Source organism: Sphingomonas sp. CFBP 13603 (genome assembly GCF_014892665.1).
In the GTDB taxonomy this organism is placed as follows: Bacteria; Pseudomonadota; Alphaproteobacteria; order Sphingomonadales; family Sphingomonadaceae; genus Sphingomonas.
In genome coordinates this window covers 1-47,257 of sequence record NZ_JADBIA010000018.1, presented here as the reverse complement: position 1 = coordinate 47,257, position 47,257 = coordinate 1, and the positions used below count along the sequence as shown (strand labels likewise).

Sequence of the window (47,257 nt, the reverse complement as noted above, 5' to 3'; positions counted from 1 at the left end):
CCCCACGCTGACGCTCGATGGCGCCACCGCATCGCCCGGCGGCCGGATCGCGCTGACCGGCGTATCGGGGATCGGCAAGACGACGCTGGTCGAGATGCTGCTCGGCCTGCGCCCGATCGCGCGCGGACGCGCGATGCTGGACGGCATCGACATTGCCGATCTCGCCCCGGCGACGCTGCGCGCGACGTTCGCCTGGGCACCGCAGGACGCCGCGCTGATCGCCGGCACGATCCGCGACAACCTCATGCTCGCCGATCCTGCTGCCGACGATGCGCGGCTATGGAGCGCGCTGGCCGATGCCGCGCTCGACGATGTGGTCCGCGCGTTGCCGCAAGGCCTAGATACCTGGCTCGACGACGACGGCGCGCGGCTCTCTGGTGGCGAACGGCGGCGATTGTCGCTCGCCCGTGCCTATGTCGCGCACGCGCCGTGGCTGCTGCTCGACGAGCCCGGCGAAGGCCTCGATGCGGCCACGCTGGCGCGGGTGGTCGCGCGGCTCGGCGCGCGGATCGCCCGGACCGGACAGGGCCTGATCCTCGTCAGCCACCGCCCCACGCTGCTCGCGCTCTGCACCCGGCGCTTGGCGATCCGCCAGGCCGGCGCACGCTAGCCGACCAGTCGCTCCAGCGCCGCGCGATCGAGCAGCGTGACGCCGCGCAGGCCCGACAGCGCGATCAGCCCCTCGTCGCGGAAAGCGGTCATGTGCCGGCTCACCGTTTCGATCGCGAGCCCCAGCGCCTCGGCGATCTCGCCACGCGACAGCGGCAGCATCACCACGCCGCCATCCTGCACGCCCGCGCGCCGCGCCATGTCGAGCAGGAACGCCGCCAGCCGGGCATCGGCCCGTGCATGGGCCAGCATCGGCAGCGCGCGCCGTGCCGCCGCCAGCGTCGCCAGCGTCCGTCGCAGCAACAGCCGTTCCGCCCCCCGATACTGCGCCAGCGTCCGCTCCAGCGCCTCGCGCGGGTAGACGCACAGCTCCGCCTCGGCGAGCACCGCGATCGTGTCGGCGCCGTGCCGCACGAACAGCTCGCCGACGAAATCGCCGGGAAACAGCAGCCCGACGATCTGCGTGCGCCCGTCCGGCTCCTCGCGCACGACCTTCAGCACCCCCGACACCAGATTGGCGCACACCACCGCGGCATCGCCGGCCCAGCTCACCACCTGACCCGCCGGCAACATGCGCCGCCGCCCGATCGCGTTGAGCGCGGAGAGTTCGCTGTCCGCCAGTCCTGCGCACAGCGACAGATCGCGCGCCGCGCACGCCGCGCACCGCGCCGGGATCGCGGAGGCCGGCTCAGACGGCATTGCTGAACCGGCCGGTATCTCCCGTGCGATACGCGTCGAGCGTCGCCGCGATCGCCCGCGCATACGGCACCGCCCCCGCCGCCAGTTCCAGCCGCGTATCCTGCCGCCGCAGCAACCCGCGCGCCGCGAAGGCACCCAGCCGCGCATCGACCGCCGCCAGATCGGGCACGTCGGACAGGTTCGCGCCGCCGCTGCAAAGGATCGCCTCGATCGCATCGCCGCGAACCCGGTCCTCGTCGCTTCGCCGGAGCCCGCGCGCGATCGCGAACCTCCCTTGCCCGATGGCCGCATGCCAGCGCCCGGCGTTCTTCTCGTTCTGCAGCAGCCGGTCGGGGAACTGGCTGATCGCGCTCGCGCCCAGCCCGATCAGCACCTCCGCCCGATCCTCGGTGAAGCCCTGGAAATTACGGCGCAGCGTGCCGGCCGCCGCGGCCCGTGCGAGCGCATCCCCCGGCACCGCGAAATGATCGAACCCGATCGCCCGATAGCCGGCGCCCGTCAGCCGGGCATGCGCCTGCGCCGCCTGCACGAACCGGGCTTCCGCATCGGGCAAGGCACGCGCGTCGATCCGTCGCTGGCGCGGGATCATCTGCGGCACGTGCGCATAGCCGAACACCGCCAGCCGCTCCGGCGCCATCGCCACCGCGGTGTCGAGCGTCGCCGCCAGCGCCGCCTCGTCCTGCCCGGGCAACCCGTACATCAGGTCGAAATTGATCGAATCCACGCCCGCATGCCGCAGGAGGTCGACGGCGAGGCGGATGTCCGCGGTCGGCTGGACCCGCCCGATCCTCGCCTGCAATCCCGCGTCGAACGTCTGCACGCCCAGGCTCGCCCGAGTCACGCCCGTCGTTGCGATCGCATGCGCCCAGTCGGCATCGAAGCCGCGCGGATCGAGTTCGACCGACCATGTCGCGTCGTCGCAGGCAAAGGCGTCGCGGATACGACGGGCGAGCGTCACGAACGCGTCCGGCGAGACCGCGTTGGGGCTGCCTCCGCCGAACGCGATCCGTCCGATCCTCCCGCGTCCGCCGAGCCGCGCGGCGAGCAGGTCGATCTCCTCGTGCAACCGCGCCAGATACGCGTCGAGCCGCGCGCCGCGGTTGATCGCCCCGGTGTTGCACCCGCAATACCAGCAGACCGCGTGGCAATACGGGATGTGCACGTACAACGACACGCCTGCGTCCGCCGCAACCCCGTCCACCGCCTCCGCCATGTCGGCATGGCCGACGTCGTCGCCGAACTCGGCCGCGGTCGGATAGCTTGTATAGCGCGGTACGGCGCGCGCGAGCAGCTCTGGGTGATAGCGCCACATGCCGACGGCGATGCGCGCGCGCGATCACGCTGCCTTTGACCGCGATCAATCCGCGCCTTGTTCGCCGTCAAGGGCGCGGTCGTCGTGCGCGCCTATTCGGTGTCCCACCACGACGAGGACGATTGATATGACGAGCATCACGCAGCGTGCAGCCACATTGCTGGCCATGGCGGCAGGCACATTCGCGCTCCCCGCGATGGCGCAGGCGCAGGCCGCGCCCGTTGAAGCGGCGCCGCGTGTCGGCATCCGTGCCGGCGACGTGCTGTTGCGCGTCCGTGCGATCGTCGTGGCGCCCAATGAGAAATCCGGCAGCATCCTTCCCGCCTTCCCCGGCGAGAAGGTCGAGGTGAACGACAGCGGCATGCCCGAGATCGACGCGACCTACATGGCGACCGATCACATCGGCTTCGAGCTGATCGCCTCGACCACCAAGCACAAGGCGAGCGGGACGAGCGGCACGACCGGGAGCATCGGCAAGCTCGCCAGCACCTGGGTATTGCCGCCGACGCTGACCGCGCAATATCACTTCGCGCCGACCGGCCACATCCGGCCCTATGTCGGCGCGGGGCTCAATTACACGGTCTTCTGGAACGAGAAGGCGTCGCACGGCCTTCAGGCCGCAGTCGGTTCCACGCGGGTCCGCATGAAGGACAGCTTCGGCTGGGCGGCGCAGGCCGGCGTCGATATCGATATCACGCCGAAGGTCTTCCTCAACCTCGACGTCAAATACATCGATATCGACACGACCGTTCGCCTCGACACCGCTGCTGCGGGGACGCAGCGCGTGAAGCTCGGCCTCGATCCGCTGGTCTTCGGGGTCGGCCTGGGCATCCGACTATAGGTCGGAGGCGCGACGGTATCCTGCGTTACTTTACCGGCAGATACCCATATCAAGAGGACATTTCCACCAATCCGCGGCGTTGGTCGGGTGCCAGAAGGCGTCATGGAGAGGATGGAAATGGCCGTTAAATTTGCAGGAACGATGAACGCGATCAACCGCGGGCTCGATGCGACCAAGCCGGACAAGGGTGCCGACATGATCGAGGATTGGGAGGCCGCGCTCGCCGATCTCGACACGCCGGGCGCAAAGGGTATCCTTCGCGATCTCGGATCGTTGCGCAAGCAGCTTGAGAAGGGCGAACCCGACGCCGACCGCGTCCACGCGCTGCTTCACCGCCTCGGCACCGCGACAACCAAGATCGCCGACAAGGCCGACAAGTCGCAGGACAAGCTGAAGGCGCTCGGCGAGGCGCTGAGCGAAGCCGGTGAGGATGCGCCGGACGAGGAAGAGGACGTCGCCGCCGCCGCGGCACCCAAGCGCGCCCGCAAGAAGGCCTGAACGAAAAAAGGGCCGGCGATCGCATGATCGCCGGCCCTTTTTCCTTAGTTACGTCGCGAAAGGCTCAGGCGGTAACCGCCTCGGCCTTCGGATTGACCTTCGACGTCGCCATCGCGGTCAGCCTGTCGTCGGTCGCATATTCCTCGTCGAGCGTTTCCTTCAGGATCGCCGCGATCTCGCTGCGACCAAGCTGGTTCGCCCACGCGATCAGCGTGCCATAGCGCGTGATCTCGTAATGCTCGACCGCCTGCGCCGACGCGATCAGCGCCGCGTCGAGCACCGCCTTGTCCGCGATCTCGCCCGCGACTTCGTTCGCTTCCTTGATGATCCCGTCGATCGCCGGGCAGGTCACCGCCTTGGCCTTCTCACCCAACAGTTCGAAGATCCGCTCGAGCCGAACGATCTGTCCCTCGGTCTCTCGCAGGTGCGTTTCGAACCCGGCCTTCAGACCCGGCGCGGTCGCCTTGTCGGTCATCTTCGGCAGTGCCTTGGTGATCTGGTGCTCGGCATAATACACGTCCTGCAACTGGTGCAGGAACAGGTCTTCGAACGTCGCGATGTCCTTGGAAAACAGGCCCATGATCATATCCTCGCATAGCTGGTGCACGCGAAGCGAACTGCTCCGGTGGTGGCGCAACGTCCTACCCTGGGGTAAGTTTCGTCGGGCCGGCCACCACCGGAGCGAAGCCGCTATGCGCTCAGCTTGGCCGCGGTCTCGGCGATCCGCTTGCCCTGGTAGCGCGCACCGTCGAGCTCGTCCTTGCTCGGCTGGCGGCTGCCGTCGCCGTCCGACAAGGTCGACGCGCCGTACGGGGTGCCGCCCTTGACCGCATCGACGCCCATCTGCGCCTGGAAGCCGTAGTCGAGCCCGACGATCGTCATGCCGTGGTGCAGCAGGTTGGTGATGATCGAGAACAACGTCGTTTCCTGGCCGCCATGCTGGCTCGCGGTCGAGGTGAACGCACCGCCGACCTTGCCGATCAGCGCGCCCGAGAACCATTGGCCACCGGTCGTGTCCCAGAACTGCGCCATCTGCGCGGGCATCCGGCCGAAGCGGGTCGGCGCACCGACGATGATCGCGTCATACTGCTCGAGCGCGGCGGGGCCTTCGATCTCGGCGTGCGCGGTGTCGGTCTTGAAGTGCGCCGCCTCGATCACCGCCTGCGGTGCGGTTTCTGCGACGCGGCGGATGTCGACCTCGGCCCCACCGGCGCGCGCGCCCTCGGCGACGGCATCCGCCATCTGCTCGATATGGCCGTAGGACGAGTAATAGAGCACGAGAACCTTGGTCATATGTGTTTCCTTCTTGGCTCCCCCTCCCGCGAGCGGGAGGGGGCTGGGGGGTGGGCACCCGGCTTCGGCAAGCGCGCCGGATCGAAGTGCGTATCTTCAACGATGGTCACGGCGGAGGTAAGCGCGAGCCCACCCCCTGCCCCCTCCCGCCAGCGGGAGGGGAAAGACGCTTACTCCGAGTCTACCAGAACGATCTCGGCGTCCTCTTGAGCCGTGATCGTCACCGTCTGGCCGCCCGTCAGCGCCGCTCCGTCGCGTGCGGCAAAGGCGTCGTCGCCGATCGTGATCGCACCGGTCGCCGGCACCAGATACACGTGGCGTCCCTCGCCGACCGCATAGTCGACGCTGTCGCCAGCCTTCAGGGTCGCCGCCAGCACCCGCGCATTCGCCCGGATCGGCAACGCATCGCCGTCCCCCTCGAACCCGCTCGCCAAGGTCACGAACTGCCCCGAGCGCTCGCCCTTCGGAAACGGCTTGGCACCCCAGCTCGGCGCGCCACCTTTCCGCGAAGGCTCGATCCAGATCTGGAAGATCGTCGTCGTCTCGGGCTCGAGATTATACTCGGCATGCCGCACGCCGGTGCCCGCGCTCATAACCTGCACGTCACCGGCTTCGGTGCGGCCCTTGTTGCCGAGCGAATCCTCATGCGTGATCGCGCCGCTGCGGACATAGGTGATGATCTCCATGTCGCTATGCGCATGCGGCGGAAAGCCCGAGTTCGCGGCGATCTGGTCGTCGTTCCAGACGCGGATCGCGCCCCAGCCCATGCGGGCTGGATCGTAATAGTTCGCGAACGAGAAATGATGCCGCGCATTCAGCCAGCCATGATCGGCATGGCCGAGGCTCTCGAAGGGGCGGCGTTCGACTTTGGAAAGGGTCGTGGTCGTCATGATATGTCTCCACTGGTTGAACCCAAGATAAGTGCTGCGATCATGACGTAAATAGAAACGCTGGAAACCGATCGTTTCGGTGGCTAACGTGAGCTCCAGATAAAGAACCCATAGAGTGCACCTCCCCGGCGAAGGCCGGGGCCCAGTTGGGGAACGTCGATAACGAAGCGCAGTCCTTCGTTACGACCACCTTTCCAACTGGGCCCCGGCCTCCGCCGGGGGGGTAAATCCAGTACGGCTCTAGTATCGGAGACCCCCACATGCGCCTGCCCGATCTCGAAGCCTGGGCGATCTTCGCCAGCGTCGTCGAGCACCGCTCGTTCAGCGCCGCCGCCGATGCGGTCGGGCTCAGCAAGGCGACCGTGTCGAAGGCGATCACCCGCCTCGAAGCGCATCTCGGCCAGTCGCTCTTCCACCGCACCTCGCGCCGCCTCGCGCTCACCGAAGCCGGCAAGCCGCTCGCCGAGCACGCCGCGCGCATCCTCGCCGAAGCCCGCGCCGCCGAGGAGTCCGCACACGACGCCGCCAGCGCGCATACCGGCCGCGTCCGTCTCGCCGCCCCGATGAGCTTCGGCGTCACCAACGTCGCACCGATCCTCGCCGAGTTCCTCGTCGCGCACCCGGGTATCGAGGTCGATTTCCACCTCTCCGACGCACGCGTCGACATCGTCGCGGAAGGCTTCGACGTCGCGCTGCGGATCGCCGAGCTTCCCGACAGCTCGCTACGTGCCCGCCGCCTGTGCAGCATCCAGGCGCACACCGTCGCCGCACCGAGTTACCTCGCCAAACACGGCACCCCGACGCACCCGGCACAGCTCGGCGAGCATCAATTGGTCGGCTATTCGAACGTCGTCGGCCCGTGGCGCTTCCATGGTCCTGGCGGCGCCGACGTCTCGGTCCGCCTGCAAGGTCAGCTCACCGCCAACAGCGGCGAGGCGATCGTTCCCGCGCTGATCGCCGGGCTCGGCATCGCGCGTCTGCCCGACTTCATCGTCGACCGGCATATCGCGTCCGGCGAGCTCGTCGTCATCCTGGAGGACTGGGCGCCCGCGAAGATCGGACTCCACCTCCTGACCCCGCCAAGCCCCCTCCGCCCGGCGCGCGTCGAGGCCCTGATAGACTTCCTCGCCGCACGCCTCCGCGATCCGAACGCGGGGCAAGCCTGACGCGACGACCTTGCGCAAAACCGGGACGGATGCCATGTAAGAGGCTGGATAGGCGCTCGAGTTTGCAACCCAGCGCGATCCCAACGACACCCGATACCGGGATGAGGACTTTGAGCAGCGGCCGCGCTCAGTCGGTAGTTCGTGTATCGATTCCGTGATTTCCGCGTGGCTGACCCGATAATCCGGTTATGGATTCTCGTCGTCTTCGGCCTGTGTCGGGACAGCGGGCCATGCCGAAACGTAAAGGCATGACCATGCGGCCAGACGCTAACGACACGATCTCCCCAGTATCCAAGACCGGCGTGACCCGGCGCAATCTGCTCGGCTCGGCGATCGTCGCCGGCGGTGCAGCCGCGCTGCCGATCGCACACGCCGACGCCGCGACCACCGAGCGGACGGTCGACGTCCTGCTGATCGGCGGCGGCATCATGAGCGCGACGCTCGCCGTCCTTCTGCGCGAGCTCGAGCCGACCTGGACGATCGAGATGGTCGAGCGCCTCGACAAGGTCGCCGACGAAAGCTCGAACGGCTGGAACAACGCCGGTACCGGCCACTCCGCGCTTTGCGAACTGAACTACACGCCGGTCAACAAGGCTGACGGCAAGGTCGAGATCGCCAAGGCGGTCGAGATCAACGAGCAGTTCCAGGTCACGCGCCAGTTCCTCAGCCATCAGGTCGATACCGGCATCCTCGCCAACCCGCGCTCGTTCATCAATTCGACGCCGCACATGAATCTGGTGTGGGGCGATGCCAACGTCGCCTTCCTGCAAAAGCGCCACGCCGCGCTCCAGGCGAGCCCGCTCTTCTCGGGGATGGAATTCACCACCGACCCGAAGCAGATCTCGCAGTGGGTGCCGGTGATGATGGAGGGCCGCGCGCCCGGCACCAAGCTCGCCGCGACGCGCTCGCCGCTAGGAACCGACTGCGACTGGGGCGAGGTCACGCGCCAGTACATCGCGTCGCTCGCCAAGCAGGACAATTTCACGCTGACCACGGGGCATGAGGTCCGCTCGCTCGAACGCGAGACGATCGGCGGCAAGAAGGCGCGCTGGCGGGTCACCGCACGCGACATGAAGACCGACGAGAAGCAGGTCATCAAGGCACGCTTCGTGTTCGCGGGCGCAGGCGGCGGCGCGCTGCCGATCCTGCAGAAGTCCGGCATTCCCGAGGCCGACGATTATGCCGGCTTCCCGGTCGGCGGCTCGTTCCTGGTCGCGGACAAGCCTGAAATCACGCACCGCCATCTCGCCAAGGTCTACGGCAAGGCCGCGGTCGGCTCGCCGCCGATGTCCGTGCCGCATCTCGACACGCGGTTCCTCGATGGCAAGCAGGCGCTGTTGTTCGGCCCGTTCGCGACCTTCTCGACCAAGTTCCTCAAGGAAGGCTCGTATTTCGATCTTCCGGCGTCGGTCACGCTCGACAATTTCCGGCCGATGCTCGCGGTCGGCTGGGATGATTTCGACCTCGTCGAATATCTCGCAGGCCAGCTCATCATGTCGGACAGCGACCGGATGGATGCCCTGCGCGAGTATTTCCCGGGTGCGAAGGACGGCGACTGGCGCCTGTGGCAGGCGGGCCAGCGCGTCCAGATCATCAAGCGCGATCCGGAGAAGGGCGGCGTGCTGCGGCTCGGCACCGAGATCGTCGCGTCGAAGGACGGCTCGATCGCCGCGCTGCTCGGCGCTTCGCCGGGGGCCTCGACCGCGCCGTCGATCATGCTCAACCTGTTGAAGAAGGTGTTCCCGAACCACCTCGCCACCGCCGGCTGGCAGGCGAAGATCCGCGAGATCGTGCCGACCTACGGCGTGATGCTCAACGAGACCCCCGACGTCCTCGCCGAGCATTGGGCCTCGACCGCGGACACGCTGCAACTCGCGATCCCCTCGCCCACGGTCGGCGTTGCAGCCAGCCCACGCCCCGCGGCCATGCGCGTAAAGCCAGACCGCAGCCCCGACCTCGCGCTGTAAGCTCGAACGACGGCTATTCTACAATCCTCCCCCCGCCAGGGGGAGGTGGCTGGCACTTGCCAGACGGAGGGGGAGGCAGGCGATGACTGCCGTTGCGTGTCCTCCCCCTCCGTCACCTTCGGCGACACCTCCCCCTGGCGGGGGAGGATCAGCGCCCGTTACTTCCGGAACGTAGCTTAAGTCCTTGGAACGGCTGTCCTACGCCGTGGCGATCTGCCACGGTCGAACGATGAGCGATCCGACCTTCCAAACCCTGCAACGCCAAACCGACGGCGAGATGCCCGTGTTCAGCGATCGAACGCGATGTGCACAAAGTCTCCCAGCGTCTACACTTTCTATACTTCACTCGGTTTTGCCTCGTACGACGCCCCTCGCGCGGCCCGCATCCGCATGAACCGCCTCGCCCCCGACTCGGACGATTCGCGCTTCATTCGCCGCGTCGTACTGACCATCGTGATCGTCGCGGTCGTCGCCGCACTCTACAAGGCCGGCGACCTGCTCATCCTCGCCTTCGGGTCGATGCTCGGCGCGATCGTCATCCACGCGATCGCCGATCTCTACCGCGACCATCTCCGCGTTCCACGCAAGCCGGCGCTAGGCCTCGGCATCGCCACCGTGCTCGGCATCATCGCCTTCCTCGTCTGGCTGTTCGGCGTGCAGTTCCGCAGCCAGGTCAACGTCCTGATCGCCCAGACACCGGCGCTGCTCGACCAACTCGCCGCGTATCTCTCGCAAAGCGCGGTCGGCGCGAAGCTCGTCGACGCCGTGCAGCAGGCCTATGCCGGGTCGAAGGTCGCGCAGGACGTCGGCGGACTCGTGACGGGCGCGGGCGAACTCGTGCTCAACTGTCTGTTGCTGCTGGTCGGCGCGTTGTTCTTCGCCGCCGATCCAAAGGTGTACGAACGCGGCTTCCTCTTGCTGATCCCGCGCTCGAAGCGTGCCGCGGTCGAGGATGCCCTGTTCGACGTCGGCTCGACGCTGCGGCTGTGGCTCGGCTCGTCGCTGATCCTGATGACGACGATGGGCATTCTGGTCGGCATCGGGCTCTGGTTTTCGGGCGTCCCCAGCGCCGCCGCGCTCGGGCTGCTCGCCGGGCTATCGGAATTCATTCCGTATATCGGGCCGACCGCGGCAATGATCCCCGCGCTCGGGCTCGCCGCGACGCAGGGCACTTCGTCGATCGTCGGCACGCTCGTCACCTATGCGGTCGTGCGGCTCGTCCAGACCAATTTCATCACGCCGTACGTGCAGAACCGCGTGATCTCGATCCCGCCCGCGATCACGGTGTTTGCGATCATCGGCATCGGTACGATCTTCGGACTGTTCGGCTTATTCTTCTCGGCGGCGCTGCTGGTGGTGATCTTCACGCTCGTCCGCAGCCTGTATCTGCGCGAAGTTCTTGGTGAGGATATCCCGCGAACCGTACACCGAACATTATTGGGACCTGATCTCACACCACGTCCGCCGGCGGATGATTTGTAAGAAAAACAAGCGGTCAGCAGCAATCGGGACGCACCCAGGCACCAACCTTAGTTCGAAATTAACCTTTTGCCTTCAGATGTTGTGTGGTTAATGAATCGAAGTCGAGCGGCTGACATGGGGTGTCGGGCGGTCTCGCGATAAGGGGACGACGCATGCGGGTGCTGCTGATCGAGGACGAGCCGACCACGGCCAAGGCTATCGAGCTGATGCTGACGACCGAAGGGTTCAACGTCTACATCACCGATCTCGGGGAAGAAGGCCTCGATCTGGGCAAGCTGTATGATTACGACATCATCCTGCTCGATCTGAACCTGCCCGATATGCATGGCTACGACGTGCTCAAGCGCCTGCGGGTCGCGCGGGTGTCGACGCCGGTGCTGATCCTGTCGGGCGTGAACGAGATGGACTCGAAGGTACGCAGCTTCGGCTTCGGCGCCGACGACTACGTCACCAAGCCGTTCCACCGCGAGGAACTGGTCGCACGCATCCACGCCGTCGTCCGCCGCTCGAAGGGCCATAGCCAGTCGGTCATCCGCACCGGCAAGCTGGCGGTCAATCTCGACGCGAAGACGGTCGAAGTCGATGGCAGCCGCGTCCACCTGACCGGCAAGGAATATGCGATGCTGGAGCTGCTCTCGCTCCGCAAGGGCACGACCCTGACCAAGGAGATGTTCCTCAATCACCTTTATGGTGGGATGGACGAGCCCGAACTGAAGATCATCGACGTGTTCATCTGCAAGCTCCGCAAGAAGCTCAGCCTGGCGTGCGATGGCGAGAATTACATCGAGACGGTCTGGGGTCGCGGCTACGTCCTGCGCGAACCCGACGAGGCGCTCGAAGCCCAGGTCGCGTAACTCCCCTGTTTTTCGGGAGCGCTTGAGGCCGCGGTACCGGGGGGTGCCGCGGCCTTTCCTATTTACGCCGCCACCGCCGGAACAGCCCACGCTTGCTGAGCGACTCGAACATCTCCTGAGGACCTTCGGGATCGAGCACCTCGTTGTCGGCCAGCCATTCCTCGACCGCGGTGAGATCGGGCACTTCGTAACAACGCAACGTCTTCCCCTTGCCGCGCAATCGCTCGATCGTCTGGATCAGCGATCCCGTCTCCGCAACGAGATCGCTCACCACCTGCGACTCGACGCCGAGATGCTCCGCGATCAGTCCGTCGCGGATCGTCGCGATGCCTTTCGACGTCGCCGTGTCGGTTGCACGGATCGCGAGATCGCACTCGGTATCGAGCCGCAAAGACCGGTTGTTCATGTTCGACGAGCCCAGGCGGAACACGTCGTCGTCGGCGATCAGGATCTTGGCGTGGCAATAGATCGGCGCGCCGCCCGCGGTGTACGGATGATACATGCGCAGCCGCTTGTGCGTGTCGCGGCGGTGCAGCGCCTCCATCAGCCGCGCCCGCGCGGTGTCCATCGCCAGCGGCTCCAGCCACCCCTGCGCGGTCGTCGGATTGATGATGACGATTTCCGGGCCATTCGCCTCGTCGAGACGCCTCGCGACGGCTTCGGCGATCTTGCGCGACGCGAAATACTGGCTCTCGATGTACAGATATTTCTTCGCCCGCGCGATCTGACCAAGAAACAGCGCCTCGCTCTCATACACCGGCTCCTGGTCGGACATTTCGGGTTCGCTGCGCGCGATCGCCACGTCGACATTGTGGAAGTCGACTGGCAGCCCTTCGGGCCAACTCCGCCCGCCGGGCACGCCGGGTGCCATCTTCACGCCACCAGCCAGATGCCACCGGCGGCGGAACAGCTCGCCCAGCGCATGGGCGACAGGTCCCTCCACCGCGCTGATCGCGTCGTGCCATGGCTTGTACGGCTTGCCCGATGGTTGGACGCGATGCGGATCGCCGTCGCGGTGTTCGCGCGTGTCCCAGCGATCGCCGGTCATGTCGATCCCGCCGCAAAATGCCAGCGCATCGTCGATGATGACGATCTTCTGGTGATGCGACGCCGCAGTGGGATGGTGCCCGTCGAGCTTCGTATGAATGCGCTTGTGTCGCATCCATTTGAGCATCGTGAACAGCGTCGACCCGCGGAACAGCGACTTGATCGCACCGGTATCCCAGCGCAGCACGAAGATCTCGAGTTCGGGTTCGCGCTCGACCAGCCAGTGCATGAAGCCGCCCAAAGTCTTGGGCTCGCCCGGACGGTCCACGCCCGGCTCCAGCGAGATACGCGCGTCGAAGTCCCACCCGATCAGCAGGATGCGGCGCTTGGCGCCCAGCATCGCGACGCGCGCGGTGCGGAAATAGTCCGCGGCATCGACGATCACCGCCATCTGGTCGGCGCGTTCGATCCGCCAGCATTCCGTCCCGACCTGCATTCACGTCCCTTCGTCTGCACGTCGGCACTATGCGCGGCGGCGCAATTGGTTGCGTGGACGCCCTGTATCGCCGCCGCCCGTGCGCCTATCTAACGCTTCGATGCTTCCCCCTACCCAGCCCCCGGTGCAGCGCAAGGTGATCCATGTCGACATGGATGCCTTCTACGCGTCGGTCGAACAGCGCGACGATCCCTCGCTCAGGGGCAAGCCGGTCGCGGTCGGCGGGTCGCGGGCGCGCGGCGTGGTGGCGGCGGCCAGCTATGAAGCGCGCGCGTTCGGCGTCCGCAGCGCGATGCCGTCGGTCACCGCGATCCGACGCTGTCCCGACCTGGTGTTCGTGCCCCCGCGGTTCGACGTCTACCGCGGCGTATCGGACCAGATCCGTGCGATCTTCGCCGATTACACCACGCTGATCGAACCCTTGTCGCTCGACGAGGCGTATCTCGACGTGACCGAGGACATTCGGGGCTTGGGCACCGCGGCGGCGATCGCCGAGGAGATCCGCGCCAGGATCAAGGCGGATACCGGCCTGACCGCGTCGGCGGGGGTGAGCTACAACAAGTTCATCGCCAAGCTCGCATCGGACCAAAACAAGCCCGACGGAATCTGCATCATCACGCCGAAGCGTGGCGCGGCGTTCGTGCAGTCGTTGCCGGTGAAGCGGTTCCACGGCGTCGGCCCGGTCACCGCGCAGAAGATGGAGCGGCTCGGCATCCTCACGGGAGCCGATCTGTTCGCCCAGAGCCTCACGTTTCTCCAGGCGCATTTCGGCAGCTATGCGGACTATCTGTACGGCGCGGCGCGCGGCATCGACCATCGTCCGGTACGCGTCGATCGCGCCGCCAAGTCGGTCGGCGCCGAACGCACGTTCGAAACCAATCTCAGCGATCCCGAAGACCTGCGGGCAGCACTCGACCGGGTCGCAGACGCCGCGTGGGTCCGGATCGAACGGCATGGTACGCGCGGCCGGACGATCACGCTGAAGCTGCGCCACGCCGACTTCCGCACGATCACGCGCGCACGGTCCTCGGCTTCCGCCGTGACGGACAAGGCGGCCTTCCTCGCCGCCGGACTCGACCTACTGATGGCACAACTGCCGGTACCCGACGGGGTTCGACTGCTAGGCCTCACGCTGTCGGGAATAATGGGCGAAGACGACGAAGTGCAGCCGAGCTTGCTTTGAAGACTTTTGCGTAGGCGATCGCTTCGGAGAAGCTCCTACGATGCGGCTATCAGTGATGCCGTATCGCCGGCATGCAGCGTGAGCAGCGCAACCGCACCCAACCCCGGCCCGTCGCTTTCAAGCCGCAGCGATCCTTCCATTGCGTTCATCGAATTCGCGCACCAGTGGAGTCCCAGCCCACCCGATTTATGAGCGCGCGTCGAGAAGCCGCGCTGGAACAGCATCGCCGCACTTTCAGTCGAGAACCCCTCTCCGTCATCGCGGATCAGGATCGTCACGCGGTCATCGGCGTTCGTGATCGACGTGATGATCGATCCGCTGCCGAGCCCCCGCGCGACGATCGATTCGACCGCGTTACCGAACAGATTGCCGATGACCTGGCTCAGGATGATCCGACTTGCCAGCACCATGGTCGGCCCGGCCGGAAAGCTGAACGCGATCGAGGCATCTTGCGAATAGCGGGCAATCGTCGCGTTGCGGGCAATGATGTCGGTGACGTCGCACACCTCGAGCTTGGGGCGCTCGTGCGCGGCACTCTGCTGTTGGCCGATGATTTCGAGGACGTGCGCCATCGCCTCGCGGCCGATCTTGAGTTCGCGGCGGGTTGCCTGGCGACTGGCGACCTCAGCCTCGATCGCCGCGGTCACGAACGCCGCGAGCTTTTCGCGGCGCACGGCCGGCACGTCGCCCCGTGCCAGTTCGGCGATTGCCCGGTCGAGCGTGGCACGGTCGACCGGCGACCGTTGCGCAATGCCCTGGCTCAGTATCGTGCTGATCGGGTTCAGCGCGTTGCGGACGTTGTGCATGACCGCGACCGCGCTTTCGCTGCGCCCGAGATCGAACGACTGCACCTCGATCCGTTCGCGCAAATCCTTCAACTGGCGCAGCATCGCGTTGAAGCTTCGTCCGAGCGAGCCGATCTCGTCGCGCCGGCCGTCCTCTTCGAGCAGCGCGAGCGAACCCGAGACGCGGACGCGCTGCATGTGCCCCTCCACCCGGTGAAGCGGCCGCAGAACCGATCGATCGATCATCCGTCGCAGCATGACGAGCATCAGAAGCAACAGCACCGTCGAACCGGCGACCGCGAGCAGCAGCATCCGGCGCCCCAGCAACAACACGTCGCGCGGTACGCTGAACTGCGTGCGGGCAATGGCTTGGCCGTTCGGCCCCATCATCGGCACCGCGATCATCATCTTGGACGTGCCGAGAGCGACGGCCTCGCTACCACCGTGCGGGTTCAGGTCGATCGTCGCGTCGAGCCCGAGCAGGTCCGAAATCTGTCCTGCCGTGATGACCCGTGCCATCAGTACGTAGCCACGTGCCGAGCCGGTGCCGTCCGAGCGCCGAACCTGCGCCACGCCGATCGCCGCGACGCTTCCGCCGATTTTTGCAAAGAAACGCCCAGAACTGCGCCCACCAAGGACGCGCGCAAGATCGGTCTGGCCGATCATCGCGGTCAGCTGCTCGCGCATGCCGGTACGTTCGGCGCCGCTGGTCGGATCACGCCAGCGAGCGATGACGATACGGCCGTCAGGCGCAACATACGCCATGCCCTGAACGTCGATGCTGCGCATCGCCTCCGGTGAAAACCTCTCGCGTTCGAACCGCGTGTAAGGATGCGCCATGTAATCGTAGCTGTCGCTCCAGTCGCCATAGTCGCGCACCGCGCTTTCCAGCTCGGCGGCGTATTCGGACAGCGCAGCACGGGTGCGCTCGACATGCGCGGCGATTGCCTTGTCTTCGAGCTTCGTGAAACTGGGCGTGATGATCGTTGCCAGCAAAAGCGTGACCGCGACCGCCGCGACGAGGCCGACCACGGTCATGATCAACACGAGCTTTGCACCGAGCGACGTGCGGCTTCGCATGCGGCCGAACTGAAGACCGAGCGTCGCGGGAAGACGCCCCCTCCCGATGGTCGGCATCAGCCGAGCGCCCCGCCGCCCAGCTTGCGTGGCACCACCGCCGCATCTCCCGCCGTGTCATCCTCGCCACCCATGAACCGCGCATTGGCCATTTCGAGCGCGATCGCAGAGGAGACGGGGCGCGAAAAATAATAGCCCTGGAGATGGCTCGCACCGGCGAGACGCAATGCCTGAACCTGTGCCTCGGTCTCGACGCCTTCCGCAATCACACCCAAGCCGAGGGCACGGCCTAGGTGGATGATCGAATGGACGATGGCGGCGCTTTCGCGTTCGCGGCCCATGCCGTCGATGAACGAACGGTCGATCTTCAGGCAGTCGAGCGCGAACTTGCGGATGTTATAGAGGCTCGAATAGCCCGTCCCGAAATCGTCGAGCGCGATCCGGAAGCCCATCTGGCGCAGCTTGTAGAGCGTCTCCGCCGCGCGCTCCGCATCATCGAAGATCGCCGTCTCGGTGATCTCGATCTGCAACCGTGCAGGCGCGATGCCGGCGCGCTGGACGCACTTCATGATGTGCCCGACGAAATTGTGGCGACGGAACTGGCGGGGCGAGAAATTGACCGAGACATACTGGCCGGGCCATTGCTTCAGCACCTCCAGAGCCTGACCGAGTACCCAATCGCCGAGTTCGTGGATGAGGTTCGATTCCTCCGCGATCGGAATGAAGGTCGCCGGGCTCATCTGCCCGTATTCGGGCGTATTCCAGCGGACCAGCGCCTCGAACCCGACCACCTCGACCACGTCGCGCGAGACGATCGGCTGATAGACCAGGCTCAACTCACCCTTGGCGATCGCCTGGCTCAGCCCCCCTTCGACACGGCGACGGAAGCGGATCCCCTCGTCCATGCTTTCGTCGAACAACCGGACGATCCCGCGGCCACCGCGCTTGGCATCGTTGAGCGCGAGATCGGAGCGGCGCATGACGTCGACCGGATCGCGGCCCTGCCCACCTTCGCTGACGACGAGCCCCGCAGACGCGCCGCCCTGGACCGAATTGCCGAACACCTGGAGACTGACCGAGCACGCCGCGACGACCCGTTCGCACGCCATCACCGCGTCCGCCTCGCCCGTCGTTTCGAACAGGATGCCGAATTCGTCGCCGCCGAGCCGAGCGACGAGCGCGTGTTCGGGCGAAGACCGGCCGAGGATGCCGCAGACTTCGCGGATGAGCGCGTCGCCCGCGAGATGCCCGAGCGTGTCGTTGACCAGCTTGAAGCGATCGAGGTCGACCATCACGGTCGCGAACAGCCCCTTGGTCCGGGTCCGCTCGGCCAACGCGCGCAGGAAGGCGAGCCGATTGGGCGCATCGGTCAGCGAGTCGTGAGTCGCGATGTGGATCGCGCGACTCTCGTTCGCGGCAAGTTCGGCGCCCTGTTCCTGCAACTGAACCACCTGCGACGCGAGCGTTTCGCGGGCGGATTTCAGTTCGCGATCGACTTCCCAGCGTTTCGCGAGCGCAGTCGCGGTCTGCGTGATCTCGGCAACCTCGAACGGCTTGGCGATATAGAAGATCTTGTCCGCCGGGCCTGCGACCTTGCTGATCTCGACCGGCGAGAAGTCGGAATAGCCGGTGACGATGACGAGGTTGATCTCGGGATCGAGCGCGCGAAGGCGTTGGGCGGTCTCGCGACCGTCGATGCCGGGCGGCATGCGGATGTCGATGAACGCGACCGCGAACGGATCGCCGTCGGCATGCGCCCGGTCGACCGCATCGACCGCATCGAGCCCCTGCCAGCAGTGCGTCAGCGCGAAATCAGGCAGCCCCTCCCCGACAGGCGTATTCTCACCGAACAGTTCCGCGGCCATCGCGCCCAGCGCCTCGTCGCTGTCCGACCGCTGCCCGGCGAAGCTGCGCCGGTAGCTGTCGTGCATCGCCGGCTCGTCGTCCACGATGAGAATACGCATCCAAAAACCGCTCCTTGTGGGCACTGCATCCACGGTTCGCGGTGACGCCCTGTGCTGCTCGCTATTGCAGCAAGGGCTAGTGGGTTACGGTTAAGACGCTGTAAACGACGTTTCGAGTTGATGGCCAAGTGCCTGAGCACCCAGCACGATTGCGCCGAGCGGGCCGGCATTGTTGCCAAGCGCGGGCGGCACGATGAACGTGTCGGTAAGTGCCACCTCGGGCAGCGTGATATAGCCGCCGAGGCTGCGCGTCATCGCCGCCCGCACGCGCGGGAACAGATGCGATGCGCCCATCACGCCGCCGCCCATGACGATGCGACGGGGTATCCCGGTCAGCACCAGCGTATGGCAGAGCTGGCCGAGCGCGTCGGCGACACCGTCCCAGACGGGATGGTCCGCCGGTGCTTGGTCCGCGGGGAAGCCGATCCGCGCGGCGATCGCCGGCCCGGCGACCAGCCCCTCGATGCAGGCGCCGTGGAACGGGCAATTGCCGATCCAGTCATCGCCCTGGAACCGCGCGGGTCGTATATGGCCGAGTTCTGAATGCGTCAGCCCGTCGACCGGACGGTTGCCCGCGATCATGCCGGCACCGACACCGGTGCCGACGGTGACATAGGCGATATCGGGCAGACCCTTGGCAGCGCCCCAGAACGCCTCGGCCAGCGCCGCGCCGACGACATCGCTGTGGAAGCCGGTGGGTACGCCGTAGCGCCGTTGCAGGCGGCCGGCGATGTCGGTTCCTGCCCAGCCGGGCTTCGGCGTCGACGTGATGTGGCCGTAATCATGCGAGTGACGATCGATCGAAACCGGACCGAAACTGGCGATACCGATCGCCACGAACCCGCTCCAGCGATCGAGCACCGCCTCGATCGCGGCCAGCGTCTCGTCGGGCCGCGTCGTGGGAATGCGTACGGTTTCTTCGATCTGGTCGGGTCCGCGCGCAAGAATGCAGATGCATTTCGTGCCACCGAGTTCGATTCCTGCGACCAGTGGTGCTTCCGTCATCCTCAACTCCCAACGCGTTGTCGCGGCCCGCTTCCTTTGCTGCGGTGCTCCCGTCAAGAGGCGAGCCCGCGTTCCGGCGTGATTGCGATCACGGTGAGCGAGGATTTCGCTTGCTGTCGATCTGGCCGATCATGCGTTAAGACCGTCGAGTTCACACGAACAGACAGGAATTTCCGATGGCGAAGAAACCCGCAAAGCTGCCCAAGGTCGACACGAACGTATCGAGCGAGGCGCAGCCGCAATACCAGGTCGAATATCGCGAAATCCAGCCGTACGGCACGCTGAAGCGTCTACCGATCGCACTCGAGGACAATGCGCGCGCGCAGAGCGTCTCGATCCTGAACCAGGTGCTCGCCGACACGATGACGCTTCGCGACATGTACAAGAAGCATCACTGGCAGATGTCGGGCGCGACGTTCTACCAACTGCATCTGCTGCTGGACAAGCATTACGAGGAGCAGGCCGCGCTCGTCGATCTCGTCGCGGAGCGCATCATGGCGCTTGGCGGCATCTCGATCGCGATGGCGCCCGACGTCGCCGAAATGACGACCATTCCGCGTCCGCCGAAGGGCCGCGAGGACGTGCCGACGCAACTCGCGCGTCTGCTCGAAGCACACGAGATCATCCTGCGTCAGGCGCATGAGGGTGCGGAAGCCGCTGACGAATCCGGCGACGACGGCACCAACGATCTGCTGGTGAGCAACATAGTTCGCACGCACGAGCCGCAGGTGTGGTTCCTGGCCGAACATCTGGCCGCAACCGAGCTGGTGCGCGGCGACAAGTAAGCAATACCCCTCTCCCGGCATATCGTCGGGAGAGGGGCGCTTCGCTCTAACCGAGTCGGACTGATCGCCTCGACGGTAAACCGTCGAGGCGATTTGTCTTAGCGGGTGGCGTTGTACTTGAGCTGGTCGTCGGTCAACTGGAACCCGACCAACGCCTCGAAGCTGGCCCGCAGAACGGCCTGGCGGACTTCGGGGGTGCTCAGCGGATCGACCGCGGCATCCTGATCGCCTGCCTTGCGCTTGCGCGTGAGCTTTTCGCGGACGTCGTCGGGCAGCGTCGCTGCCGAACGCGCGACCGTCGCCGATGCGGTCGCCGAGGCGGAGGCCAGCGCCTGGCCTGCATCGAAGTGCAACGCGACACGGCCGACGCGCTTGGCGACGACCGCGCTGCCGCCGCGAACCACCGTGATGAAGTACGGCAACGTCACGTCGCGTGCGCCCTCAGTGCGGTTGCGACGGGCGCGAATATCGAAACTGACGCTGGTGACGACCTGATCGGTGGCGTCGGCGCAGGTCGACCGGACGTTGGTCATCAACGCGGCGACGTCGATCGCCGACTGGTCCCGGCTGGTGGTCGGATTGAACAGCGTGATGTCGCCGGTCGCGGCCGGGATCGCTACTGGCGGGCAAACCGAACGGACCGCGGAGATACCGCCGGTCGCGTCGACTTCGCCCTTGGTGGCGCATCCGCCCAAGAGACTGGCACTCAGAAGGATCGCACACGCGGAAACGGCTAGGGTGGGGGCTTTCACGGGAACGCGTACCTTCTCGAACGAGCGTTGAGAGCGTCGCGACGACACGCGCTCCCTGGTCGGCGGGCACCATAGGAACCGGCTATCGTCCAGGCAAGCAATCGCGTAGAGGCAAGCCATCATGAGCCCAATCGACAAGCCGCCGCTCGAACTGTTGATCGCAGCACCCCGAGGCTTTTGCGCTGGCGTCGACCGCGCGATCCGGATCGTCGAACTGGCGATCGAGAAACACGGGGCGCCGGTCTATGTCCGCCACGAGATCGTCCACAACAAGTTCGTCGTCGACACGCTGAAGGCGCAGGGCGCGATCTTCGTCGAGGAATTGAACGAGGTGCCCGATGGTGCGCCGGTCGTGTTCTCGGCGCACGGCGTGCCCAAGTCGGTGCCGCTCGACGCGCAGAATCGCGGGCTCGAATATCTCGACGCGACCTGCCCCCTGGTATCGAAGGTGCACCGGCAGGCCGAGCGCCTGGTGGCTGCCGGACGGCATATCGTGTTCATCGGCCATGCCGGGCATCCCGAGGTGATCGGGACGTTCGGACAGGTTCCCGAAGGCGCGATGTCGCTGATCGAGACGGTCGAGGACGCCGAAGTGTTCATGCCGATCGATCATACCAACCTCGCCTTCCTGACGCAGACGACGCTGTCGGTCGACGACACCGCAGCGGTGGTGGCGACGTTGCAGCGCCGCTTCCCGCAGATGCTGCCGCCGCGGGGCGAGGACATCTGCTACGCGACGTCGAACCGCCAGACCGCGGTGAAGGCGATCGCGCACAGCGTCGATGCGGTGCTGGTGATCGGCGCGCCCAATTCGTCCAACTCGGTACGGCTGGTCGAGGTCGCCGAGCGCGAAGGCACGCCGGCGATGCTGATCCAGCGCGCGAGCGAGCTCGACTGGGATTTCTTGGCGGGCGTCGGCACGCTGGGGATCACGGCGGGCGCGTCGGCCCCTGAATTGCTGGTCCGCGAACTGGTCGACCGGCTGTCGGAGCGGTTCACGGTGTCGGAGCGCGAGGTCGAGACGAACCGCGAGACGATCGCGTTCAAGCTGCCACGCGGACTGGAGGCGGCCGCCTAGCATGGCGGTCTATACGCAGGTGTCGGCGGAGGCGCTGGGCGCGTTCCTCGCCAAGTTCGATCACGGCGAACTCGTCTCGGCAAAGGGCATCGCCGAGGGAGTCGAGAACAGCAACTATCTGCTCGATACGACGACCGGGCGGTTCATCCTGACGCTGTACGAAAAGCGCGTGTCGGCGGACGATCTGCCGTTCTTCATGGCGATGCTCGATCATCTCGCGGTCGACGGGAACCCGGTGCCGCGTGCGCTGCCCGATCGCAGCGGTGCGCTGATCCACGAGCTCTGCGGGCGACCGGCGTGCCTGATCGAATTCCTGACCGGGGTATCGGTGTCGCATCCGACCGAGGCGCAGGCCCGCGCGGCCGGTGCGGCGATGGGGTCGATGCACGTCAGCCTTGCCGGGTTTGCGCAGGAGCGCGCCAATACGCTGGGGCCGGACGGGTGGCGCGCGTTGCTTGCCAAGTGCGGCCGCGATCTGGATGCGATCGGGCCGGGGTTGTTCGATACGGTGAGCGCGGCGGCGGACGACGTGGTGGCGGCGTGGCCTGCCGACCTGCCGCGCAGCGTCGTCCATGCCGACCTGTTTCCCGACAACGTGCTGATGCTCGGCGACCGGGTGACGGGGCTGATCGACTTCTATTTCGCGTGCACCGACGTCCGCGCGTACGATCTGGCGATCATGCACAGCGCCTGGGCGTTCGATGCGCAGGGCGAGAATTACGACGCTGCGGTCGGCAAGGCGCTGGTCGCGGGCTATGTCGACCAGCATCCGCTGTCGGCTGCCGAACGCGCCGCGCTGCCGGTGCTGGCGCAGGGGGCGTGCCTCCGCTTTCTGGCGACGCGCGCGTGGGACTGGCTCAATACGCCGGCGGATGCGCTGGTGACGCGCAAGGATCCGCTGGCGTACTGGCGGCGGTTCGAGGCGTATCGCAAGGACGATCTATTCGCATGACTGACGAAGCTCCCGTTTCCATCACCAAGGTCGAGATCTTCACCGACGGCGCGTGCAAGGGTAATCCGGGCCCCGGCGGCTGGGGGGCGGTGATCCGCATGGGCGCGCACGAGAAGGAATTGTCGGGCGGCGAGACGCCGACGACCAACAACCGGATGGAGATGACCGCGGCGATCGAGGCGCTCAACGCGCTGACCCGGCCGTGTGCGGTGACGCTGTACACCGACAGCAAATACGTGATGGACGGCCTCACCAAGTGGGTGAAGGGCTGGCAGCGCAATGGCTGGAAGACCGCCGACAAGAAGCCGGTGAAGAACGCCGAACTGTGGCACGCGCTGCTGGCGGCGGTCGCGCGGCACAAGATCGAGTGGCAGTGGGTGAAGGGTCACGCAGGCCACCCGGAGAACGAGCGCGCGGACAAGCTCGCGAGCGACGCCGCGGTGGCTGCCGGGCGACGCTAGCCCAATCGGCACGTCCCCGGCGCAGGTTGGGGCCCAGCAGGATGTGGAGACCACGGCGCGTCACCCTCCCTTAGCGCCGTATCCCGACTGGGCCCCGACCTCCGCCGGGGACGCATGTTCCGTCTTACGCGCCGACCATGTCGCCGAACTGCGTATCGGTGTGAACGGCGTCACGGGCGTACGGCTCGCGGTTCATCGTCAGGTTGATGATGACGATGCCGGCATGCGGTGGGCGGGTCGAGCGCGGCGCCGGGCGTGGCAGGCGAATGACCTGGCGGCCCGAACGATAGGCGGCGAGCGTCGTTGCCTTTGCACGCCGTGTCGCATCGGTGACATGCCAGCCGACGACCGCCAGCGCGACCTGTGCCGCATCGGTGACCGCGACGCTCGACTGATGGCCGCGATCCCGCACCCGTTCCCACGATCGCTGCAACCAGGACGGCTGGTCGAACGCGGACACGTCCGCCGAGCGCCACGCCACGCGCAGGCCCTCCGGAACCCCTGTCCAGCTATCGACTTCCGACGACCCTGCTGACGATCGGACGGAGCGGATCAAGTCGTGCCGGCACCGCTGGCAGCGACTGAACAGGAACCCCTGATTTTCCAGGACGAGCGGCGCGGCGACGTGCCCCGAGGCGTGACAGAGCAGGTTCATGATGATCCTCCTTGATGATCGATGTATCGAGATGCAGTGCGGCCAGCACGATCAGGTCGCCCGGCCCCTGTTCAAGCACCTGATCGAGATTCCAGACCTCGAAATGATGTCCCATGCCGACCAGCAGCGCGCGCTGCCGGACGCCGCGGCGCGCGCGCATCCACGACGCGATCGCGATCCGCCCCTTGCCGTCCATCTGCGCGGGCGCGACGAAGCCGAGGCGTCTTCGCAGCAGCGTATCGCGCGCACCGCTTTCCCAGTTCGCAGCGAGTTCGCGGTGCTGATCGACGACGCTCGTGCCGTCATAGACGAGCATGCAGGGATCGTCGGCGTGAAGACCGATGAACAGATCCTCGCGAGCGCCGCGTGACTGTATCGCGATGCAGAATTGCTCCGGAAGCACCAGTTCGCCGCGCGCGCTGATCGTCGAGACGGCACTTCCCACGAAAAGCTTGTCCATTGTGCTTCCACCACCACTACAGCCAAACCAACTTCGTCGTTGCCTTGGCATCCCGACGACATCGCCTAAGATGAGGTCATGGTTATGAAGCGTTAACCACGAACAAAAACTAACATTTTTCTAGTTTTGCCGACTAGTTCATTGCTGTTCTTTTGCGCGAAGCTTGCGCGGGAAATTATCCAGTCCAGCGCGGGATTCATCTACCGATTTGGTAGTCGAAATCGCACAAACATCCGGATCGCTTTGTATCCGCGGACGTCGCTTTGATGCTGTTGTTGCGCGTTTAGCGGAAACGACTCGGCGAATAGCGAGCGGGGTCGATGGCCGCGATAGCGCGATCGGGCGGAGTATCGAGCAGGAGACCGGCCGCGAGCATGGCTGCGGCGGGTGCGGTCTGGATGCCGAAGCCGCCCTGCCCCGCGCACCAGAAAAAGCCAGGCATACGGACATCGAAGCCATAGATCGGCAGGCGATCGGGCGCGAACGTGCGCAGCCCCGCCCAGCTTCGTTCGACCGCAGCGACACGCCAGTCGACGACCTGCTCGAACCGGTCGACCGCGATCGCGATGTCGATCTCCTCGGGCGCCGCGTCGCACGGGTCGGTCGGGGTTTCATCGTGCGGACTGAGCCAGAGCCGACCACCGGGCTCGGGCTTGAAATAGAAGCGGCCCGCAATGTCCGCGACGTGCGGCAAGCCCGCCGGCGCGCCGGGATCGGTGCGAAGTTGCGCCATCGTTCGGCGATAGGCTTGCAGCCCCAATGGACGGACGCCGGCGCGGATCGCAACCGCGTCGGCCCAAGCCCCCGCCGCGTTGACGAGTGTGCGCGCACGAAAGGCGCCGGCCTTCGTCTCGATCGTCCAGACGCCATCCGCACGCGTTGCGCTCACCAACGCGGCATCGGTGACGAAGTCCACGCCTGCCCGCCGGGCCAAGGCGATACCGTCGGCGTGCAGTCCGGCCACGTCGATATACGCGCAGCTCGCCTCCTGCACGCCCAGCGTCCAAGCGGTGCGGAGGCCGGGGATGAACGCGGCCGGATCGACGCGGTCCAAGACGACGTCGCTACCGGCGAATTCGGCGAGGAACGCGTCCATCGCGGACTCGTCTTCGGCGCGACCGACATGCAGCGAGCCGAGCGGTGCCAGATGCCCGCCGGCCTGGAGGACCGGGCCCGACGCGGTGGTAAGCGGCTGAATACCGGGGCCGCCATAGGTTTCCGACCAGAATGCCGCCGAACGCCCGGTCGCATGATAGCCGGGCGCATCCTCGGCTTCGAGAACGAGCGTGCTGGCCTGCGATCCGATCGCCGCAGCGAGGCTGGTGCCCGCCATGCCGGCACCGACGATCGCGATATCGTACACGGACGCCGTCACTGCGACGGCACGCACGCGGCCAGGAACGCATCGATCGCCGACAACGCGCGGTTGCGCACCGGATCTGCCTCGCGGAGAATCTCATGCGCGGATTCTGGACCGAAGCGCACGACTTGCGCGTCCGGCAACCGTGCCGCTAGTCGAAGCGCCGCGGGAGGATCGACCAGCTTGTCGGCCTCGGCGACGAGCATCAGCACCGGCGTGTCCATCGACTCGATCCGCGGATCGACGGCAAGTGCGGCGGCGCCCGCGAACCCCTGCGCAAGCCACGCCCAGCTTGGCGGGCCCAGCACCAGCTCGGGATGTTGCCGCTGCCACCAGCCTTCGTCGGCGTAGCGGTCGATGTCGTGCGTCAGCAACGTTTGCCGCGATGCGACCGAGCCGGGGCGTTCGTTGTTACGCCAGGCCGCGCGAGCCGGGTCGCCGTATTTCGCCATCCAGCGTGCAACCGTACCACTGAACGCCGCGCCTAGCGGCGCTTTCAACCCGATCATCGGCGCGACGAGGATCGCTGCATCGGGACGGATCGCGCGATTCGCGAGCGCGCGCATGACCATCATCCCGCCCATCGAATGGCCCAGTACGACGCTGGGCAGATCACCGTCCGCGATCCAGTCCGCCCAGAACGCCGCGAGATCCGAGTCGAACACGCCGTAATCGCTCGCATGGCCGACATGGGGATCCGCCGACAGCCGCCCCGAACCACCCTGCCCGCGCCAGTCGAACGCAGTGACGGACCAACCGCCTGCGTGGAAATATGCGAGCGTCTCCAGATATTTCTCGAAGATATCGCCGCGACCGGTCTGGAACAACAGGCGCCCACGCGGGCTGGCCGCGAGCCAGTCGAAACGTCGCAGCTTCCAGCCATCGGGTGCCGTCCACCATCCCACGCGTGCATCGGCGGGAATCGCACGGCGCACGGCCTGGAGGGCATCCGGCCCGGCGAAGGTCCCGGAATTGGGAAGGAAATTACCGGGGACGGTTACTTTTTCGAAAGCCATCTCCGTTAGGACCTAGCCGATGGGGTGGAACATTGCTCTTCCAATTTTGATCGTGATACTCGGTGGCCTGCTGGTTTCCGCCGGGATCCAGGACGCGCGGACGCGTGAGATCGCCAATTGGAAGAACGCGGTGATCGCGCTGCTGGCACCCGTCTGGTGGTACGCCAACGGGCTGGACCTCTGGCCGGACATGGCACTGCAGGTCGGCTGCGCACTGGCGGTGTTCGCGGTATTCCTGGTCGCGTTCCATTTCGGGATGATGGGTGGCGGCGACGTGAAACTGATCGTCGCGTTGGCGCTGTGGCTGCCGTTCCCGGCGTTCCTGTCGATGCTGATGGTGATGTCGATCGCCGGCGGGGTCGTCACCATCGTGATGATGATCGAACGCAGAATCAAGAAAAACCCAGGACAGATCGAAGTTCCATACGGCGTAGCGATAGCATTCGCCGGGCTTCTTGCGATCCGCGAACCACTCCTTAACCAGTTTCAGTGATGATTAATGTCGGAACACACTCCCGGCGCCTGAAAGGCACGATGTAGTCATGGATAGTCGCAAGATAATTTTGCTGGTTGGCGCGCTGATAGTTGCGGCCATCACAGCATTCTTTGCCAGGACGCTCATCGCCGGGAGTTCTGCACCGCAAGCCGGTGCCGTAGTCGTCGCCGCGCCCGTCATCGACGGTCCCGAAGTTCTCGTCGCGACACGTTCGCTGCCGGTCGGCACGATCCTCGACGCGACTGCGCTGAAATATCAGCCCTGGCCCAAAGAGCTGGTCGACAACGCCTATTACCTCAAGGACAAGACCAACCTCCAGTCGTTGCAGGGCACGGTGGTGCGGAGCATCATCACCGCCGGACAGCCGGTGACCCAAGGCTCGCTGGTGAAGCCCGGCGATCGCGGGTTCCTGGCGGCGGCCCTCGGGCCGGGCATGCGGGCGGTAACCGTCCCGGTGTCGGCGCAGGCTGCGGTCGCGGGCTTCGTTTTTCCGGGTGATCGGATCGACCTGGTCCTGACCCAGACGGTCGCCGGTGGCGGCGACGGCCAGCCGTTGAAGGTATCCGAGACGATCATGCGCAACATCCGCGTGCTCGCCACCGACCAGCGCACCGACAACCTCGTCGGCGAGGACGGCAAGACCAAGGTCCAGACCTTCTCCAACGTGACGATCGAGGCGACGCCGAAGATGGCGGAGCAGGTTGCGGTCGCGCAGACGCTGGGAACGCTGTCGCTGTCGCTGCGCTCGATCGCGGACAATTCGGCCGAACTCGAAGAGGCAATCGCCTCGGGTGCCGTCAAGGTGCCGGACGGCAACGATCCCAAGGCGGAAAAGGCGATGATGGTTCGGCTCGCGAGCCAGCCCTCGGCCGGCGCCTCTACCTACCAGACCGGAGCGGACGTCTCGCGCTATCAGCGCAGCAGCGTGCCCGGCAAGGAGGCTCAGGGTGGCGGGATGAGCGGCCCGTCGATGCAGGGCGTGCCGGTCGCGCCATCCGCTGGCGGCGCGGTTGCCGTCCAGGGACCGGTGGTGCGGGTCGCCCGCGGCAACGCATTGACCGTCGTTCCGGTCGGGGGGAAGAATTAAGATGCGTATTGCAACCACTCTCCTCGCGACGCGGATCGGCAAACCGCTCGGTTGGCCGCTCGCGGTCGCCCTGGTCGCAGCGACGGCAGCACCGTCCGTCCCTGCCCTGGCGCAGCGCGGCAGGGCGACCACAGCAACAGCCGGCTCGCCGATCGTGCAGGTCAACACCGGCCGTGGCCGGCTGGTGACGCTGGCGCAGCCGATGACCGACCTGTTCGTCGCCGACGACGCGATCGCCGATGTCCAGGTGCGGTCGCCAACCCAGCTCTACGTGTTCGGCAAGAAGACCGGCGAGACCACGATCTCGGCCACCGCAAGAGGTGGTGCCGTCGTGTATTCGGCCACCGTCCGCGTCGGCAACAACCTCGATTCGGTCCAGCAGATGCTGGGCCTGGCGATGCCCGAGGCCCAGGTCGTCGCGACGCCGATGAACGGACTGATCCTCCTGACGGGAACGGTTGCGGCACCCGAGGATGCCGCCGAAGCCGAGCGGCTGGTGCAGGCGTTCGTCGGCGAATCGACCAAGGTGCTGTCGCGCCTGAAGACCGCGACGCCGTTGCAGGTGAACCTGCAGGTGCGCGTCGCCGAAGTTACCCGCAGCTTCGTCAAGAATATCGGCGTGAACATCCAATCCTTCGACCGGACTGGTGGTTTCAAGTTCGGACTGGGGCAAGGACGAGACGCCACGATATTTGCACCCGGTGGCGGAATGTTCGTTGGCGGTGCTACGCCGACGGCTGGCAATACGGGTGTGGCCAAGGGCGCGTTGGGGTCGACATTCGGCCTCGCCGGCAAATTGCTGGGTGTCGACCTGCTCGGCGCGATCGACCTGGGCGAGACGTTGGGTCAGGTGACCACGCTCGCCAATCCGAACCTGACCGCCTTGTCGGGTGAGACCGGCACGTTCCTGGCAGGCGGCGAGATTCCGATCCCGCTGGCGCAGGCGCTCGGCACGATCTCGGTCGAGTACAAGCAATACGGAATCAGCCTGGCCTATACCCCAACGGTATTGTCCGACGGCCGCATCTCGTTGCGTGTGCGCCCTGAAGTGTCGCAGCTCGATTATGCGAACGCCATCACGCTGAGCGGTACCCGGGTGCCCGGCATCACCACGCGGCGGACCGAGACCACCGTCGAACTCGGCTCGGGCCAGAGCATGATGATCAGCGGCCTGTTGTCGAACAACAATAACAACACCTACGACAAGACGCCCGGCCTCTCGAACCTGCCGATCATCGGCGCGCTGTTTCGCTCCAACGCCTTCCAGCGCAACGAAACCGAGCTGGTCATCGTCATCACGCCGTATCTGGTGAAGCCAGTCAACAACGCCAGCGACATCGCCTTGCCGACCGACGGCGCGCGTGCACCGATCGATCTCGACCGGGTGTTGCTGGGGCGGCTGAGCGCGACCGACGGCGGCAAGCGTCCCGTCCCGACGCTAGCGCCGCCAACTTATGCGCACCCTGCCATCGGAGCGGCCGCACCCGTCATGCCCGTGCCGCGCAGCGACGTCCGCCGCAGCGAAGCCGACGCCACCCCGGCCGTTCAGACCAAGGGCAATGCCAAACCGAAAAAGGGCGCCGTGCCCGCCCCCGGCTTCTCGAATTGAGCCCGTCATGCGCCCAACGCACCAAGGATTTCCGATGATCAACAAATCGATCCTAGCGCCCCTCGCATCCGCACTGCTGCTCGCGGGCTGCATGGGAACGGAGAATCGCGGTCTCGAATCGGTCCACCAGCCGGTCGTCAGCCGATCCGACTATGCGTTGGATCTCGGCGTATCCGGGGGTGCGCTGGTCCCCGGCGAGGAACGCCGCCTGGCCGGCTGGATGACGACGATGCGGCTCGCATATGGCGACCGGGTCGCGATCGACGATCCTGCGGGCGAAGGCCTCCGCGCGCATGACGCCGTCGCCGCGGTGGTCGCGGGATACGGCTTGCTGTTGAGCGACGACGCGCCGGTGACGCCTGCGGCCGTCACCCCCGGAACGATCCGCGTCGTGGTCAGCCGGATGCGCGCCGCCGTGCCGCGCTGCCCGGACTGGTCGCGCGATTCGACCAACGAATTCGAGTCGAACACGTCCTCCAACTATGGTTGCGCGGTCAATCGCAACCTAGCCGCGATGGTCGCCAATCCCGCCGATCTGGTGCGCGGTGCGCCGGGTACGGAAACCACGGATGCGGCGGTCTCGTACAAGGCGATCGACACGTACCGCAAGAAAGCGCCGACCGGTGCCAGCGGCCTGGCCGCCGCCAGCACGGGAGGAAAGTGATGAACGCGCCCTGGAAACCGGGTGGGATCGCGCACCGCGAACCCTTTATCGCCTATGTCTGCGACGAGACGACCGCCGAGGCGTTGCGCCCGATCGCGACCGAGCTCGGCTGGCCCGTCGAGAAGATTCACAAGGGCGGCCTGCGCAACGCGATCCAGTCGCTGTCGGTATCCGCCTCGCCGCAGATCCTGTTCGTCGACCTCGCCGAATCGGGCGATCCGCTGAACGACATCCACGCGCTCGCCGAAGTCTGCGAGCCGGGCACCGTGGTGATCGCCGCCGGCCAGGTGAACGATGTCCGCCTGTACCGCGATCTCGTCGCGAGCGGGATCCAGGATTATCTGCTGAAGCCGCTGCATCCGGACATGCTGCGCGAGGCGTTCGTGCATGCGCAGACGATGCTGAACGCGCCCAAGCACATCGAGGTATCGCCGGAGCGCCCGCATTGTTCGGTCGGCGTGATCGGCACGCGCGGCGGAGTCGGCGCGTCGACGATCGCGACGTCGATCGCGTGGCTGCTGTCGGACAAGGAGAAGCGATCGACCGCGCTGCTCGATCTCGACGTGCATTTCGGCACCGGCGCACTCAGCCTCGATCTCGAGCCCGGACGCGGCCTGACCGATGCGATCGAGAACCCGAGCAGGATCGACGGACTGTTTATCGAGCGGGCGATGGTCAAGGCATCCGAAAAGCTCTCCGTGCTAAGCGCGGAAGCCCCGATCAGCACGCCGCTGATCACCGATGGTGCCGCCTTCTATCAGCTGCAGGCAGAGATGCGCGCGGCGTTCGAATGCACCGTCGTCGATCTGCCGCGCGCGATGCTGATCCAGCACCCGCATCTGATCAGCGACGTGAAGCTGGCGGTGATCGTCACCGACCTGACGCTGGCCGCGGCGCGCGACACGATCCGCATCCTGTCGTGGATGAAATCGAACGCACCGCAGACCGAGCTGTTCGTGGTCGCCAACCGGGTTCATGTCGGCGGGCAGCTCGAGATCACGCGCAAGGACTTCGAAGGCTCGATCGAGCGCAAGATCGACTATCTCGTGTCGTTCGATCAGAAACTCGCGGCGCAGGCGGCCAAGCTGGGCAAGCCGCTGGTCGAAACCGGCAAGAACTCCAAGACCATCACGCCGATCGTCGCACTGGCGAGCGCATTGGCGGCCGCGGTCGCGGACAGCGGTGTCGATGCCGCGAAGGGCGCGAAGGGCAAGTCGCTGATGGGCAAGTTCGGCGAGCTGAGGGGTTTGATCCCGAAGCGCGCGGCGAAACCGGCAAAGGCGAAGTGACCATGCGCGCCCGATCCGATCGCCGGCCTGCCGCAATCAGGGATCGCTAGGCCATGCCGCTGTTGCCGTTGCTGTTGGTCATGATCGGTGCCTGCGTGGTGCTTGCCATGGTGGTGTTCGCATTTGCGGGGCCATCGGCCGGGCGCGCCAAGTCGCGGCGCATCGCGTCGCTGAGCGAGCGCCACGGTGACGCGCTGATTGTCGCGGAAGCGCAGATGCGCCGCATCTCGAACAACCGCGATACCAAGATGGACATCGCGTTCGGCCGCATCCTGCCGAACCCGGTGTTGCTCGCCAAGCGATTGGCGATGACCGGCAAGGACTGGACCGTCGGGCAATACGGCATGGCGACTGCCGGAATCGCAGTGGTCGTTGCGGTACTGATGCTGCTCAAAAGCATGCCGATCCTGCTGGCCCTGCTGTTCGGGCTGTTCGTCGGCGTCGGCCTGCCGCATCTCGTGGTGGGCAAGACGATCCAGCGGCGGATCGGCAAGTTCACCGTGAAATTCCCGGACGCGATCGAACTGCTGGTGCGCGGGCTGCGCTCGGGCCTGCCGATCAGCGAGACGATCGGGGTCGTCGGACAGGAACTCGACGGGCCGGTCGGCGAAGAATTCCGGTCGGTCAGCGACAAGATGAAGATCGGCCGGACGATGGACGCCGCGCTGCAGGAAACCGCCGACCGTCTCGGCACGCCGGAGTTCCAGTTCTTCGTCATCACCATCGCGATCCAGCGCGAGACGGGCGGCAACCTGGCGGAGACGCTGGCGAACCTCGCCACCGTGCTGCGTCAGCGTGGCCAGATGAAGCTCAAGATCAAGGCGATGTCGTCGGAATCGAAGGCGTCCGCCTACATCATCGGCGCGCTGCCGTTCATCGTGTTTGGGCTGATCTATTTCGTCAACGGCACATACATGCAGAACTTCTTCATCGATCCGCGGCTCATCGTCACCGGCATAGGCGGCCTGATCTGGATGGGGATCGGCGCCTTCGTGATGAGCAAGATGATCAACTTCGAGATCTGAGGGATACGACATGGGCGAGACCGCCGGACCTACCCTGCTCGGGATCGATGTACTCTGGGTCGCGACGATCCTGTCGGGCGTCGCCGCGTTCGCGGTGATGATCGCGATCTACGCGGTGATGACCGTCAACGATCCGATGGCCAAGCGCGTCAAGGCGCTGAACGACCGGCGCGAGCAGTTGAAGGCGGGCATCACCGCGTCCACCAAACGCCGCGCGAAGCTGGTCCAGCGCAACGATACCGCGGACCGCATGCGCGGCATCCTGTCGTCGATGAAGGTGTTGCAGGACAGCCAGGTCAAGGCGGTCCAGGTTAAGCTGATGCAGGCCGGCATCCGTTCGAAGGAATGGGCGCCGTCGGTGATCTTCGGCCGGCTGGTGCTGCCGATCGTGCTCGGCGGGGCGATGCTGTACTGGGTGTACGGCACCGATGGCTTCGCGACCTGGGGGCCGCTCAAGAAATACGGGCTCGTCGCGATGACGTTCATCCTGAGCTACAAGGCGCCGGACCTGTATCTCGACAACAAGATCAAGAAGCGCTCGGACGCGATCCGCAAGGGGCTGCCGGATGCGCTCGATCTGCTCGTGATCTGCGCCGAAGCCGGTCTGACCGTCGATGCCGCATTCCACCGCGTCGCGCGCGAACTGGGGCGTGCCTATCCCGAACTTGGCGAGGAGTTCACGCTGACCGCGATCGAGCTGGGGTTCCTGACCGATCGGCGCAGCGCATTCGAGAACTTTGCCCTGCGCGTGAAGCTGGACGCGGTGAAGGGCGTCGTCACGACGATGATCCAGACCGAGAAATACGGCACCCCGCTGGCGTCGGCGCTGCGCGTGCTGTCGGCCGAGTTCCGCAACGAGCGCATGATGCGCGCCGAGGAAAAAGCCGCGCGACTGCCGGCGATCATGACCGTTCCGCTGATCCTCTTCATCCTGCCGGTGCTGTTCGTCGTCATCCTCGGACCGGCGGCGTGTTCGATCTCGGACAACCTGATCAAGGGCTGAGGCAACCGCAGCGCCGGCGGATCGTTGAGCTCCCGTAACAGGAGGGTTTTTACGATGCCGTTGTTTTCCACACCTACGCAGTTCGCGGCGCTTGCGCTGGTCTTCGTTGCCGGCTGGCTGTTCGGACTGGCGAGCCATCCGGGGGGGAAGAAGTGGAAGGCGCGGTATCTGGCCGAGCGGGATGCGCATGCTGCGGTGAAGAAGGATGGCGACGTTCGGGCGGCGGCGGCGGAGAAGCGGGCTGTCGAGGCCGAGCATGAGAATGGCCGGTTGATGAAGGCGGCCGAGGCGGCGCGGGTTGCTCCGGCGGTTGTCGAGCGTCAGCCGGTTGTGGAGCGGGCGCCGGTTGCGGATGCGTCGCGGACTGGGGCGCTGTCTTCGGCGCGGCCGGGTTATGCTCGGCCGGCGTATAATGCCGATGGGACCAAGCGTGGTTGGTTCGATTTTGATCAGCGTCGGTGAAGGTTGGGGGCTGGGTTAGGTTGGCCCCTGCCCCCTTGGTCTCCCGCGAAGGCGGGAGCCCAGTCTGGGTCCCCGCCTTCGCGGGGAAACAGGTTTGATTCACGATCAACCAACCAAATAGCCACCACCCCGGCGTAGGCCGGGGCCCAGTTGGGGATTTTGCGTAACTGGGGACGGTCCTTCGTTACTTTGGACGTTCCAATTGGGCCCCGGCCTTCGCCGGGGTGGTCCTATTTTAGGTCGGTATTACTTCTTCGACAGCGCCGCTTGGGCTGCTGCCAGGCGGGCGATCGGGACGCGGTAGGGGCTGGCGGAGACGTAATCGAGGCCGACCTTTTCGCAGAATGCGATGCTCGCCGGATCGCCGCCGTGTTCGCCGCAGATGCCGAGCTTGATGCCGGCACGCGTCTTCCGCCCACGTTCCGCGGCGATCTCGATCAGTTCGCCAACGCCTTCGACGTCGATGCTGACGAATGGGTCCTTCGCGTAGATGCCCTGTTCGACATAGGCGCCGAGGAAGCGCGAGGCGTCGTCGCGGCTGACGCCCAGCGTGGTCTGCGTCAGGTCGTTGGTGCCGAACGAGAAGAACTCGCCGACTTCCGCGATCTCGCCAGCCCGCAACGCGGCGCGGGGGAGTTCGATCATCGTGCCGACGAGATACTCGATCGTCCGGCCCTTTTCGGCGAACACCGCCTGCGCGGCCTTGTCGACGACCGCCTTCATCAGTTCCAGCTCGCGGCGGGTCGCCACCAACGGGATCATGACCTCGGGGATCGGGGCCGCGCCGGACTTCTCGGCGACGTCGACCGCCGCCTCGAAAATGGCGCGGGCCTGCATCTCGTAGATTTCGGGATAGGTCACGCCGAGGCGGCAGCCGCGGTGGCCGAGCATTGGGTTGAACTCGTGCAGTTCTGCCGCACGACGCTTGAGCGTGTCGACGTCGACGCCCGCCGCGGTCGCGACCTCGGCGAATTCGGATTCCTCGTGGGGCAGGAACTCGTGGAGCGGCGGATCGAGCAGGCGGATCGTCACCGGCAGGCCGGCCATCACCTCTAGGATCTCGGTAAAGTCCTTACGCTGTTCGGGGAGCAGCTTCTCCAAGGCAACGCGGCGGCCCTTCTCGTCGCTCGCCAGGATCATCTGGCGGACGTTGGTGATGCGGCTGCTCTCGAAGAACATGTGCTCGGTACGGCAGAGACCGACGCCCTCGGCGCCGAACTCCCGCGCGACGCGGCAATCTTCCGGCGTCTCGGCGTTGGCGCGGACCTTCAGGCGGCGGACCTCGTCGGCCCAGACCATCAGGGTGGCGAAATCGCCCGACAACTCGGGCTGCACGGTTGCGACCGCGCCGATCATCACTTCGCCGGTGGTGCCGTCGATGGTGAGCAGGTCGCCCTCCTTCACCTCGCGGCCGCCGCAGCGCATGATCTTCGCCTTGGCGTCGATGGAGAGCGTGCCGGCGCCGGAAACGCAGGGGCGTCCCATGCCGCGTGCGACCACGGCCGCGTGGCTCGTCATCCCGCCGCGCGCGGTGAGGATGCCCTTCGCCGCGTGCATGCCGTGGATGTCGTCGGGCGAGGTCTCGGTCCGGACGAGGATGACTGCGACACCATCGGCGGCCTTCTTCTCGGCGGCATCGGCGTCGAACACGACCGCACCCGAGGCTGCACCCGGCGATGCGGGGAGGCCCTTGGTCAGCACGTCGCGCGTTGCCTTGGGGTCGAGCGTCGGGTGGAGCAGCTGGTCGAGCGCCATCGGCTCGATGCGCAGGATCGCTTCCTCGCGCGTGATCAGCCCCTCGTTGGCCATGTCGACGGCGATCTTGAGCGCGGCCTTGGCGGTGCGCTTGCCGGCGCGCGTCTGGAGCATCCAGAGCTTGGTCTTCTCGACCGTGAACTCGATGTCCTGCATGTCGCGGTAGTGGTTTTCGAGCGTGTCGAACACGTCGGCGAGCTGGTGGTAGACCTCGGGCATCGCCTCTTCCATCGAGGCGGGCTTGGCGCCGGCGTCCTCGCGCGCGACTTTGGTCAAATATTGCGGCGTGCGGATGCCGGCGACGACGTCCTCGCCCTGCGCATTGATCAGGAACTCGCCGTAATAGGCGCGGTCGCCCTTCGACGGGTCGCGCGTGAACGCGACGCCGGTCGCCGAGGTGTCGCCCATGTTGCCGAACACCATCGCCTGGATGTTGACCGCGGTGCCCCAGCCGCCGGGGATGTCGTTGAGGCGGCGATACACCTTCGCACGCTCGGACTGCCACGAGCCGAACACCGCGCCGACCGCGCCCCAGAGCTGGTCGTGGACGTCCTGCGGGAAGGGCTTGCCCCAGAGCTTCTCGACGAGGCCTTTATACTCCGCGACGAGTTTCCGGAGATCGTCGGCCGAGAGTTCGGTGTCGAGCGTGAAGCCCTGGTCTTCCTTGGCGATCTCCAGCGCTTCCTCGAACGCGCCGTGATCGAGTTCGAGGACGACGTCGGCGTACATCTGGATGAAGCGGCGATAGCTGTCCCACGCGAACCGTGCGTCCTCGGACTTGGCGGCGAGGCCCTCGACGGTCTGGTCGTTGAGGCCGAGGTTGAGGACGGTGTCCATCATCCCCGGCATCGACGCGCGGGCACCGCTCCGGACAGAGACGAGCAGCGGGTCGGCGGGGTCGCCGAACTTCTTGCCGGTGACGCCCTCGATGTGCGCGAGGCCGGTGGCGACCTCGTCGCGCAGGCCCTGCGGGAACTGGCCGCCCTCGTCGTAATAGACCGCGCAGAAATCGGTCGAGATCGTGAAGCCCGGCGGGACCGGCAGGCCGATCGACGCCATCTCGGCGAGGTTCGCGCCCTTGCCGCCGAGCAGGTTCTTGTCGCCCTTGCCGCCATCCGAAACACCGCCGCCGAAGCGGTACACATATTGGGTCATCGCGGGTCCTCTAAGTGCTTGTTTTTATGGGCGGGGCAAAAGTGAAGTATAGAAAGTGCAGACGCTGGGAGCCGTCTGCACTTCCACCCCAGTCAGCCCTCGATCTTCGAAAAATCTGCGACGTTGTGCACTGCGGCGCGGACTCGCTCAAGTAGTGCGAGACGGGCGGAGCGCTTGGCGGGATCGGAGTCGTTGACGATAACGCTATCAAAGAACGCGTCGATCGGCGCGCGGAGGCTTGCAAGGGCAGCCATCGCGGCGGCGAAGTCCTCGCGAGCGATCGCGGCGGTGGCGCGGGGTTCGGCGGAGTCGAGCGCGGTCATTAGCGCCGTCTCTGCGGGTTCGGGGGTGTAGGACAGCGATTGTTGCTGGCCCGCACCTGCTGTTCCCTCGCGAACGCGGGGGTCCAGGCCCGCACCCTCCCGGAGTTCGCCGCCACTGAGTCCCTGGGCCCCCGCGTTCGCGGGGGAACTGGAGGGGGCCTCCTTCTTCAAGATGTTGGCGGCGCGCTTGTAGCCGGCGAGCAGGTTCGCGCCGTCCTCGGTGGTCACGAACGCCTGGAGCGCATGGACGCGCGCGAGCAGGCGGACGAGATCGTCCTCACCGCCGAGCGCGAACACCGCGTCGATCAGGTCGTGCCGAACGCCGGCTTCGCGTTGCTGAACTTTTAGGCGCTCATCAAGAAAATCGAGGAACCATGCCAATGGTCCGTCAGGCAACTCATACTGCGTCCGCGCAATTTTCGTAAAAGGGAAACGAAGCTTCGACTTCAAGATAGTCGCGATCACCCCCAGCATCGCGCGGCGAAGAGCAAACGGGTCCTTTGACCCTGTGGGATAGAGTCCAACAGAGAAAAACGAGAACAGCGTATCCAGCTTGTCCGCCAGGCTTACCGCGACCGTTACCGGGTCGGTCGGGACGTCGTCGCCTTGGCCGACCGGCTTGTAGTGGTCGCGGATGGCGGTGGCGACGGCCGGGTGCTCGCCCTGCGCGGCGGCGTAGTAGCCACCCATCAGGCCTTGCAGCTCGGGGAACTCGCCGACCATGCCGGTGACGAGGTCTGCCTTTGCGAGGCGGGCTGCGCGGTCGGCGAGGTCGGCCAATTCCTCCCCTGCAAGGGGAGGGGGACCGTCAGCCGTAGGCTGAGGGTGGAGGGGGTTCTCCGCGGACGCTGCGCTTCGTGGCGCGCCCCCTCCACCAGCTTCGCTGGTCCCCCTCCCCGTTCCGGGGAGGATTATGCCCTCTTCTACCAGCCAGCGGGCGAGCTTCGCGACGCGGTCGACCTTGTCGGCTACGGTGCCGAGTTTTTCGTGGAAGACGATCTTCGACAGCTTGTCCGCCTGCTCTTCGAGCGGGACCTTGAGGTCGGTGTCGTAGAAGAACTTGGCATCCGACAACCGCGCGGCGAGGACCTTGCGGTTGCCCTCGACGATCTTCGCGCCGCCGTCGTGCGCGGCGATGTTAGCGGTACAGACGAACGCGTTCGCCAGTTTTCCATCGGCCCCGCGGCAGACGAAATATTTCTGGTTCACGCGCGCCGTGAGCTGGATCACCTCGGGCGGGACGTCGAGAAACGCGGGGTCAAACTGGCCGAGCAGAGGAATCGGCCATTCCGTCAGGCCGGCATTCTCGGCGACGAGTCCCTCGTCCTCGATCAGTTCGAGCCCGGCCTGCGCGGCGGCTTCGCGGGCGTGGTCGCGGATCAGCGTGGCGCGTTCGTCGTGGTCGACGATGACGTGGCAGGCGCGCAGCTTCTCGACATAGTCGTGCGCGCCGCCGATCATGATCTGGTACGGGTGGTGGAAGCGGTGGCCGAGCGTGGCGGCGGCGCTGGCGATCCCGGCGATCTCGAACGGCACGATCTCTTCGCCGAGCAGCGCGACGATGCCTTGCAGCGGGCGGACCCAGCGGAGCGATTCGGTGCTGGCCGACGCATCCCCCCAGCGCATCGACTTCGGCCACGGGAAAGCGCGGACGATCGCGGGGATTGCCTCGGCGAGAACGGCGGCGGTGGCGCGGCCGGGCTTCTCGGTGACCGCGAACAGCGTGCCGTTGCGGTCGACGAGTTGCTCGCGCGTAAGGCCGGTTTTGCGGAGGAAGCCTTCGAGCGCCTGGGGGGGCGCTGAGGTCTTGGGGCCCTTGGTTTCCTCGGAGACGGCGGCGGTCTCGAGCGGCAGGTCGCGCGCGATCAGCGTCAGGCGGCGCGGGGTCGCGTAGGTGACGATGGCGCTGGTGGCGATGCCGGCCTTGGCGAGCTCGGCGGTGAACAGCTTCGACAGATCTTCGCGCGCACGCGCCTGCATCCGGGCTGGGATTTCTTCTGAGCGGAGTTCTAGGAGGAAATCAGTCACGCGGAACGCTCCATCTTCGCGCCATCGCGCCTTTGCGTGAACAAGATTTTCTCACGCGAAGGCGCAAAGGCGCGAAGAGATAAGAAGGATTGATTTAGGCCTGCGGCGCGGGGGCGCATCATGCTGCCCATCCGTGCTTGTCCATCCAGGCGGCACAGGCGCCCTTCGCGAGGTCTCGGACGCGGCCCATATAGGCTTGGCGTTCGGCTACCGAGATTACGCCGCGGGCCTGGAGGAGGTTGAAGATGTGGCTGGCTTTGATCGCTTGCTCGTAGGCAGGGATCGGAAGCTTGGCGGCTAGCGAGTTCTCGCATTCGGCGACGTGCTTGCGGAACTGGTCGAACAAGGAGTCCGTGTCGGCGATCTCGAAGTTCCACTTCGACATCTCCTGCTCGTTCTCCAGGAACACGTCGCCGTAGGTCACGCCGGCGTCGTTGAACGCCAGGTCGTAGACCGAGTCCTTGTCCTGGATATACATCGCCAGGCGCTCCAGCCCGTAGGTGAGCTCGCCGGCGACGGGCTTCATGTCGAAGCCGCCCATCTGCTGGAAATAGGTGAACTGAGTCACCTCCATGCCGTCGCACCAGACCTCCCAGCCGAGCCCCCAGGCGCCGAGCGTCGGGCTTTCCCAGTCGTCCTCGACGAAGCGGATGTCGTGCTTCAGCATGTCGATGCCGATCGCCGCGAGGCTGCCGAGGTAGAGTTCCTGGAGGTTCGCAGGGCTAGGCTTCAGGATGACCTGATACTGGTAGTAATGCTGGAGCCGGTTGGGGTTCTCGCCGTAGCGGCCGTCGGTGGGGCGGCGGCAGGGCTGGACGAACGCGGCGTTCCACGGTTTCGGGCCGAGCGCGCGGAGCGTCGTGGCGGTGTGGAAGGTGCCCGCGCCCATTTCCATGTCGTAGGGCTGCAGGATCAGGCATCCGTGTTCGCTCCAGTAATCGTGGAGCGTGAGGATCATGCGCTGGAAGCTAAGAGGCTTTATCACGGGCTGGGTCACAGGCTGGGTCACGGGCTGGGCTTTGGCGGATGGGGGTGCGGGAGGCAAGTGGTGCGTTGCGGCCGGGCGTCCTACATGGGCTGCACCAACGATAAGGATGCCGTCACCTTGAAGCTGTTTTCGAAGATCGTTTCGTTCCGATCCGCGCTCTCTGCCATCGCCATGGCGTTCGCTTTGCCCGCCTGTGCGCAGGTCGCGCCGAAGCCTGTGCAAGCCGCGAACGATGCCGATCCGGCGCTTTGGGTGGTGAAGGACAAGGACACGACGATCTACCTATTCGGGACGATCCATGTTCTGAAGCCCGGCATGACGTGGTTCGACGAGGCGGTGAAGACGGCGTTCGATCGGTCGAACCAGGTGGTGCTGGAGCTGGTGATGCCCGATCCGGCGAAAATGCAGTCGCTGGTGATGGCGACGGGGGTGTCGAAGGACGGCCCGACGCTGACCGAGCAGCTGCCTGCGGACAAGCGTGCGGCGTATGCCAAGGCGGTGACGGATCTGGGGCTGCCGGCGAATGCGTTCGATCGGTTCAAGCCGTGGCTGGCGGCGACCAACCTGTCGATCGCGCCGCTGTCGAAGCTTGGCTATGATGCGGCGAACGGGCCCGAGCAGGTGATCACGGCGGCGGCTAAAGCTGCGGGGAAGCCGGTGATCGGGCTGGAGACGGCGGAGCAGCAGTTGGGGTATTTCGGCGGGTTGTCGCAGACGGCGCAGATCCAGTTTCTCGGGAGCACGATCGACGAGTTGCCCAAGCTCGAGAGCACGATGGCGACGATGGTCGACGAGTGGGCGAAGGGGGATCCTGAGGCGCTCGCCAAGGAGATGAACGACAGTTTGAAGGACTCGCCGGAGGTGGCGAAGGTGTTGCTGGTGGATCGTAATGCGCGGTGGGCGGAGTGGGTGAAGACTCGACTCGGGACGCCGGGGACTGTGTTTGTCGCGGTCGGTGCTGGGCATCTGGCGGGTAAGGATAGTGTGCAGGCGCAGTTGGCGAAGCTGGGGGTGAAGGCTGAGCGGGTCAAGTATTGATGCCCAGTCCCTCTCCCCGAGAGGAGAGGGAGGGAGGAGCCCTTGCGACGGAAGGGTAAGGGGGAGTTGGGATAATCGCCCCGAGCCTCACCACCCCTCACCCTCCCACGTGCAAGCGGGCCCGTCCCTCTCCCCGGAGGGGCGAGGGGTCAGGTTTAGTTGATTCTAACGCCGCTTTCCGCTATGCGCCCGCGCTTCCGGTCCATGGTCATCCCTGGAGGCGTGGGCGGGAAAGACAACAAACGAGTTTCGGAGAATATTGATGAGCGACCAGTTGACGCTCGCAGCCGAGACGCGTGACCGGGTTGGCAAGGGAGCCTCCCGGGCGCTGCGTCGTGATGGCCGCGTGCCTGCCGTGATCTACGGCCTGAACCAGGAACCAACCTCGGTTCACCTCGAGGAAAAGGCGCTGATGAAGGCGCTGATGACCGGCCACTTCATGAATTCCGTCGTGATGGTCAACGGCGTGCGCACGCTGCCGAAGGACGTCTCGTTCCACCCGGTTTCGGATCGTCCGATCCATGTCGACTTCCTGCGCATCGGCGAGCATTCGACCGTCACCGTCGCGGTGCCGATCGCGTTCACCGACGAGGACGACGCACCGGGTATCAAGAAGGGCAAGGGCGTCCTCAACATCACGCGCCACGAGATCGAGCTGGTCGTCGACGCTTCGGACATCCCGAGCGAGATCACGATTTCGCTCGCCGGTCTGGAGATCGGTGATTCGATCCACATCAGCGACGTGAAGCTGCCCAAGGGCGCGACGCCCGCGATCGACGACCGCGACTTCGCGATCGCCACGATCGTGCCGCCGACCGTGCCGACCGTCGAGGACGAAGAGCTCGAGGCTGAAGTCGCCGAAGCTCAGGCTGCCGAGGCTGCTGCCGAGGAAGAGACCCCGGTCGAGCCTAACGACGATGACAACGACGACGACAAGATCACGCCGCAGAAGAAGGACTGAGGGTTCAGCCCTTCGTCTTAGGATGATCTGGCGGGCGGGGAAGCTAGGGCTTTCCCGCCCGTTTCGTTTTGTAGCTGTTCGCACCACCCAAAACCGCCATCCCCTCGCCCTCCCCGTCATCCCCGCGCAGGCGGGGATCCAGACCCTCGGACCTTTCTTATGGAATCGAGAGGTTCACCAATATGGGTTCCCGCCTCCGCGGGAATGACGGTAGGGGCACGCGCAACGACCGTTTCTTGGAGAATCACACGTGCAGATCTGGGCGGGACTCGGCAATCCGGGGGCGCAATATGCGATGCACCGGCACAATGTCGGGTTCATGGTCGCCGACGCGATCGCCGAGGTGCACGGCTTCGGCGCGGTCAAGAAGCAGTTCCAGGGCTGGACGCAGGAGGGGCGGATCGGCTCGACCAGGATCCTGCTGCTGAAGCCCGCGACCTTCATGAACGAGAGCGGGCGCGCGATCGGCGAGGCGTTGCGGTTCTACAAGCTCGGCGTCGAGGCGCTGACGGTGTTCCACGACGAACTCGACATCGCGCCGTTCCGCGTGAAGGTGAAGACCGGCGGCGGGACCGCGGGACATAACGGGCTGCGCTCGACCGACCAGCATCTGGGGCCGGAGTTTCGCCGCGTGCGGCTGGGGATCGGGCATCCGGGCCACAAGGATCGCGTGACCGGCTATGTGCTCGGCAATTATGCGAAGGCCGAGATCGAGCCGTTGTCCGACATGCTCGGCGCGGTCGCGGCGGAGGCCAAGTGGCTGGCGGAAGGCGACGACGTCCGCTTCATGAACGATGTCGCGTTGAGGATGCAGCCATGACCACCCGTTCCCTGTTTGCCACGCGGTTCTACGAGGCCGATCTCGGCGACGACGATCTGGTCGAGGAACTGGAGGACGCTGCGCGCGAGCTGGCGAAGGCCGATCGCGCCGGGGTCGCGTGGTCGAAGGCGCACGGCTATCGCGGGTACACGTCGTATGCGTCGCTGAACGACCTCCCGTTGCGCGATCCGCGGTTCGGGGATCTGGTGCGGCTGCTGAACAAGCATGTCGCGCAGTTCGCGAAGGATTGCGCGTTCGATCTAGGCGGGCGGAAGTTGAAGCTCGACAGTCTTTGGGTGAACGTCCTGAAGCCTGGGGGCGCGCATTCGGGGCATATCCATCCGCATAGCGTCGTGTCGGGGACTATGTATGTGGCGATTCCGGACGGGGCTGGGGCGTTGAAGCTGGAGGATCCGCGGTTGCCGATGATGATGGCGGCGCCGACTCGGCTGGAGGATGCGGCGGAGGATCTGCGGACGTTCGTTTATGCCGAGCCTAAGCCGGGGAGCGTGTTCTTGTGGGAGAGCTGGTTGCGGCATGAGGTCGTGCCGAATGCTGCCAAGGGCGAGCGGATTAGTATTAGTTTTAATTATCGATGGTGATTGGGGGCGGGCGGGCACTGTGCTTGAAATGGCACCACCCCGGCGAAGGCCGGGGCCCAGATGGGAAACGTCGCTAACCAAGGACTGCCCTTCATCAGATTGGCCTTCCCACCTGGGCCCCGGCCTTCGCCGGGGTGGTAGTGTTTGGGGGAGCGTTCGGCACCCTCTTACCCCCTCCCCTGAAGGGGAGGGAGTTTGGGGCGGCACCCGTTGAATGCCGCCCCCCTGCCTGATCAGGCCGTCGACATCGAGGCCATGTCGATGACGAAGCGGTACTTCACGTCGCTCTTCACCATGCGCTGATACGACGGTTCGATCTCGTCCATGCGGATCATCTCGATGTCCGACACCAAGCCGTGCTCGTTGCAGAAATCGAGCATCTCCTGCGTCTCGGCGATGCCGCCGATCAGCGAGCCGGCGATCGCGCGGCGCTTGAAGATGAGGTTGCCGACCGAGGGCGACGGATGCGCGTGCTCGGGCACGCCGACCAGCGTCATCGTGCCGTCGCGCTTCAGCAGCGCGGTGAAGGTGTCGAGGTTGTGGCTCGCCGCGACCGTGTTCAGGATGAAGTCGAAGCTGTTGGCGTGCTCCGCCATCGCGGCCTCGTCCTTCGACACGATCAGGTCCTTCGCGCCGAGACGCTTGGCATCGTCGCGCTTGTTCGGCGAGGTCGAGAAGACATAGACCTCGGCGCCCATCGCGTTGGCGATCTTGACGCCCATGTGGCCGAGACCGCCCAAGCCGACGATGCCGACCTTCTGGCCGGGACCGACCTTCCAGTGCTTGAGCGGCGAATAGGTGGTGATGCCGGCGCAGAGCAGCGGCGCGACCGCGGCGAGGTCGGCTTCGGGATGCGAGACCTTCAGGACGAAGCCCTCGTCGACGACGATCTTGTCCGAATAGCCGCCGAAGGTGTGCCCGCCGAGCACCGGATCGGGGCCGTTATAGGTGCCAACGAAGCCGGTGGTCTCGCAATATTGCTCCTCGCCGTCCTTGCACGACGGGCATTCGCCGCAGCTGTCGACCATGCAGCCGACGCCGACGACATCGCCGACCTTGAACTTGGTGACATCGCTGCCGACTGCGGTGACATGGCCGACGATCTCGTGGCCGGGGACGCAGGGGTAGAGCGTGCCTTCCCACTCGCCCTTGGCGGTGTGGAGGTCGGAATGGCAGACGCCGCAGAACGCGATGTCGATCGCGACGTCGGTCTTGCCGGGTTCGCGGCGCTCGAACGAGAACGGTGCGAGCGGGGTTTCGGGGGATTGCGCGGCGTAGCCGTTGGCGGTCGTGGTCATGGAATTCCTGGGGACTTCTGGGGGAGAGGCTCATGATAACCATCGAGCGGCGATATCTCTACCGAGCGGTATGATAATTTTGCTGCATTGCGGCAATCGAGTGGTTCGATCACGCCTGTCACTGTATGCGTACCACCCCGGCGGAGGCCGGGGGCCAGTTGGAAAGGTGGCAATAACGGTGTGCCGACTATCGTCAGCAACGTCCCCCAACTGGGCCCCGGCCTCCGCCGGGGTGGTGGCGTTAATCAGAGTGGCGCCCAACGATAAGCGCAGGCGTCCTTGCTGGCCTTCCTTGCCGCCCTGCCCTAAAGCGCCCGCACATTCTTATACCAAGGGCATATCATGGGTTTTCGCTGCGGCATCGTGGGGCTGCCGAACGTCGGCAAGTCCACTCTCTTCAACGCGCTGACCGAGACGGCCGCGGCGCAGGCGGCGAACTATCCGTTCTGCACGATCGAGCCGAACGTCGGTAACGTCGGCGTGCCCGACAAGCGGCTCGACGCGCTCGCGAAGATCGCGGGTTCGCAGAAGATCATCGAGACTCAGCTCGGCTTCGTCGACATCGCCGGCCTCGTGCGCGGCGCGTCGAAGGGCGAAGGGCTCGGCAACCAGTTCCTCGGCAACATTCGCGAGGTCGACGCGATCGTCCATGTGCTGCGCTGTTTCGAGGACGGCGACGTGACGCATGTCGACAACAAGGTCGATCCGATCGCGGACGCCGAGACGGTCGACACCGAACTGATGCTGAGCGATCTCGAAAGCCTCGAGAAGCGCGTGCCGAACCTCGCCAAGAAGGGCATGCAGGGCGACAAGGAGGCCAAGATCGGCGCCGCCGTGCTCGGCCAGGCGCTCGACCTGCTCCGCGAAGGCAAGCCTGCGCGGCTGACCGTGCCGAAGGACGAGGACGAGGCGCGCGTGTTCGCGCAGGCGCAGCTGCTGACGGCCAAGCCCGTGCTGTACGTGTGCAACGTCGACGAGGGCGATGCGGCGAACGGCAATGCGCTGTCGGCGCGGGTGTTCGAGAAGGCGAAGGCCGAGGGCGCGGAAGCGGTCGTCGTGTCGGCGGCGATCGAGGCGGAGATCGCGACGATGCCAGCGGAGGATCGCGGCGAGTTTCTCGGTGAGCTGGGTCTGGAAGAGACCGGCCTCGCGCGCGTCATCACCGCCGGGTACAAGCTGCTCCACCTGCTGACGTTCTTCACGGTCGGCCCGAAGGAGGCACGCGCCTGGACCGTCCACGAGGGCGCGACCGCACCGCAGGCGGCGGGCGAGATCCACGGCGATTTTGAAAAGGGCTTCATCCGCGCCGAGACGATCGCGTTCGACGACTTCATCGCGCTGGGTGGCGAATCGAAGGCACGCGAGGCGGGCAAGCTGCGCGCGGAAGGCAAGGCGTACGTCGTCCACGACGGCGACGTGATGCACTTCCTGCATAGCTGAGGGTTAGGCGGCGGCGGGTCAGCGATCGTTTTCGCAGGCTATCCCGTCGCCATCGCCGTCCATGCCGGCACGATACCCCGGCTGGCCGCGATGGAGCGGCGCTGCGCCTGCCGCGCGTACTTCGCGGCACCCGCGGTAGAATACCGAGCTTTCCGATCCGACGTTGGTCGAACGACGGGCCGGGGTCGATGGTCCGTATGCCGGTCGAACGACATTGTACGGCTCGGCGTCGGCGACTTGCCGGGGAGGCGCGACCACATGCCGCCGCAACGCCGGCGATGCGGCCACCGCTGCTTCGGGAGCGGCCGTGGTATCGACGACAGCCGAAACTGCGGTCGGCCGCGGTTCGGTGGCTTTCCAGACACCGGCAAACATCAATGTCGAGGCGATCGCCGTGACCGCGATAAAGGAGCGCTCCATAACGCCACTATACGAGCGTAGTGGTTGACGAATATTTATCGACGGTTGCTGCCTCAACAGCCGAGACGGCCGGTTACGCAATGTCCGCTATGAGGGGTGGGTTCAACGGGTGGCTGCAACACGCTGGGCGAACATTTCAGCCGGTGTCTGATACATCAAGGTCTTTC

The 47,257-nt window shown here is 65.9% G+C and carries 44 protein-coding genes; 26 read left to right on the top strand and 18 right to left on the bottom strand.

Features of this window, described 5'->3' with window-relative positions; genetic code table 11:
- Positions 1-610 (top strand): ATP-binding cassette domain-containing protein (locus IFR23_RS19450; RefSeq protein ID WP_192977252.1); only part of this gene is annotated, 610 nt, incomplete at its 5' end.
- On the opposite strand, the gene IFR23_RS19445 is transcribed toward IFR23_RS19450, so the two are convergent.
- Entirely contained in the window at positions 607-1,308 is a 702-nt protein-coding gene (locus tag IFR23_RS19445) for a Crp/Fnr family transcriptional regulator (RefSeq protein ID WP_192977251.1), read from the bottom strand. The two genes, IFR23_RS19450 and IFR23_RS19445, sit on opposite strands and share 4 nt — an antisense overlap.
- Positions 1,298-2,620, bottom strand: coding sequence for an oxygen-independent coproporphyrinogen III oxidase (gene hemN / locus IFR23_RS19440; protein WP_192977250.1), 1,323 nt, complete (start codon positions 2,618-2,620; stop codon positions 1,298-1,300). Before hemN ends, IFR23_RS19445 begins: the two co-directional genes overlap by 11 nt.
- Before the next feature lie 127 nt (positions 2,621-2,747).
- On the opposite strand from hemN, the gene IFR23_RS19435 reads away from it, so the two are divergent.
- On the top strand, positions 2,748-3,461 hold the full coding sequence (locus IFR23_RS19435; RefSeq protein ID WP_274599211.1) for an OmpW/AlkL family protein: 714 nt from the start codon (positions 2,748-2,750) through the stop codon (positions 3,459-3,461).
- Positions 3,462-3,578: 117 nt separating this feature from the next.
- A complete protein-coding gene (locus IFR23_RS19430) occupies positions 3,579-3,959 on the top strand; it encodes a hypothetical protein (protein WP_192977249.1) in 381 nt (126 codons plus the stop codon).
- 64 nt (positions 3,960-4,023) lie between these two features.
- On the opposite strand, the gene IFR23_RS19425 is transcribed toward IFR23_RS19430, so the two are convergent.
- The 3 genes from IFR23_RS19425 to IFR23_RS19415 all read right to left on the bottom strand — a co-directional run bounded on the left by IFR23_RS19425 (position 4,024) and on the right by IFR23_RS19415 (position 6,142).
- Positions 4,024-4,539 carry a YciE/YciF ferroxidase family protein gene (locus tag IFR23_RS19425; protein WP_192977248.1) on the bottom strand — a complete coding sequence of 172 codons (516 nt, stop codon included), beginning with the start codon at positions 4,537-4,539 and terminating at the stop codon, positions 4,024-4,026.
- Between the two features lie 110 nt (positions 4,540-4,649).
- Positions 4,650-5,252 (bottom strand): NAD(P)H:quinone oxidoreductase, encoded by a 603-nt coding sequence (wrbA, locus tag IFR23_RS19420; protein WP_192977247.1) that lies wholly within the window; start codon positions 5,250-5,252, stop codon positions 4,650-4,652.
- A 170-nt stretch (positions 5,253-5,422) separates the two neighbouring features.
- The gene (locus IFR23_RS19415; RefSeq protein ID WP_107961533.1) at positions 5,423-6,142 is read right to left on the bottom strand and encodes a pirin family protein; all 720 of its coding nucleotides are present in this window, start codon (positions 6,140-6,142) and stop codon (positions 5,423-5,425) included.
- 260 nt (positions 6,143-6,402) lie between these two features.
- Between IFR23_RS19415 and IFR23_RS19410 the strand changes: the two genes are divergently transcribed.
- The 4 genes from IFR23_RS19410 to ctrA all read left to right on the top strand — a co-directional run bounded on the left by IFR23_RS19410 (position 6,403) and on the right by ctrA (position 11,611).
- Positions 6,403-7,308, top strand: a complete 906-nt coding sequence (locus IFR23_RS19410) for a LysR family transcriptional regulator (RefSeq protein ID WP_107961532.1) — start codon at positions 6,403-6,405, stop codon at positions 7,306-7,308.
- Between the two features lie 248 nt (positions 7,309-7,556).
- A complete protein-coding gene (gene mqo / locus IFR23_RS19405; protein ID WP_192977246.1) occupies positions 7,557-9,275 on the top strand; it encodes a malate dehydrogenase (quinone) in 1,719 nt (572 codons plus the stop codon).
- A gap of 390 nt (positions 9,276-9,665) precedes the next feature.
- Positions 9,666-10,757, top strand: a complete 1,092-nt coding sequence (locus IFR23_RS19400) for an AI-2E family transporter (protein ID WP_192977245.1) — start codon at positions 9,666-9,668, stop codon at positions 10,755-10,757.
- Positions 10,758-10,909: 152 nt separating this feature from the next.
- A complete protein-coding gene (ctrA, locus tag IFR23_RS19395) occupies positions 10,910-11,611 on the top strand; it encodes a response regulator transcription factor CtrA (protein ID WP_093398904.1) in 702 nt (233 codons plus the stop codon).
- A 58-nt stretch (positions 11,612-11,669) separates the two neighbouring features.
- On the opposite strand, the gene IFR23_RS19390 is transcribed toward ctrA, so the two are convergent.
- Positions 11,670-13,094, bottom strand: coding sequence for a phospholipase D-like domain-containing protein (locus IFR23_RS19390; protein WP_192977244.1), 1,425 nt, complete (start codon positions 13,092-13,094; stop codon positions 11,670-11,672).
- 100 nt (positions 13,095-13,194) lie between these two features.
- Between IFR23_RS19390 and dinB the strand changes: the two genes are divergently transcribed.
- Positions 13,195-14,277, top strand: a complete 1,083-nt coding sequence (gene dinB / locus IFR23_RS19385; protein ID WP_192977243.1) for a DNA polymerase IV — start codon at positions 13,195-13,197, stop codon at positions 14,275-14,277.
- A 35-nt stretch (positions 14,278-14,312) separates the two neighbouring features.
- On the opposite strand, the gene IFR23_RS19380 is transcribed toward dinB, so the two are convergent.
- The 3 genes from IFR23_RS19380 to IFR23_RS19370 all read right to left on the bottom strand — a co-directional run bounded on the left by IFR23_RS19380 (position 14,313) and on the right by IFR23_RS19370 (position 19,108).
- Positions 14,313-16,199: a CHASE4 domain-containing protein gene (locus tag IFR23_RS19380; RefSeq protein ID WP_244655806.1), complete on the bottom strand. Its 1,887-nt coding sequence runs from the start codon at positions 16,197-16,199 to the stop codon at positions 14,313-14,315.
- On the bottom strand, positions 16,199-18,103 hold the full coding sequence (locus tag IFR23_RS19375; RefSeq protein ID WP_107961526.1) for a putative bifunctional diguanylate cyclase/phosphodiesterase: 1,905 nt from the start codon (positions 18,101-18,103) through the stop codon (positions 16,199-16,201). Before IFR23_RS19375 ends, IFR23_RS19380 begins: the two co-directional genes overlap by 1 nt.
- A gap of 90 nt (positions 18,104-18,193) precedes the next feature.
- Positions 18,194-19,108 carry an ROK family protein gene (locus IFR23_RS19370; protein WP_107961525.1) on the bottom strand — a complete coding sequence of 305 codons (915 nt, stop codon included), beginning with the start codon at positions 19,106-19,108 and terminating at the stop codon, positions 18,194-18,196.
- 176 nt (positions 19,109-19,284) lie between these two features.
- Between IFR23_RS19370 and IFR23_RS19365 the strand changes: the two genes are divergently transcribed.
- Positions 19,285-19,893: a Dps family protein gene (locus tag IFR23_RS19365; protein ID WP_192145540.1), complete on the top strand. Its 609-nt coding sequence runs from the start codon at positions 19,285-19,287 to the stop codon at positions 19,891-19,893.
- A 98-nt stretch (positions 19,894-19,991) separates the two neighbouring features.
- Here IFR23_RS19365 and IFR23_RS19360 read toward each other — a convergent pair whose 3' ends face one another.
- Positions 19,992-20,645 carry a hypothetical protein gene (locus IFR23_RS19360; RefSeq protein WP_181321053.1) on the bottom strand — a complete coding sequence of 218 codons (654 nt, stop codon included), beginning with the start codon at positions 20,643-20,645 and terminating at the stop codon, positions 19,992-19,994.
- A 121-nt stretch (positions 20,646-20,766) separates the two neighbouring features.
- On the opposite strand from IFR23_RS19360, the gene ispH reads away from it, so the two are divergent.
- The 3 genes from ispH to rnhA are packed head-to-tail and all read left to right on the top strand — an operon-like array spanning position 20,767 to position 23,136.
- Positions 20,767-21,723 carry a 4-hydroxy-3-methylbut-2-enyl diphosphate reductase gene (gene ispH / locus IFR23_RS19355; RefSeq protein ID WP_192977242.1) on the top strand — a complete coding sequence of 319 codons (957 nt, stop codon included), beginning with the start codon at positions 20,767-20,769 and terminating at the stop codon, positions 21,721-21,723.
- Between the two features lies 1 nt (position 21,724).
- Positions 21,725-22,675 (top strand): homoserine kinase, encoded by a 951-nt coding sequence (gene thrB, locus IFR23_RS19350; RefSeq protein ID WP_192977241.1) that lies wholly within the window; start codon positions 21,725-21,727, stop codon positions 22,673-22,675.
- On the top strand, positions 22,672-23,136 hold the full coding sequence (rnhA, locus tag IFR23_RS19345; RefSeq protein ID WP_192145546.1) for a ribonuclease HI: 465 nt from the start codon (positions 22,672-22,674) through the stop codon (positions 23,134-23,136). Before thrB ends, rnhA begins: the two co-directional genes overlap by 4 nt.
- 124 nt (positions 23,137-23,260) lie before the next feature.
- Here the strand turns inward: rnhA and IFR23_RS19340 are convergent, their stop codons facing one another.
- On the bottom strand, positions 23,261-23,791 hold the full coding sequence (locus tag IFR23_RS19340; protein WP_244655805.1) for a hypothetical protein: 531 nt from the start codon (positions 23,789-23,791) through the stop codon (positions 23,261-23,263).
- Here IFR23_RS19340 and IFR23_RS20355 point away from each other — a divergent pair.
- Positions 23,790-24,161 carry a hypothetical protein gene (locus tag IFR23_RS20355; RefSeq protein ID WP_244655804.1) on the top strand — a complete coding sequence of 124 codons (372 nt, stop codon included), beginning with the start codon at positions 23,790-23,792 and terminating at the stop codon, positions 24,159-24,161. The two genes, IFR23_RS19340 and IFR23_RS20355, sit on opposite strands and share 2 nt — an antisense overlap.
- A 373-nt stretch (positions 24,162-24,534) precedes the next feature.
- Here IFR23_RS20355 and IFR23_RS19330 read toward each other — a convergent pair whose 3' ends face one another.
- Positions 24,535-25,584 (bottom strand): NAD(P)/FAD-dependent oxidoreductase, encoded by a 1,050-nt coding sequence (locus IFR23_RS19330; protein WP_192977254.1) that lies wholly within the window; start codon positions 25,582-25,584, stop codon positions 24,535-24,537.
- Between the two features lie 38 nt (positions 25,585-25,622).
- Positions 25,623-26,627, bottom strand: coding sequence for an alpha/beta fold hydrolase (locus IFR23_RS19325; RefSeq protein WP_192977238.1), 1,005 nt, complete (start codon positions 26,625-26,627; stop codon positions 25,623-25,625).
- A 19-nt stretch (positions 26,628-26,646) separates the two neighbouring features.
- Between IFR23_RS19325 and IFR23_RS19320 the strand changes: the two genes are divergently transcribed.
- From IFR23_RS19320 to IFR23_RS19285, 8 genes are read left to right on the top strand one after another with little or no spacing between them, the layout of a single operon-like run.
- Complete coding sequence (locus IFR23_RS19320) at positions 26,647-27,120, top strand: A24 family peptidase (RefSeq protein WP_192977237.1); 474 nt, start codon at positions 26,647-26,649, stop codon at positions 27,118-27,120.
- Between the two features lie 49 nt (positions 27,121-27,169).
- Positions 27,170-28,210 (top strand): Flp pilus assembly protein CpaB, encoded by a 1,041-nt coding sequence (gene cpaB, locus IFR23_RS19315; protein WP_192145555.1) that lies wholly within the window; start codon positions 27,170-27,172, stop codon positions 28,208-28,210.
- A gap of 1 nt (position 28,211) precedes the next feature.
- The gene (locus tag IFR23_RS19310; protein WP_192977236.1) at positions 28,212-29,819 is read left to right on the top strand and encodes a type II and III secretion system protein family protein; all 1,608 of its coding nucleotides are present in this window, start codon (positions 28,212-28,214) and stop codon (positions 29,817-29,819) included.
- 34 nt (positions 29,820-29,853) lie between these two features.
- Positions 29,854-30,483, top strand: a complete 630-nt coding sequence (locus IFR23_RS19305) for a CpaD family pilus assembly protein (protein WP_192977235.1) — start codon at positions 29,854-29,856, stop codon at positions 30,481-30,483.
- A complete protein-coding gene (locus tag IFR23_RS19300; RefSeq protein WP_192977234.1) occupies positions 30,483-31,772 on the top strand; it encodes an AAA family ATPase in 1,290 nt (429 codons plus the stop codon). The genes IFR23_RS19305 and IFR23_RS19300 overlap by 1 nt, the downstream gene beginning before the upstream one ends.
- 53 nt (positions 31,773-31,825) lie before the next feature.
- Entirely contained in the window at positions 31,826-32,797 is a 972-nt protein-coding gene (locus tag IFR23_RS19295) for a type II secretion system F family protein (RefSeq protein WP_192977233.1), read from the top strand.
- A 10-nt stretch (positions 32,798-32,807) separates the two neighbouring features.
- Positions 32,808-33,800 carry a type II secretion system F family protein gene (locus IFR23_RS19290; protein WP_107961511.1) on the top strand — a complete coding sequence of 331 codons (993 nt, stop codon included), beginning with the start codon at positions 32,808-32,810 and terminating at the stop codon, positions 33,798-33,800.
- A 54-nt stretch (positions 33,801-33,854) separates the two neighbouring features.
- Entirely contained in the window at positions 33,855-34,262 is a 408-nt protein-coding gene (locus IFR23_RS19285) for a hypothetical protein (protein WP_192977232.1), read from the top strand.
- A gap of 246 nt (positions 34,263-34,508) precedes the next feature.
- Here IFR23_RS19285 and ppdK read toward each other — a convergent pair whose 3' ends face one another.
- The 3 genes from ppdK to IFR23_RS19270 all read right to left on the bottom strand — a co-directional run bounded on the left by ppdK (position 34,509) and on the right by IFR23_RS19270 (position 40,481).
- A complete protein-coding gene (ppdK, locus tag IFR23_RS19280; RefSeq protein WP_192977231.1) occupies positions 34,509-37,172 on the bottom strand; it encodes a pyruvate, phosphate dikinase in 2,664 nt (887 codons plus the stop codon).
- Positions 37,173-37,264: 92 nt separating this feature from the next.
- Positions 37,265-39,523: a glycine--tRNA ligase subunit beta gene (glyS, locus tag IFR23_RS19275; RefSeq protein WP_192977230.1), complete on the bottom strand. Its 2,259-nt coding sequence runs from the start codon at positions 39,521-39,523 to the stop codon at positions 37,265-37,267.
- Positions 39,524-39,641: 118 nt separating this feature from the next.
- Positions 39,642-40,481, bottom strand: a complete 840-nt coding sequence (locus IFR23_RS19270) for a glycine--tRNA ligase subunit alpha (protein ID WP_093398883.1) — start codon at positions 40,479-40,481, stop codon at positions 39,642-39,644.
- A 201-nt stretch (positions 40,482-40,682) separates the two neighbouring features.
- Here IFR23_RS19270 and IFR23_RS19265 point away from each other — a divergent pair, with 201 nt between their 5' ends.
- The 4 genes from IFR23_RS19265 to IFR23_RS19250 all read left to right on the top strand — a co-directional run bounded on the left by IFR23_RS19265 (position 40,683) and on the right by IFR23_RS19250 (position 43,932).
- A complete protein-coding gene (locus IFR23_RS19265; protein WP_192977253.1) occupies positions 40,683-41,549 on the top strand; it encodes a TraB/GumN family protein in 867 nt (288 codons plus the stop codon).
- A 262-nt stretch (positions 41,550-41,811) separates the two neighbouring features.
- The gene (locus IFR23_RS19260) at positions 41,812-42,510 is read left to right on the top strand and encodes a 50S ribosomal protein L25/general stress protein Ctc (protein ID WP_060523897.1); all 699 of its coding nucleotides are present in this window, start codon (positions 41,812-41,814) and stop codon (positions 42,508-42,510) included.
- Between the two features lie 250 nt (positions 42,511-42,760).
- Positions 42,761-43,330, top strand: coding sequence for an aminoacyl-tRNA hydrolase (gene pth, locus IFR23_RS19255; protein ID WP_120301056.1), 570 nt, complete (start codon positions 42,761-42,763; stop codon positions 43,328-43,330).
- A complete protein-coding gene (locus tag IFR23_RS19250; protein WP_192977229.1) occupies positions 43,327-43,932 on the top strand; it encodes a TIGR02466 family protein in 606 nt (201 codons plus the stop codon). Before pth ends, IFR23_RS19250 begins: the two co-directional genes overlap by 4 nt.
- Positions 43,933-44,165: 233 nt before the next feature.
- Here the strand turns inward: IFR23_RS19250 and IFR23_RS19245 are convergent, their stop codons facing one another.
- Complete coding sequence (locus tag IFR23_RS19245) at positions 44,166-45,230, bottom strand: NAD(P)-dependent alcohol dehydrogenase (RefSeq protein ID WP_192977228.1); 1,065 nt, start codon at positions 45,228-45,230, stop codon at positions 44,166-44,168.
- 342 nt (positions 45,231-45,572) lie between these two features.
- On the opposite strand from IFR23_RS19245, the gene ychF reads away from it, so the two are divergent.
- Positions 45,573-46,670, top strand: a complete 1,098-nt coding sequence (gene ychF / locus IFR23_RS19240; RefSeq protein ID WP_192977227.1) for a redox-regulated ATPase YchF — start codon at positions 45,573-45,575, stop codon at positions 46,668-46,670.
- A gap of 18 nt (positions 46,671-46,688) precedes the next feature.
- On the opposite strand, the gene IFR23_RS19235 is transcribed toward ychF, so the two are convergent.
- Entirely contained in the window at positions 46,689-47,090 is a 402-nt protein-coding gene (locus tag IFR23_RS19235; protein ID WP_197978559.1) for an excalibur calcium-binding domain-containing protein, read from the bottom strand.
- Between the last annotated feature and the right edge of the window lie 167 nt (positions 47,091-47,257).

Bases quoted from the DNA above. Each gene is read 5' to 3' on its own strand.
- IFR23_RS19340 (WP_244655805.1), bottom strand. From the start codon at position 23,791: ATGAACCTGCTCTGTCACGCCTCGGGGCACGTCGCCGCGCCGCTCGTC.
- cpaB (WP_192145555.1), top strand. From the start codon at position 27,170: ATGGATAGTCGCAAGATAATTTTGCTGGTTGGCGCGCTGATAGTTGCG.
- IFR23_RS19235 (WP_197978559.1), bottom strand. From the start codon at position 47,090: ATGGAGCGCTCCTTTATCGCGGTCACGGCGATCGCCTCGACATTGATG.
- IFR23_RS19250 (WP_192977229.1), top strand. From the start codon at position 43,327: ATGACCACCCGTTCCCTGTTTGCCACGCGGTTCTACGAGGCCGATCTC.
- IFR23_RS19330 (WP_192977254.1), bottom strand. From the start codon at position 25,584: ATGGCGGGCACCAGCCTCGCTGCGGCGATCGGATCGCAGGCCAGCACG.
- ppdK (WP_192977231.1), bottom strand. From the start codon at position 37,172: ATGACCCAATATGTGTACCGCTTCGGCGGCGGTGTTTCGGATGGCGGC.
- IFR23_RS19270 (WP_093398883.1), bottom strand. From the start codon at position 40,481: ATGATCCTCACGCTCCACGATTACTGGAGCGAACACGGATGCCTGATC.
- IFR23_RS19310 (WP_192977236.1), top strand. From the start codon at position 28,212: ATGCGTATTGCAACCACTCTCCTCGCGACGCGGATCGGCAAACCGCTC.
- hemN (WP_192977250.1), bottom strand. From the start codon at position 2,620: ATGTGGCGCTATCACCCAGAGCTGCTCGCGCGCGCCGTACCGCGCTAT.
- thrB (WP_192977241.1), top strand. From the start codon at position 21,725: ATGGCGGTCTATACGCAGGTGTCGGCGGAGGCGCTGGGCGCGTTCCTC.
- IFR23_RS19370 (WP_107961525.1), bottom strand. From the start codon at position 19,108: ATGACGGAAGCACCACTGGTCGCAGGAATCGAACTCGGTGGCACGAAA.
- dinB (WP_192977243.1), top strand. From the start codon at position 13,195: ATGCTTCCCCCTACCCAGCCCCCGGTGCAGCGCAAGGTGATCCATGTC.
- IFR23_RS19265 (WP_192977253.1), top strand. From the start codon at position 40,683: ATGGCGTTCGCTTTGCCCGCCTGTGCGCAGGTCGCGCCGAAGCCTGTG.
- IFR23_RS19285 (WP_192977232.1), top strand. From the start codon at position 33,855: ATGCCGTTGTTTTCCACACCTACGCAGTTCGCGGCGCTTGCGCTGGTC.
- IFR23_RS19365 (WP_192145540.1), top strand. From the start codon at position 19,285: ATGGCGAAGAAACCCGCAAAGCTGCCCAAGGTCGACACGAACGTATCG.
- IFR23_RS19245 (WP_192977228.1), bottom strand. From the start codon at position 45,230: ATGACCACGACCGCCAACGGCTACGCCGCGCAATCCCCCGAAACCCCG.
- IFR23_RS19400 (WP_192977245.1), top strand. From the start codon at position 9,666: ATGAACCGCCTCGCCCCCGACTCGGACGATTCGCGCTTCATTCGCCGC.
- IFR23_RS19380 (WP_244655806.1), bottom strand. From the start codon at position 16,199: ATGCCGACCATCGGGAGGGGGCGTCTTCCCGCGACGCTCGGTCTTCAG.
- IFR23_RS19305 (WP_192977235.1), top strand. From the start codon at position 29,854: ATGATCAACAAATCGATCCTAGCGCCCCTCGCATCCGCACTGCTGCTC.
- mqo (WP_192977246.1), top strand. From the start codon at position 7,557: ATGACCATGCGGCCAGACGCTAACGACACGATCTCCCCAGTATCCAAG.
- IFR23_RS19445 (WP_192977251.1), bottom strand. From the start codon at position 1,308: ATGCCGTCTGAGCCGGCCTCCGCGATCCCGGCGCGGTGCGCGGCGTGC.
- IFR23_RS19375 (WP_107961526.1), bottom strand. From the start codon at position 18,103: ATGCGTATTCTCATCGTGGACGACGAGCCGGCGATGCACGACAGCTAC.
- wrbA (WP_192977247.1), bottom strand. From the start codon at position 5,252: ATGACCAAGGTTCTCGTGCTCTATTACTCGTCCTACGGCCATATCGAG.
- ctrA (WP_093398904.1), top strand. From the start codon at position 10,910: ATGCGGGTGCTGCTGATCGAGGACGAGCCGACCACGGCCAAGGCTATC.
- IFR23_RS19290 (WP_107961511.1), top strand. From the start codon at position 32,808: ATGGGCGAGACCGCCGGACCTACCCTGCTCGGGATCGATGTACTCTGG.
- IFR23_RS19295 (WP_192977233.1), top strand. From the start codon at position 31,826: ATGCCGCTGTTGCCGTTGCTGTTGGTCATGATCGGTGCCTGCGTGGTG.
- IFR23_RS19390 (WP_192977244.1), bottom strand. From the start codon at position 13,094: ATGCAGGTCGGGACGGAATGCTGGCGGATCGAACGCGCCGACCAGATG.
- ychF (WP_192977227.1), top strand. From the start codon at position 45,573: ATGGGTTTTCGCTGCGGCATCGTGGGGCTGCCGAACGTCGGCAAGTCC.
- IFR23_RS19410 (WP_107961532.1), top strand. From the start codon at position 6,403: ATGCGCCTGCCCGATCTCGAAGCCTGGGCGATCTTCGCCAGCGTCGTC.
- IFR23_RS19260 (WP_060523897.1), top strand. From the start codon at position 41,812: ATGAGCGACCAGTTGACGCTCGCAGCCGAGACGCGTGACCGGGTTGGC.
- IFR23_RS19430 (WP_192977249.1), top strand. From the start codon at position 3,579: ATGGCCGTTAAATTTGCAGGAACGATGAACGCGATCAACCGCGGGCTC.
- IFR23_RS19325 (WP_192977238.1), bottom strand. From the start codon at position 26,627: ATGGCTTTCGAAAAAGTAACCGTCCCCGGTAATTTCCTTCCCAATTCC.
- IFR23_RS19435 (WP_274599211.1), top strand. From the start codon at position 2,748: ATGACGAGCATCACGCAGCGTGCAGCCACATTGCTGGCCATGGCGGCA.
- IFR23_RS19415 (WP_107961533.1), bottom strand. From the start codon at position 6,142: ATGACGACCACGACCCTTTCCAAAGTCGAACGCCGCCCCTTCGAGAGC.
- IFR23_RS19320 (WP_192977237.1), top strand. From the start codon at position 26,647: ATGGGGTGGAACATTGCTCTTCCAATTTTGATCGTGATACTCGGTGGC.
- IFR23_RS19425 (WP_192977248.1), bottom strand. From the start codon at position 4,539: ATGGGCCTGTTTTCCAAGGACATCGCGACGTTCGAAGACCTGTTCCTG.
- rnhA (WP_192145546.1), top strand. From the start codon at position 22,672: ATGACTGACGAAGCTCCCGTTTCCATCACCAAGGTCGAGATCTTCACC.
- IFR23_RS20355 (WP_244655804.1), top strand. From the start codon at position 23,790: ATGATGATCCTCCTTGATGATCGATGTATCGAGATGCAGTGCGGCCAG.
- ispH (WP_192977242.1), top strand. From the start codon at position 20,767: ATGAGCCCAATCGACAAGCCGCCGCTCGAACTGTTGATCGCAGCACCC.
- IFR23_RS19300 (WP_192977234.1), top strand. From the start codon at position 30,483: ATGAACGCGCCCTGGAAACCGGGTGGGATCGCGCACCGCGAACCCTTT.